Below are 57,671 nucleotides of genomic sequence, written 5' to 3' on the forward strand. Positions count from 1 at the left end.
CGAATTGCTTCACTCTTAATTTCTAATGTATATTTTTGAAACGTTTGCCCTTTTTTTGCCATAAAAAACACCCCTTAAATTCAATGTTGCCCAACAGAGGGTTTTTTCAACATCTACTTTAAGGGGTGCAGTCTACTTTGTTGGAGGCTTTTTGTTTCAAAGCTTTTCGATTTGCTGATAAATCTTTTGATGCACTACTGGAAACGGCAGCTCTTTACACTCATCTAATGTTACCCATTTCTGATTACTTGATAAACTACCCTCATTTATTGCTTCTCCAATATAAACTTCCATTTTCCATACAAGATGTGAAAAAACATGCTCAATATTAAATTGATATGATAACCCTTCAACTACTAATTGAGATTCTTGATTTAAGAAAAAGCTAAGTGTATCACTTTTAGATAACAACGTTGATTGTAATTCAGCAGTTGGAAACTCCCACATATTCGCAAGTAATCCGCTAGAAGGTCTTTGTTGAATTAAATATTGATTATTTTTATTCTTAATGACACCTACTGCTAAATTAACTGGTTTTGGTGCTTTCTTTTTACTTTTTATCGGTAACTCAGTAACAACTCCAGTTTCAAACGCTAAACATTGTTCCCTCACAGGACAAAGTAAACATGCCGGATTTGTTGGCGTACATATTAATGCGCCTAACTCCATCAAACCTTGATTAAAGGCAGATGGATCTTCATGACTAATTAAAGCTCTTACAGCTTGTTCAAAAATTTTTCGGTTTTTAGGAACACCAATGTCCTCCCAAATTGTTAGTATTCTAGATAATACCCTCATTACATTCCCATCAACCGCTGGCTCTGGTTTACCGTATGCAATACTAAGGATAGCTCCAGCAGTATATGGTCCTACGCCTTTTAATTTGCTTATTAATTCCGGTGTATCTGGTACTTTCCCTGAATACTCTTCATGGACTTCTCGTACAGCAGATTGCAAATTTCTAGCTCTAGAATAATACCCAAGTCCTTCCCATGCTTTCAATACTTTTTCATCCTCGGCATTCGCCAAGTCAGCAATAGTCGGGAAATTTTGCATAAACTTATTATAAAAAGGGATTACTGTATCTACACGTGTTTGCTGAAGCATTATTTCTGAAACCCATACTCGATATGGGTCTTTATTCTTTCTCCAAGGTAAATCTCTCTGTTCTGCTAAAAACCAATTAACTAAATTATTTTTAAAGTCATTTTTGGGGAAAACTTCTAATGTCTTATTTAAATCATTATTCATAACTTATACCTTTCTCTAACATCTATATGTTTTTGTTAATAGTCAATACTATAAAAATTAAAAGGGTAAGTAAAGGGAGGAACTAAATGGATACTGGTACTCATCTTGTAATGGGATTTACACTTGGCGGATTAGCAACCCTGAGTCCAATTGTCCTACATGATCCACATTTGACAAACTCACTCTTATTAACAACAATCATTGGATCACAATTACCAGACAGTGACACGATATTAAAATTAAGAAATAACGCAAAATATTTAAAACATCATCGTGGAATTACGCATTCAATTCCTGCAGTCATTTTATGGACATTATCACTTTCTGCGCTTATGACATTATTTAACCATAGAGATCACTATGCACTCTATTTATTTTGGTCTTTCCTGGCAGTAAGTGTGCACGTATTCGTTGATTTATTTAATGCCTATGGAACTCAAGCACTAAGGCCATTTTCAAAACGCTGGATTGCTTTTGGCATTATCAACACTTTCGATCCAATTATTTTTGCAATCCATTTAGTTGGAGTTCCATTTGTTATTTTTCATTTTAGAGCTGGTCCGATCTGTGTCATGCTCTATTTCATTATGATTTTTTACTATGCGTTTAGATATCGACAAAAACAAATCGTGATTCAGACCGTCACAAAAAAATTACCAGATGTAAAACGGGTCTATGTTTCACCTTCTATAAAATACACTCATTATCATATTGTAGCAAGTACAGATTCTCATCATTACGTTGGCAAAATAAAGAAAAGAATCTTTAAAATCCACGACGTATTTAAAAGAATCCCCTTACCAGTAATTGAAGATGTAAAAGCAGCCTTTAAGGATGAAAACGTTAAATCATTTCTGGCATTTTCACCAGTTTATATTTGGGAATTGATTGGACATGATGACCATAAAGAATTAAGACTAATCGATCTAAGGTATCGAACCGAAACATACTACCCATTTGTTGCAGTAGTCAAATTCGACTACGAACATAATATTATCAGTTCGTTCACAGGCTGGATCTTTAGTGAGAAAAAATTGCAGAAAAAACTAAAAGTGGAATCTTGAAAAACGCATCACTTAATGAAAATCCATTCGTTTTATCCTCTAATCAAAAAATAACCCTTAGCATTTTTTTGCTAAGGGTTATTTAATTAATGAAGAAGATTATCCTTCTCTTTCGTTTCTAAAATTTCTAAACCTGGTGGCTTTGCAATTTTGATATCTGTTTCATGCAAATATTTTCCATATTGGAAAATAAATTGTTGAACAACCTTTTTAGACATTTGTTCACCATGATATTCTCCTGCCTTAGCATAAGTTGCTTCAAAATCTTCCCATAGCCATTCAACCCAAATTTTTGCTTGTGAATATGTTAAATGACTATTTTCTTTAAGTAATAGCTCAGTTAATTGCTCTAAATACTTCTCCATATTATTACACCTTCCAATTTTTAAACATTTATTATCATCATATCTGAATCCAAAATGGTCATCATATTGATGATGGTTCATTTCATCAATTAGTTTTAATCAAATCACTAGGGGGTTTTTTAATGACAACAAAAAGCGAACGTTTTTCAAAACAAAAGCATGATATGGCTATTGATGGTAATATTGATTACAAATCACAAAATGCTTCTATCCGTCCAAATGGGAGCATTAATACAAATCCACAAGATCGTATGGCAAAAAGTAATCGTGATGAATAGAAATTTAACCAGGGTTTTACATCCCTGGTTTCTTTAATAATGCAATTGGGATTCCTATTTCTTCTTCACTAGTGCTTTTATGGCCCCAAGCAAAAATCCCATTCATGTATGTGATCATAAATAATACACCAGGTTCTTCAATTAATTCATATTGCTCGCCAGGATTAAATTGACTTACGTCTAATAAGTATGATTGAGCCATCGTTTTTTTACGAAGTATAACTTCAAGTTCATTGATCATATCCATTTGTTCAGCTTTTCTAGCTTGATGATTCAAATTGCTGATTTCTTGAACTAATTCATCTTTCGTTAAGTCACTATATCGTTTTGGAATTTCCATTTTAATTCTCCTCGAAATCATTTAGATATATTTATTATATCAAGCTAATAACAGACAACCAATAAATTTAGTTTCAGACTGCCCGCCAAACGCTTGCAATCAGTCTGAAAAACAAGTTTTTAGTTCTTTGTCTACACATACTACAAGCAATTTAATTTAGTTCTTCCTCTTCTAAAATTAAAATCGCTTTTTCAATTAGATCAATTGGGAAGCCTTTTCGAAATAATACTGTTTTCATTTTTTGATTATATTCCCAGCCGCTAAATTTTTCATATTTCTTTTTCGCTTTTCTTGCATGTATTAATAGAGCTTGTAATTCATCATCCTCTTCACTTTCATAATGTGTTTCTTCAATTGCAATCGAAGTGATGTTAGTAGAATATCCTTTTCTTCTTAGCAGCTCTTCAAGCTTTGCCTTTTTTTGATTTGTTGAGTACTTAGAAAGTGCAGAAACCTTTTTTTGGCATAGTGAAATAGCATGTTGAATTTGTTTATCTTTTGAAAATAAATTTAAGCTTTTCTCTATTACAGAAATATGAATACCTTTTGCTAATAATTCATTCTTAATGACTGACGGTCCTTTCAACGTCGTATTAATAGACGTACGGACATAGCTTTCAGCATATTTTTCTTCATTAATATACCCTTCTTCTACAAGTCGAATAATTGTAGTTTGTATTGTTTCAATTAAGAATTCTTGCTTTGTTAAATATTGTTCTATTTCTTTTTTTGTTCTCATCATTCTAGATAAATAAACAATGCTAGAAAGATATGCCTTTCTAAGTTGATCGGCATTTAATATCTCTTCTAGTTCAAATGGCTCAAATGATTGCCCTTTTTGTATGTTAAATTTAACAAGAGTATCAGCGTCTACACTAAACGAGTACTCTTCACCATTACCACTATCTGTGTAAATATTAAATCGTTCTTTATTTAATTTTTGAACTTGAATTTTCGTAATTATAGACATAATTTACCTCAAAAGAAATTTTGTTTTTATGTACACATAAAAATTATAATATCATATTATGAATTAAGGAGATGCGTGGATGAAGATTCTTCTTACAGGCGGTACAGGGTTTATTGGATCTCAATTAATAAATGAATTTATTCGACATGAATTTCAATGTTATATTGTCACAAGAAATATAAGAACATCATCTAATCCATTTATTACTTATATTAATTGGGATCAATTAAACTCGAATTCTTTTAGGGAGTCCATTGACATAGTCATTAACTTAGCTGGTGAATCAATAAACAGCGGTAGGTGGACTAAACAAATAAAAGACAAAATTCTACAAAGTCGTATAAAATCTACAAATATTCTAATTACATGGTTTGAAAGACAAGCCCATCGTCCAAACCTTTTTATTAATGCTAGCGCAATAGGGTTTTACGGAACCTCAGGGTCAATAACTTTTAATGAGCATGACAAGCCTATTTCAGATGATTTTTTAGCATCAACTGTAAGAGAATGGGAAACTGTTGCCAAAAAAGCTGAAGAACTGGGAATTCGGACTATTCTCGCCAGATTTGGTCTTGTTTTAGGATTAAATGGTGGGGCACTTCCAAAAATGATTTTGCCTTATAAAATGTTTATTGGTGGTCCAATCGGAAAAGGTACCCAGTGGATCTCTTGGATTCATGAGAAGGATGTAGTTGGCTTAATACTTCATATGATAAAAAATACCGAAATTAGGGGGCCATTCAATTTAGTGTCACCTAATCCCGTAACAATGAACGAGTTTAGCAGAACCCTTTCAGCGGCTTTACATCGACCAAATATATTAAAAGTTCCAAATTTTGCCCTTCAATTATTACTAGGTGAAATGAGTATGCTAGTTTTAGAAGGTCAAAAAGTTATGCCTTTTAAAGCCATTCAAACTAATTATAACTTTCAATTCCCATCTTTAAAAGAAGCTTTACTGTTAACTTTAAATTAGTATTTGAAAGGATTTATCATGAATCTATTATTTAAAAATGCAACCATTTTCCCCATTACATCACAAGTTTTATATAACCATGATTTGTTAATTGAAAATGGGAAAATTAAAGAAATTGCACCTGAGATTTTTTCGATTGAAGATCAAACGATTGTCATAGAATGTGCAGGAAAACCACTTTTTCCAGGTTTTATTGATGTACACACCCACTTAGGACTATATGATGAAGGAACTGGTTGGGCTGGAAATGATGCGAATGAAACAATTGAAGTATTAACTCCGCATATTCGATCAATGGATGGAATATTGCCACTTGATGTTGCTTTTACTGATGCGATCCAACATGGAATTACAACAGCTCATATCATGCCTGGTAGTGGAAATGTAATTGGTGGAACAACTTGTACAATTAAAACATATGGTAAAAGTATCGATAAAATGATTATTCAAGAACCGTCTGGATTGAAAATCGCTTTTGGTGAAAATCCAAAAAGAACTCACAGTAACGGGAATAAAGAATCAATTACTAGAATGGGTATTATGGGAATGCTTCGTGAAGCATTCTATGAAGCTAAAAACTCGCATAACCCAGATGACTTTCGAATTTTACCAATTATTAAAGCTTTAAATAGAGAAATTCCAGTACGAATTCATGCTCATCGTGCAGATGATATTTTATCAGCTATACGTTTTGGGGAAGAATTTAACTTAGATATACGAATTGAACATTGTACGGAAGGTCATTTAATAATTGACCATCTAAAGGATCGAAACCTTCAAGTATCTGTTGGTCCTACATTAACTAGACGTTCAAAAATCGAATTAAAAAATAAATCCTGGACTACATACAAAGCTCTTGCTGATATTGGTGTAAGTGTTTCTATTACTACTGACCATCCTTATACACCAATTCAGTATTTAAATGTATGTGCAGCTATCGCAGTTCGAGAAGGTTTACCTGAGCTAGAAGCATTAAAAGCAATTACGATTAATCCAGCAAAAAACCTTAATTTATCTCATAGAATTGGTAGTTTAGAAATTGGCAAAGATGGTGATGTAGTATTATGGTCCCATCACCCATTTCATTATATGGCTAAACCATTACTCACTGTCATAGATGGTAGAATTGTGTATAAAAATATCGAATAATTTTAGTTTGCAATTTGAACAAAATCGTTTATTATAGTATAGTAAGAACGTTTGCGGTAAATTAAATAGAAAGTGTGAAAACACTTTTCTTATATAGTATTTTAACGGGAAAGGCAAATGGTGAGCCACCAGTAAATCGCTGGTCCTAGTGGGTTCGATTCCCACCCCGAAATTTTAGGGTGCATTAAAAAATTATTCTTAATTTATTCATAGTTAATGCACTTCACAGGACTTTAAATTTTATTGTTTAGTCCTCACAAAAATTTCGCGGGTGGCGTAACCTTCTTTCGCTACCCTTATAATGAGGAGGAGTAGAGATGCTGAAACAGCGAGATTTACAAGATTGTTCTGTACTTTTTGAACTTATGGTGCATCCTGATGTCTTTCCCTTTGTGCGTCATAAAGCAAATTCGTACGAAGAATTTCTTTTTATCACAAAGCAGGCAATCGAGCTAGAAGAACAAGGAAAAATGATATCAAGAACTATCTTAGATGAGTGGGGTAACCCTATTGGTAACATTTCTTTACATGATATTGAAGATGGATTTGGCTTTTTAGGAACTTGGTTAGGCAAACCTTTTCACGGAATGGGTTATAACAAACCAGCAAAAGACGCTTTCTTCCATGAGTTATTTCACGATTTAGGAATAAACTCTATATTTATGCGTATTCGTAAAGTTAATAAACGTTCTTTTTATGCTGCAAGTAAACTACCATACGCATCACTAGCAAATGAATCACGTAAATGTTTATATGATGAAATTAATCAAAATGAAGAAATTTACGATTTATTTGAAATCACAAAAGACAATTATTTATTGCATACAATGCGTGAAGATTACCAACAACATGAAGTTACGCATTTAAAAGAAGCATAATTTAGTATATCAGCCACAAAAAATGGAGAGACTTACTAAGGATTTTATAACTTAGCGAGGTGTTTTTTGTGGATAAACGAAAAGATAAAACGAGACGTAATTTAAGTTCTACTCAAGAAGTATTATATGCAAAGGAATTTAAGAGAGCTGATCGTGCTGCAGGTTATACTAATTTTAATGGAGTAGGCAAATAATTTTATTCAAAAAGGCTTTCTTAGGAAGCCTTTTTTGTTTTTCTAGAATAACTTTTTAACGAATAAAAACATCTTTAAAAATTTACAATATCTTAATTAAATTTCACTTGATTCAAAAATATAAACCGAAGACGGTCTAACATAATATTCCTTACTAAGTTTTTCTTTTATTCGATGTATTTCATCTTCAATTTTTTCTCCTCGAACAAAAGATCCCCCTTCGATACCATTCTGTTCATCTAGTAAAACATACCACGAAAATCGAAACTCCTTCATAAAAATTCACCCTTTAAAATAAGAAACTATAAATAACTATTTTTCATTATATTCACTAACCTCAAATTTATTTTAGTCAATCGTCTAAATAATAATAAAAAGCTATTAAAATAAACTGTCCTTTAAATGTTAGACGCCTACTAACATTTAAAGGACAGTTCAAAGTAATTCGTTTTATTAACAAGTTTGTAATTCTTTCTTTTGAGTTAATAGTTGATAAGCATGATTAACACTTTCATTTGAAGGTGGTTGAATATCTTTTAAGGGATATTTTAATCCTAATGCTTCCCATTTATAGACTCCTAATTGATGATATGGTAAAATTTCTACTTTTTCCACGTTACCTAAAGTGTTAATAAAACCACCTAGTTTTATTAAATCATCTTCTGAGTCGGTGATTCCAGGAACTAAGACATGTCTTATCCAAACCGGGATATTTTTCTCGCTCAAATATTTAGCAAAAATTTTAATCTGCTCATTTGATTTTCCCGTAAGTTTTATATGTTTTTTTTCGTCAAAATGCTTTAAATCTAATAATACTAAATCAGTGTATTCTAAAACTTCGTCTAATTTTAAAAGAAAATTTGGATCAGTACTGAAACATCCACCAGATGTATCAATTGTTGTATGAATCCCATTTTTTCTACAAGATTTAAACAGTTCTAATAGAAAGTCTAATTGTAATAATGGTTCTCCACCACTAACCGTAACGCCACCTCCAGATGATCTCATAAATGGAATATACGTCTTGATATCCTTCATTAATTGATCAACTGACATTTCTTTACCTGCGCCAATTTTCCACGTATCTGCGTTATGACAATATTGACATCTTAATAAACATCCTTGCGTAAAGATTACATATCTAAGACCTGGTCCATCGACAGTTCCACAAGTTTCAATTGAATGTATATTTCCTGAAATCATTGTCATTCTCCTTTTAACTGTTTTTTTCCTGATTAGTAAAATATTAAAGCCTAGTGAAGCATGTCCCCCACTAGGCTTTAATTACTGGGATTTTTACATAGAACCGTGGAAAGTTCTATTTATAACGTCAATTTGTTGTTCCCTAGTTAGTTTTATGAAGTTAACTGCATAACCCGAAACTCTAATCGTTAATTGCGGATATTCTTCAGGATGTTCCATCGCATCCATTAATGTTTCTCGATTGAATACATTTACGTTTAAGTGATGACCACCTTTTACTGTATATCCATCTAACATTGCTACTAAGTTTAATATTTGTGTACTCTCGTCTTTTCCTAAAGCTTTCGGAACGATTGAGAAAGTATTTGAAATTCCATCTTGTGCATCTTCGTAAGGTAATTTCGCTACAGAACTTAATGATGCTAGAGCTCCATTTGTATCGCGTCCATGTAAAGGATTAGCACCAGGAGCAAATGGTTCACCTGCTTTTCTACCGTCTGGTGTATTACCTGTCTTTTTACCATAAACAACATTAGACGTAATCGTTAGCACTGATGTTGTATGGATTGAATTACGATATGTTTTATGCTTTCTTACTTTTGCCATAAAGCTTTCAACAAGTTCTACTGCAATATCATCTACGAGATCATTGTTGTTACCGTATTTTGGATAGTCTCCTTCAATTTCAAAATCAACAACAATTCCATTTTCATCGCGAATTGTTTTAACTTTTGCATGCTTAATTGCTGATAATGAATCAGCACATACTGACAATCCTGCAATACCTGTTGCCATTGTACGTTTTATATTTGCATCATGTAACGCCATCTCTATTCGTTCATAGCTATATTTATCATGCATAAAGTGGATACAATTTAATGTATTAACATATAATCCTGCTAACCAATCTAATAAAACGTCAAACTTCATTTTCACTTCTTCATAGTCAAGATACTCAGATGTAATCGGAGCATACATAGGTGCTACTTGAGCTTTTGACTTTTCGTCTTTACCACCGTTAATTGCATATAATAATGCTTTCGCAAGATTTGCACGTGCACCAAAGAATTGCATTTGTTTACCGATTGTCATAGCGGATACGCAACATGCAATACCATAATCATCACCATATTCTGGACGCATGATATCATCATTTTCATACTGAATTGAGCTAGTTTTAATGGACATTTTAGCGCAATATTGTTTAAATCCGACTGGTAGTTTTTCTGACCAAAGTACTGTTAAGTTAGGTTCTGGAGCAGGTCCTAGATTATCTAAAGTATTTAAAAAGCGGAATGAGTTTTTCGTTACTAGTGGACGACCATCTATTCCTATTCCACCAATTGACTCTGTTACCCAAGTAGGATCGCCAGAAAATAATTCATTATAATCAGGGGTACGAGCAAACATAACTAATCGTAGTTTCATTACAAAATGATCGACTAATTCTTGTGCTTCTTGTTCGGTTAAAGTATTCTCTTCAATATCGCGTTCAATATAAATATCTAAAAATGTTGAAACTCGACCTAAACTCATCGCCGCCCCATTTTGCTCTTTTATAGCTGCTAAATATCCAAAATATAACCACTGGAAAGCTTCTTTTGCATTTGTTGCCGACCCAGAAATATCAAATCCATGTTTTGCAGCCATTTGTTTTAATTCATTTAATGCGCGAATTTGTTCATTTAGTTCTTCACGATCTCGTATTACTTCTTCTGTCATTACACTTGTCATTTTATTTAATGTATCAATTTTATCTTTAATTAGTCGATCGACGCCATATAGAGCTACTCTTCTATAGTCACCTATAATTCTTCCACGACCATATGCATCAGGTAGACCAGTAATAACACCTGAACGCCTTGCTGCTTTCATTTCTGCAGTATAAGCATCAAATACGCCTTGATTATGCGTTTTTCGATATTCTGTAAATATTTTGCTTATTTCTTCATCAACTTTATATCCATAAGATTCACATGATGCTTCAGCCATTCGAATTCCACCAAATGGTTGTAATGATCTTTTAAAAGGTTTATCCGTTTGGAATCCAACAATTTGCTCTAATTCTTTTTCTAAGTAACCTGGTTCGTGTGAAGTGATCGTAGATACAATTTTCGTATCCATATCTAAAACTCCGCCCTTTTGGCGTTCTTCCTTAGATAACTTAAGTACTAAATCCCAAAGTTTGCTAGTTGCTTCAGTTGGACCAACAAGAAAAGATTCATCCCCAACATAAGAATTAACATTTTTTTGAATAAAGTCTCTTACATCAATCGATTTTTCCCATCGTCCAGTTTCAAATTGTCTCCATTGTTCCATCGTATTACTCCTCCTCTTCTGTATATAATACAGAAAGCTAATTAGGTATATAACAGATTACGTATATAATTTATCATACGATGAACTGAAACTTTCACTTATATTATGAACATATTGTGAAATGTTGAACAAAGTAGTTTTGATGTTAATAATATTAACACCTAATTCTTTCCACTAAATTACAGTTGCTTCATATATATAGTAATTCGCTCTGAAAACTTTCCTGTTAAACAACAAACTGTTATACTCAAAAGATAGAAACTGTATTAGCAAATTCACTGAAAAATATGGACAAGACAATCACAATCCGGATATGTGCTAATACTATGGTTAATACAAAACCGAAATTGAACAATGTTTATTTAAAGGAGTAATTTATGAATACAAAACTAAATCTTTCTAGTTCGATTAATGAAAAATTAAATTTAATATATAATGAACAAATTCAAAAAGTTCTAAAAGAAGAGCAATTATTAATCGGAACAAAGCAATATGTTTCTCAAGACAAAACGATTTTAGAAGATGCTATTACTGCCCTTCTACTTGGTAAAAATATATTATTAAAAGGTCCAACAGGAAGTGGTAAAACGGTTTTAGCTGAGACTCTTTCAAAATTGTTTTATCAACCAATGCATAGCATAAATTGCTCAGTCGATTTAGATTTAGAAGGTATTGTTGGTTACAACACAATTGCTTCTAATACACACGGTTCTGAAGTAATATTCATCGATGGACCTTTAATGAAAGCAATGAAGAAAGGTCATATTTTATATATCGATGAAATTAACATGGCTAAACCAGAAACATTACCATTACTACATGGTGCGCTTGATTATCGTAAAATGATTACAAATCCATTTACTCAAGAAGTAGTAAAAGGTGACGAAAACTTTAGAGTAATCGCAGCAATTAATGAAGGATATGTAGGAACTAGCGAATTAAATGAAGCTTTAAAAAATCGCTTCATTATTATAGATGTTCCATACATTAACGGGGAATCATTACTTCAGTTATTAAAAGTTGAATCTGAGCTTCAAGATGAAGAACTACTTAAGAAATTCACAAGCTTTTCAAGTGATTTAATCCCATTAGCAAGTGAAGGCAGAATTAGTGAGGATGCAGCAAGTATTCGTGGTGTTCTTGACGCATGTGATTTATCTGTTCATATACCAGTACTTCGAGCAATTGAACGTACAATTATCGCTAAATTAAGTGATGATATTGAGCGTGAAACTGTTAGAGAACTAGCTGAAAGTTATTTTCTTTCTTGAAATGAGTGATGATTAATATATGAAACAAATCATTTTTAACAATAAAAAAATCGACGCTTCCACTTTTCTTCAAATGGAAAATTTATCGATTTCTCTTTCGAAAGATCGTAATTCATTTTTAGAATTTGATTTTCAGGCGTATTACGACGATGAAGAACAAAAATTTACTGTAAGTCATTTTTGGGATACACAAGAGCATAGTACACAGTTACAAGGTTTGAAATCAGATGTGTACTTAAAAGCTTTAGGTAATAAACATTACTCAGATTTTAGTGAATTCAAAGATACTCTAAAGGAATTGCAAGAAACTCATTTAAAAAGTTTTTTCACACAATTATTTGTCCTTCTAGAGGATATCCGACTTGAAGAGTTGATTATTCATCAAAGACCAGGTACAAGACAATTATTTTCTACGAGAAAAAAAATATATAGACATTATTTTCAATCACAATTTAAAGCAAATGAAATGCGTAATTTCCAATTAGATCAATTGTTTTGTTTAATTTATCTTTCACTTACTTCAACTCAATTAACTTATCAAACGAATGAACAACTCGAGGATATTTTACCCATCCTCTTTCAAGCGTTTGAAGCTAAGAAAACAAGTGATATTGCTTCTATTGTATTTAGAGTGCAGCAGAGATTACTCTCACTGTATAAGGAAGATATGATTCACACATACTTTGGCTATTTACCGTTAAATAAAATTAATGAATTAACTTCATGTAATAGTAAGGTAAAAGAGCTTCAAAATGACGACCAGCAAGAAGGTCTTGATGAAAGAAATAGCGAAAATGAAAGATTATCAACCTGGCATAGAGAAAGTAAAAATAATGAAACAGATGACAATTTTTTACGATTTGAAGTTGAAAGTGGTACAAAAACTTCTATTAAAGCAAATTTTGCACGAGAAGAAGAGGCCGGCGATCAGGCAATTGCAAATGCATTCGGTTCCTCCAAACAAGGAGAGAATAAAAAGTCAAAACAAACTGATTCACATGAGGCTACAAATTCATCCTCTTCACAGCAAAATCCTTTTGGTAAATACAATAGTAATGTTTCGATTAAATATAAAGAAGCAATTGGGCAAACAGTTACTGAAAAGAAACAGTATTCTACATTGTCTTCAATGGTATCAAAAGATGTTAAAGAACTAAGAAAAACGATTGAAAAATCATTAGAAAATAAACAAAATGCACCGACTGATAAATTCTATGGTAGGTTAAATAAAAAATGGGTTCGACTTTTCACAGAAGAAAATCCTAAAATGTTTTATAAAAAACAAACTGAATCCAAAGAATTAGATGCTGTCTTTTATTTATTAGTTGATTGCTCTGGATCGATGTTTAATAAAATGGATGAAGTGAAAAAAAGCGTCATTTTATTCCATGAAACATTAAAACAATTAAAAATCCCCCATAGCATTAGTGGCTTTTGGGAAGATGCTTCAAATGCTACAAAAGAAAATAAACCAAATATTTTACATCAAGTCATTCCTTTTTCAAGCTCTTTATCACCTTCAGTAGGTCCAAATATCATGCAACTTCAAGAAGAAGAGGACAATCGTGACGGCTTAATGATTCGAATTGTTTCAGAAGAACTCGCTAAACGCACAGAAAAGCACAAATTTTTGCTCGTGTTTACAGATGGCGAACCTTCAGCATTAGATTATTTCCAGGATGGGATTATCGATACGCACGAAGCAGTTAAGCAAGCTAGAAAACTTGGAATTGAAGTAATCGGTACTTTCATTGAAGAAGAAGAACATCAAGAAGAAACTTCACAATTAATGAAAAATATTTATCAACACCATTACTTAATCGCCTCAAATGCAGAAGATTTAAGACTTCAATTAAAACCAATGCTTAAAAAATTATTATTAAGAAGCATAGAATAAGATAGTTGTCCATAAAATGAAATGAAATAGGTTTGCTAGTAACCTATTTCTTTTTATTTTATAGGAAGTTAAAATATTTTGTCGAACGGATTTACATAACGAAATCGTATTTCCTATTGATTTTTAAAATTAAACGGAGTACGATAAATTTTGACGACTTAGAGAGATGCATATTTAAAGAAAAGCTAGTGAATGACCGCTAGTTTGTTTGTATTTAAGGGGGATTAGACTATGCCTACTTCATTTAAAGCAACATTTTTACGTGTACGATTCGTATTATTGGTTGCGTTAGTAGTTTGGCTAAAAACGTATATTGTTACTCTGTTTGGATTCGATTTAAAAATTGATACAGTCTTTCAAAATGTAATATTATTTATTAGCCCTTTAGCATCCTCCTTATTTCTTGTAGGGATTGCACTTTTTTTCAAAGGGAAAAAACGTAATACGATTGCTCTTTTGATTAATTTTATTTTAACCTTGCTATTATGTGGAAACGTTTTATTTTACGGATTCTTTAATGATTTCATAACTTTACCAGTGCTGTTCCAGACTAGTAATATGGGAGATTTAGGATCAAGTGTAAAAGAACTAGCAAGCTTTAAAATTATTTTTATGTTTGTTGATATCCTTATCCTATATTTGATCTCGAAGAAATTTCCTAAATTTTCAAACACAGGTCGAGTACCTTCATTTATGAAGTCAACTTATTATTTAATTACGATTGCAATTGCAGTTTTAAACTTAGGTTTGGCTGAAATGGAAAGACCTGAATTGCTTACTCGTTCGTTTGATCGTGAAATGCTAGTAAAAAATCTTGGACTTTATGTTTACCAAGGCTATGATTTATCACTTCAAACAAAAACTTCAACGCAAAAAGCCTTTGCGGATAGTAGTAAATTAACTGAAATTGAAAACTATGTAAATAGTAACGGCGTAAAAGCAAATGCAAAGCTTTTCGGTAAATATAAAGGAAAAAATGTTATTGTTATTTCTTTGGAATCAATGCAAAATTTCACAATTGGTGCAAAGGTTAATGGTAAAGAAATAACACCATTTTTAAATAAATACATTAAAGAAAGTTATTATTTTGACCACTTCTATCATCAAACTGGTCAAGGAAAAACATCTGATGCTGAGTTCATTATTGATAACTCTTTATATCCATTAGATCGCGGTGCTGTCTATTTCACACATGCAAATAACGAATTTATGGCTACACCTGAAATTTTAAAAGATCAAGGATATTATTCAGCTGTTTTCCATGCAAATAATAAAAGCTTTTGGAATCGAAATGTAATGTACCCTTCTTTAGGTTATGATCGCTACTTTAATGAAGTAGATTATAATATTACTGATGAAAACTCGGTAAACTGGGGATTAAAAGATGAAGATTTCTTTGAACAATCACTTCCTCTTTTATCACAAGTGAAACAACCGTTTTATACTAGATTTTTAACTTTATCAAACCACTATCCTTTCGTACTTGATCCTAAAGATCAATACATTGATCAATATAATTCTGGTGACGAGACACTTGATCGTTATGTAACAACAGTACGATATATGGATGAATCAATTAAACACTTTATTGAAGGTCTGAAAAAATCAGGTCTTTATGATAATACAATTATTGCAATGTATGGAGATCATTACGGTATTTCTGAAAACCACAATCGCGCAATGGCTCAGTTCTTAGGTAAAGACGAAATTACTCCATATGACCATATGGATTTACAACGTACGCCATTTATTATTCATTTACCTAAGCAAACACAAGGTCAAACAATCTCAAAGGTTGCTGGTCAAATAGATGTAAAACCTACGATTCTTCATCTATTAGGTGTTGATACAAAAAATGATATCGAATTTGGTAAAGATTTATTTAGCCCAGATTATTCGGAATTTATTGTTTTCCGTGACGGAAGTTTCGTTACAAATAAATATTATTATGTAGCTGGCTCAAATGAATTTTATAATCGTTTAACTGCCGAAAAAGTTGAAGTTCCTGATCAAGATGCGAAACTATTAATTGATAAAGCAAAAAAAGAGCTTACACTTTCAGATAATATTGTTTACGGTGATTTATTCCGTTTCTACAGTGGCAACAAGCATAAAACAGGTACAATGAAAACAATAACTGAACCAAATCAATAAAAGGTACTTCAAAAGAACCTCACAGTTGAGAGATGCTTTTACAAGCATCTCTTTTTGTTATAATATGGTATTTATACATAAGTTTTTTTAATCAAAATATAGTGGGAGGATATTAATTGTATAAAAACTCTAAGTTATTATTTTGGACGATCGAACTACTATTATTATTCTTAGTCTTATTCGTTGGAACAAAAATATCATTCTTATTTCAACCAATTGCCATTTTAGTTAGTACTTTATTCGCTCCAATACTTGTCTCAATCTTTCTATATTTCCTATTCGCACCAATAGTAGATTTTTTAGAGCGAAAAAAAGTGCCCCGTTCAATAGGCATACTTCTTCTCTATCTCGGATTAATCTTAATTGCTGTAGTATCTATCATTAATGTATTCCCAACCTTAACTCAACAATTTAAAGATTTAGTAAATAATATGCCTACAATTGTAAATGAAGCAACAGATAAGATTGGGCTATTAGAGAAATGGTTAGGAAGTCAAAATTACGTTGAAATTAAAGATTTAGAAAAGAAAGTTGCAGACTATGCCCTAGTATTTATCGGTGGCATAACTGGTGGAATTGGTGCGTTTTTCAATATTTTAAGTAATGTAACGTTAATCATCTTAACAGTTCCATTTATATTGTTTTATATGTTTAAGGATGGTCATAAATTTCCAGAGGCAATGTCTCGTTTTTTACCGCAAAGCTTAAGGAAAGAAGCAATTCATATTGCTAATGAAACAAGTGAAACACTGGCTTCTTACATTCAAGGTCAAACGATTGTTTGTATTTTTGTTGGAATTGGAACATTTATTGGATATAGTATTATCGGAATACATAATGCCTTAATTTTAGCGTTAGTAGCTGCTATTACAAATATTATCCCTTACTTTGGCCCGTTTATTGGTGGAGCTCCTGCAGTGATCGTTGCTTTTCTAATTTCTCCTAAATTAGCTTTATTCGTAGTACTGATCATTTTAATTGTTCAACAAATTGATTCCAACTTAATCTCACCATATATCATGGGGAAAAAGTTAAATATTCATCCTTTAACGATTATTTTATTATTATTATTCGCTGGTAACTTTGCAGGTGTACTTGGTATGGTTTTAGCTGTGCCAACATACGCAATATGTAAAGTAGTGATTGTTAATATAACTAGAATTATCAATTTAAGGAAAAAAGCGAAATTCGCGGATAAGATTATTGATGACGATGTTGAAACAAATATCGAAATAAACATTAATAACGATAACGATCAAAAAGAATAAATAAGAGCAAGAATAATGAAGTTGGAGTGATATTCACTCTTAACACTTCCGTTATTCCTGCTCTTTCTTTTTACAATTTAAACGTCTCTCTTCCCTGCTCTCTATTTAAGAGCCATTCTTTCCTCCACAGGCCACCAGCATAGCCTGTTAGCTTCCCATTTGACCCAATAATCCGATGGCATGGAACGATAATACTTAATGGATTTCTTGCATTTGCATTCGCGACTGCTCTTACTGCCTTTGGGTTTCCTATTCGGTTAGCAATATTGGCATACGAAGCAGTTTCTCCATATTTAATCTTAACGAGTTCTCTCCACACACTTTCTTGAAAAGGAGTTCCTTTTGCAATCGATTGAATGCTAAATTCCTTCCTAGATCCATTGAAATATTCAATCAACTCATTTCCTGCATCCTTCAAAGAAGGTGGTACTATTTTTTGAATTTCGTTATTATCTTCTTTGACAAAATCAATATATGCTACTCCTTTTTCATTTCCAACGATCCTTAATATACCTAACGGAGTGTCTATATAAGCTGTATCTAATTGATTCATAAATCATTCTCCAAGATTATTTATCTATATTTGGAAAGTACTCCATAGCTTCAATACATTGATTATAACCGTTCCGCTTATAAAAATTAACTCCTTGCTCGCTCGGCCAAACAATAACAAATTCGAAGTAAATTTCGCTTACCCATTTATTTACTTTGGAGATTAATTTACCTCCAATCCCCTTCCCTCGATAATCCTTTAATGTATATACATTCGTCATGAAAGCAAAAGGATAAGTCACCCTACCAGGTCGGGGTACTTTTTGTACAAGTTCAATATAAATATGGGAAACAATTGTACCTTCCATTTCAGCAACCCATATATACCACTGTTTACTGTCTATTGCATTTAATAAAAAATCACGACATTCACTGTAAAATTCATTGTATTCGCTCTCTTTAATTCTTCCGGTCCCGTAATCTTCCAAAGTAAAGTCCCATCTCATCTTAATTAATTGATCTATATCATTTATTTCTGCCAATCTTAAATTCATTTTATCCCTCCTTAATCCTTTGTACCTAAAACATCAGTATTAGGTGGAATATAACCCATCTGTCGAGTCATCGCGACAATTTGTCCTTTATGATGATATTCATGTGTAATCGTATGTACTAGCAATTTCATCGGTGTGAATGATATTTCTTCATTATGATCTCTCCATGGAATTTTTCTATCAATCGGTTTATTTAATTGATCAACTGTCATATCCAATAATTCACTTACGAATAAATCAGCTTGCTCAAATCTTGATTTAATATCATCAAGACTAATATTTACAATGTTTTCCTTTGGCGTAATTGGCTTTTTCGTTTTCAATAATATAAAAGATCCAATCCATGCGATATAACATTCAGCCATATGTAGTAGCGTTTCTCTTACACTTTGGAAACCGAACCCGTCTAATTTACGAGTAAAATCCTCTTGCTTTAATTCACCACAAAAATTTAATAATGCTTCACGATTTTCTTTTACCCATTGATATTCCTTCAGATTCACTACAATCACCTCTTAAAATATTGATTAATTAAGCTATTCTACCGAGTGGTAAAAATCACCTTTAAGCAAAATAATAAAAGGTCTGCGGATACACACACAGACCTTGATTCCTTTATACAAATAACTTAAGACTTACTTGAACAATTAATAAAACAGAAACTGAAATCAATAAAATTCTAGCTAGCTTCATTGGAACAAATTCTGCAAATCTTAACCCTACTTGATTACCAACAATTGAAGCAGCAGCCATCGTCACAGCAATTTTCCATTGGAAGTGACCTGTCATATAAAATATGATGAATGCTGATAAACAACTCCCAAAATTTAATACTCTAGCTAACTGAACTGCATTAACATAAGTAAACCCTTTTTTAATAAAATACAAGATTGCAAATGTTGAAGAACCTGGACCGAAGCCCCCGTCATAAACACCAATCCCTGTTAAGATGCCCCTATCTAGCAATGTTTGCTTTTCAACACCACTTTTATTCGTAGTTTCATAGCTCCACTTTTTACTAGCAAATGTTAACCATAATGAGCCAGCTAATAAAACTAATGCGACTATATTCATCACATGTTCATCTAACATACTTGTTACAAATGCACCTATTCCCCCACCAATGATCGAAACTAATATAAATTGAAAAATGACTGAAGCCTTAAAATCTTTCTTTTTAATTGTATAAAGAATACTACTAAACGACCCCAATCCCGAGGCAAACTTATTTGTGGCAATACCCGTTTGAATAGGAATGCCAAGAAAAATCATCATCGGAAGTGTAATTAATCCCCCACCACCTGCCAATGTTCCAACTACTGCTGCACCGATTCCTAAAATAAAAAGTAATAATAGTGAGTCCATTTTCCTATCTCCCTTTTTTACATCTCTCTTTAATATACACAAAATATTCCAAAAAAGGGAAACAAAAGTCCTCATCTTATGTAGATGATTATGGAATAGTAGGACTAAGGAGGAAAATTAAAGGGTTTTCGGGACTTTATCACTATAGTGAGGAACGCGATAAAATGTAAAAACTGAATTTAAGGAAGTACTGCAAATAAGTGTGAGTGGGCCGCAAATAAGGGAACTAACTGTGCAATTAAATGAAGAAGAATAGCTGCAAATAAAAAGCCAACTGCAATTAAATTCCCAAGAATCGCAAATAAGATAGAAAATTACCTATAGTCGTATAGGTATTAAAACATACTAATTGTACTAAAGTAGATAATTACTAATGGAATAATAGCAAAATTGCTATAAGTTCATTCTAATCGGATAAAAACGGAAAGAATTAGCTAGTTTTCTATAAAGAGTGACATCAAAATCCATCACAATTTAATAATACTGACGAAATACCCCACCTCAACATAAAAAGGACTTGCCCATCCGTCAATTAACCTGACTTATGGACAGCCCTCTATGTTTAAAAAATACTCAAATTATATCTTGAAGCCAGTAACTCTAATAATTTTATACCGGCTATACTATTTCCTTTTTCATCAAGTGACGGTCCATAAACACCAATTCCAAATCGGCGCGGTACCGCACCCATAACACCGCCTGAAACACCACTTTTAGCAGGAATTCCAACTTTTATCGCAAACTCACCTGATGCATTATACATGCCACAAGTAACCATAAAAGTGTTACAAATCTTTGCTACTTTTTCAGGTATAAGCTGCGTTTTAGAAATTGGATCCCAACCATCAAGCGCAAAAATAAGTCCAATTCTCGCCAATTCTAAACAGTTTACTTCGATTGAACATTGTTTTGTATATAAATCTAATAACAATTCAACATCTTCAGTAATAATTCCATGCTCTTTCATAAAATAGCAAAGCGATCTGTTCAAGTGCGCTGTTTCAAATTCTGATGTAGCAACCTCTTTCGAATAAGAAAGTTCTTTATTACCAGTTAAAACCCTCATAAAGTTTAATAATCGATGAAAGCGATCATTTATACTATGACCTTTAATCATACTTGTAACTGCCAAAGCCCCTGCATTAATCATTGGATTTAACGGCTTTCCAGCTGACCTAACTTCTAATTTTGCAATCGAATTAAACGGATCACCTGTAGGCTCCATACCTACTCGCTCAAATACAAAATCTTCTCCACGATCCATTAAAACTAAAGCTAGCGAAATTACCTTCGAAATACTTTGCAAAGTAAAACGAATGCTCGTATTACCAGCTTCAAAATGTCGTCCATCCGGCAAAAACACAGCCAACGATAAATCCTTTTTATTTGCCTTTGCAAGAGCAGGAATATAATTAGCTACTTTTCCGTACTGGATAAACTCCTTTGCATCTTCAATAAGGACTTTCAATTCCTCTATACGGTGAACTTCTTTTTCCTCTCGAAATCCATTCTGCGTCATAAAATCACCTGTTTATTTCATTTTTAAGGGAAAGGATACTACCAAAATCACTTTTAAGAGTATGCCTACAACAATTAACTCCCTACTTAAACTTCCCGTTTTTATTATCTACTTCTCCTACCTGATCTTCCTTCATTTCTTGGTCTTCCTGTACTTCTCGATCTTCCTACACTATCTGTTCTTTCGCCTCTTCTTGAGTTTCCAGTATTTCCTGTTCTTTCCGCTCTACCTGCAGTTCTTGATCTATCTGCCCTGCTTGCAGTTCCCGTTCTTTCTGCTCTACCTGCAGTTCCCGTTCTTTCTGCCCTACCGACATTTTCTGTTCTTTCCGCTCTACCCGCATTTCTTGTTCTTTCTTCTCTACCTGCAGTTCCCGTTCTTTCCGCTCTACCCGCATTTCTTGTTCTTTCTGCTCTACCTGCAGTTCCTGTTCTTTCTGCTCTACCTGCAGTTCCCGTTCTTTCTGCTCTACCTGCAGTTCCCGTTCTTTCCGCTCTGCCTGCAGTTCCCGTTCTTTCCGCTCTACCCGCATTTCTTGTTCTTTCTTCTCTACCAGCATTTCCTGTTCTTTCTGCTCTGCCTGCATTTCTCGATCTTTCTACTCTACCAGCATTTCTTGTTCTTTCTTCTCTACCTACATTTTTGGTTCTATCCGCTCTGTCCGAACTTTCTCCTCTTTCCATTTCAATTCTCTTAATTGAAAGATTAAGTTCTTTTTCAATTACTCTCATATCTTGAAAATCTTTTGGAGTAGCAAAAGTAATCGCAATACCAGTATCTCCTGCACGTCCTGTTCTTCCAATTCGATGTACATAGCTTTCTGTATCCAATGGTATATCGTAGTTGAACACGTGAGTAACACCTTCGACATCAATTCCTCGAGCTGCTACATCTGTTGCAACAAGATATTGTATTTTAGCTTCACGGAACAATTTCATAACTTTTTCTCGCTTGCCTTGAGTTAAATCGCCGTGTAGTTCTTCAGATAAAAGACCTTTTCCTTTAAGCTGTTCATTTAATTTATTAGCTCTTCTTTTTGTTCTGCAAAAAATGATTGCTAGAAACGGCTCTGCTTCTTTGATTTGATTCAATAAGGCATTAAGTTTTCCGCGATCTGTTGTTTCAATAATTAATTGTTCAATTTCATCTAGTGTAATTCTTTTAGCTTTTACTTTAATAATTTCCGGTTTTTTCATGTAACGCTTTGCTAGTGATTGGATTTGATCTGGCATTGTTGCAGAAAATAATAAAGTTTGTCTCGATACAGGAGTTTGATTGATAATATCTTCTACCTCGTGCAAAAATCCAATATGTAACATTTGGTCTGCTTCATCAAGCACTAGAAAATCAACTTTATCTAAATTTATTGTTCCTCGTCTTAAATGGTCTAAAAGTCTACCAGGTGTTGCAATGATTAAATGTGCACCACTTTTTAGTTTACGGGCTTGTTGTTCAACATCTTGTCCGCCATACACAGCAAGGACTCCAAAATCATCACTAACAATCCTTTTAGCTTCAGCAGTTATTTGTAGAGCCAATTCTCTTGTTGGAGCAACTACTAATGCTTGGGTATGTGGTAATTCTAAATTAATTCGTTCAAGGATTGGAAATAAGAATGCAAATGTTTTACCAGTTCCTGTTTGCGCCTGTCCTATTAAATCCTTCCCTTCAAATACGATTGGAATAGCCTTTTCTTGAATCGGAGTAGGCTCTGTTATCCCTAATTCAGTTAAATACTCAGTTAATTCCTCACTTAAACCTAAACTAGAAAATTTATTCATTATATTTACCTTACTTTCTATTTTCTATCATTATAAATAATGGTTGTTTCATATATTTACTCAAAAAACGACTAATCCATTGTATCACAACGTTTATTAATCTTTTATAAATAATCCTAATTAACTGAAATAGTAAATTCGGTTAGATTTCTTCTTCATCAATTTATTTTTCTCAATCAATCGGTGAAATAATCAAGACTCTTCCTACTTTATCAAGAAATATTTCTACCTTTCCAATTTCGTATTGTTTTAACAATAAAAAAATCGGTAACCAAATAATGGTTACCGATTTACTAGTTATCCTATTACTCTAATCCAAGAGCTTGTAAAACATCATCCAATGTTTTGCCCTTATATTTCGTAGCTGCTTTTGGTGAATTGTCATTCCAAGGATTTTGCATTAAGTAGTTATTGATGACATATTGCATATCTTTTGCATCAACAACACCATCATAGTTAATATCAGCATCACGCTTATTTGTATCCCAATACGTTTGGATGTAAATCGCATCTTTTACATCTATGACATTATCTTTATTTACATCTCCACCAGGTATATAGTCATAGTTAATTGGCTTCGATCCTGCTGTAGTTTTTCCATCTTCTTTTACACCAACTGTAAAATCTTTAGAGAATGTAAAGTGACCTGGTACATCAATTTTCAAAGTAAAATCATCATCAGTTATCGGCAATCTCGTTCTAAATGCTGATGGCGCTAAGCTGCCAGCGTAACCTAAAGAATCAGATACACCATATTCTTTACCATTTACATCTTTCACACTAATTTTTGAACCTGTTTTATTAAAGTCAATTTGTTTCGCCATAGGTTCTCCACTAAACGTCATTAAACCTTCTGCCTGAACTTGAGCTCTCATCAGAGAATATGTCGGAGTAATATAGAAATATGGTTGAATACCTTGTGTCGTTACAGTAGTATTATCCACGTTAGTATACACAGCGTTAAAGAATCTACTTGAACCTGTTGCACTGTAGAAGTTCATTGGACCTTTGTAGTACTGGTCTTTTGCCTTTAATGTTAAGTCTACTAATGATACATCTCCAGCGATACCTGTGTTCGCTAAGTCTCCTGTTGCCGTTGCTGTAATCGTCATTTTTGTTAATGAACTATTAAATTGAGCAGTTGTATATTGAACATCTAGTTTGCCTTTAAGCGCAGCATTCGGCTGAACATTGATTAAATCAAGGAACTGACTTGGGTAAAGGAAAGTAAATTCAGCTTTCTTCACATTTGTTTTTACATTTTTAGTTGAGAACGTTAACGTAGTTGATTCACCCATGTTTATACGTTGTTTATCAGCAATTGCTGTAGTATAAGCCGTTCCTTTTTTAACAAAGTATGCATCAATAAAACTACCGTAATTTCGAACTGTTGATTTACTATAATCTGAGAAGTCGTACTCTGTAATGGCATTGACAATTGGACCAGATGTACTTAAAGGTATATCAGCATTGAAATTACCTTGTGAGTCTAATGGAATACTCTTTTCTTGAGAATTATTAGGGTTATAGTAAGTAAAATTATTATTGGCTTGTGAAGCATTAATACCTGCTGCTTTCATTTCGTCTATTTCTTTATCAAATACATTACCCGATACAGTAACTTTCGTGTCAGTTGGATTAGCCGTTTCGTAAATGCCTCCAGCCTTCATATTGTTCATTGTTACTTTTGCTTCTTTCACCCCGTTATAAACCGGTGCATCAGCTGTGAAAGTTTCACCTTTATCATTTGTTCCTACCATTCTAATTTTCCATAAACCTGGATCAAGCTCTTTTTGATCATATGCAATTGGACTATCCGAATCACCAGTTAATGGATAGTATTGACCATTATTTAGAACTCCTCGGAAATAATACTCAATATTCTCATCTGCTCCCATTCCATCAGCTGAGCCTAAGAATCCGAATTCTTTATCTGTTTTTGGATCTACAAGGAAGAAATCAAAATAACGCATATGAGAATTTAATTTAAAGTTTACGCCAATTGACCATCTTGTTGCATTACTTGCCGCTTCATAAGGTACTGTAAATGCTTGTGGATTACCAGTCAAATAATCAATACCTTCTTTTACTGTGTGAATAGCAAATGGAATTTTATATGTTTCATTAGGATCCTTTTGGTTTGTATACACTACATAACCTTCATATGTTCCAAGCTTTGCAGATTTAGGAACGTTAATCGTAGCATCCATATTCGCACTGCTATATTTTTTCACTTTTACAGATGATTTAACATCTAATGTAACTCCATTTACAGCAGCGTCCTGATCTGCTCTTGAGTCGCCTGCATACCTAGCACTTAACGTTTGGAATTGTACTTTCACATCATATGTTTTATCCTCAGAACTTTTATTAAATAACGTGATTGAACGTTGATCTATCAAATCCTTACCACTAATTCCTTGTTCGCCAAAACTCATTGCACCAGTAATATTTTTAATTTGTTTAATGCCCTTACTTGCTAAAGTAGTTGCTCCATTATTAGTGGTATTATCTTTTACTGTTGAAGTTTTGTCTTTTACTTGAATTTCCGTCGCTGCATGAACAGCGTCATAAGGGTTGACACGTCCTGCCCCAACTTCATAAACACTGTATTTATCAGATAATGGATCCGCTGTATTCATAAGTGTTGCTTTAATATCTGAAGGAGTCATGTCTGGGTGAGCTTGCTTTAATAATGCTGCAACCCCAACAACGTTTGGAGTTGCCATTGAAGTTCCTGATAAACGTTCATAAGCATATTGATAGTTTCCTATTTGATCTGCTCCATGCATATAAGAAGGAACAGTAGAGAAAACAGATACACCAGGTGCCGTTACTTCAGGCTTAATATCATATAACACACGAGAAGGACCACGTGAACTGAATGGTGCCAATTTATCGCCCACAGTCACTGTTTGTTTCATATTACTAAAAGTAAAGTCTAAAGGTGTACCTGCTGACGCACCAACTATAGGTAATTTAGCAGCTAAAGCTTTTCCTTGTGCGTTGCTCATTAAAAATGTTGGTAGTAAGCCATAACCATCTCCAAGATATACGTCACCTAAAGGAACATCCGCATCATATAAAACAACAGCCTTTGCCCCATGTAATTTAGCTGTCGCAATGATTTTAGTAATTCCAATGCTACCTCGTTGGGCTAGAACAACTTTTCCATTTACATCGATTGGTACAGAATTACCATTCACATCACGCTTAAAATAACTAGGTTCATTACCATATGATACATTCACCATTTGTAGAGTCTGACCTTCAAAATCCGCTACGTTATCAGTTAAACCTTGAGCAGCTAATTTTAAATCAACAGATATATCGCCTGTTGAAGGATGAAGTGCACCTGAAAAACTTGGAATTGTAACAGACGTGTCACTTGCACCTACTGTAATTGCTAAAGGAGCATTACCAGGAGCGCCAAGTGAATACATTCTGTCCCCAGAGTTACCAGCAGCGACAATCGCTGTTACCCCTGCAAGTACTGCATTGTTTACAGCAATACTCGTAGGATATAATGGATCATTGTAATTCGCTCCAAGAGACATATTAATGATGTCCATTCCATCTGATACTGCTTTATCGATACCTGCCAAAATAGCTGACGTAGAACCTGAACCATATGGACCTAAAACACGATAAGAATAAATATCAGCTTCAGGTGCAACACCTTCTACAGCAAAATCTGCATTGTTTTTTGCTTGTCCAGCAATAATTCCGGCAACATGCGTACCATGCTCAGTATAGTACGCTTCCCCACCTGAACTCAATTCAGGCTGACCAGACTTCTTCCAATCTGCATATGTAGTCTCCATTGGGTCACTGTCATTATCGACGAAATCATAACCACCTTTATATGCACCCTTTAAATCTGGATGATTATAATCAATTCCAGTATCAATAATACCAACTTTTACACCCTTTCCTGTAAAGCCTTCTTGATGAAGTTTCTCAACACCAGGAAAGGTAACCATCGTATGTTTTGCAGCTTTCTCTGTTGAAGTTGATGATTCGCTAATAGACGGTGGTTCTACTTGAACTTGCAAATCACTATAGACTGCTTTTACTGCATTTGATTTAAGAAGAGTTTTTACTTTATTAGCTGGAATTATCATTGCAACTCCATTAAAAGCTTTTTTATATGAACGTTTAATTGAATATGGATTTTTCTTTGCTTTTATTTCACTGCTAAAAATTGTTTTTAAATCTTTTTGGAATGTTTCGTGTGAAGCATCTACTTTTGCTTTTGCATCTGCAGCTGTTAGAGTTGTACCATCTGACTCTGCTTCTAAAACCGCAGTCTGCTGTGGCTTGTCCTTAAACTCAACTATGACAGGAGTAAGCTTGTCACTAGTTTGATCGACTTCAGAAGATAATTGAAGTCCCTCTTTGTCACTTAATTTCAATTGTTTAATTGCCTCTCGCTGCTGAGGCGTCAATTGTGCTAGTACTTGTTCAATCTTTGAAGCTGCTTGTGCATGAACTTGTTGTGAAAAGGAACCTGGTGTCATTGTAGTACTGATAAGTCCTGTTGTTAATGCTAGTGTTGTAACATTTCTAAACATTTTCTTTTTCAACTACTATCCCTACTTTCTTTTCTTAATAAGTTCATTATAATGAAACTTGATATAATTTTATTTTCTGAAAATTACGTCAAATAGTGTTTTTTTTATTTTTTTTAATTCTCTTAATCAATCATCCTCAATCGCAACTTGTTCAAATAAAAAATAACAAGACTATGCAAAATTGCGCGAGGAGCTCTCCTTAATACCGTTAATACTTAATAATTGTATATACTTATTTATTTGGTCTGAAGTCGCATGGCCCTTATATCTCCAATAAATGAGAAGGCATTTATTAAATCTTTCTATATTGCCTATTTGATTTGCTGTATAAGCCACATCCAGTAATTCATCTATCCCCTTAGGTAATTGTAAGCTTTCACACTGATAAAAGGCATATGCATAACGAAAATCCAAATGCACCTTCTGCTTTAACCATGGTTCGGCATCTATTATCAATTCTTCAATTGTATGTTGATATAAATCTAAGACTCTTTTAGCATCATCTAATCGATTCAAGCGGATCAAAGCTTCAAGTACCTTTGGTAATCCAACATATACATCCTCTCTATCTTCTAGCCAATTAAGATATTGATCTACATACTCAAGCTGTCCGTAATCTAAATATGAAGCAAGCCGATTTCCTTTAGCTATTTCAGCAAAATAATCATTTACCCTCGCATATTGTTCTATAAGTTCTAATATCTCTTCTAATGAGCCCCCAAGACGTGCAAGTGCGAAGCTTTTATACATAAGTGCTCTTCCATAATACTCTCCGTTTTTAACCAATTTCCTTAATCTCTCGGCGTAGTAAAGCACCTCTTCCCATTGCTCGCGCCTATAATAGAAAGTTGCAATCCATAAATATGCTTCCATTCTAATTTTTTTCGGCATGCAAAACAGATACTCCAACACATATGTTAAAGCGGACTGACCATCCTCTGTCATTCTTAAAATATAAAAACGCCTATAATAACTAATTGCCAACAGTTCTAAAACGTCCTTCGAATCACATTCAATAATAATCTCGTACAAAAACAAAGCTTTTTCTTCTTTTCCAGCTTTAAAAAGCTCCTCTGCGACGAAGAAAATATAATTCAAATAATTGATTTGAATCGTTACTGATTTTTCAGTTGTCATAACATGTAACAGAGTTTGACAATGCTCCTCGTATCCATTAGTAAAGCATTTGAATAAAAACTGTACACTTTTACGCTTGTCCAAAATTTGTTCTTCATTAAAACACTCCTCATAAAAATATGAATAAAGTGCGCCTTCCTCCAACCCAATAGCTTCTGAAATAGCATCCAAATATTTTAGTGTGAGCGAGCGTTTATGATTAAAAATACGGCTTATTTCACTAATATGTATACCTGACTCCTGAGCCAAATCAGTTTTTGTCCAGCCTTTCTCTAAGCATTTACATTGAATTTCTTTAAATAGAGCTGCGTTCATTCTTCTCACCTACCAATTTTCTTCTTATTTATGTCTGCTCTTTCCTGAGCGTTATATATGACCAATCCCCTTGAAGCTATTAAATTACAATTCCATTATAACGAGACTTGATAGCATTTTATTTCTGAGAAATTTTATCAATTTGTATTAATCTTGCGGACATAATCTATTTTTCACATAATGCTTTATAGCGTAACCTATTAATGAGTTAATATAATATGAATCTACTTTATAACTCTCAGACGCTATAGATACTTATGCGATTATTGCAAGAAAACTAGGCATTAAAAAATCTTTAACTGAAATACTAGAGATATGATCCATTTCTATATTTTAAATGATAAAAAAGGTGAGCATTCGCTCTACAAAGAATAGTAAATATAAAGGAGCTGATTAAATGAATGGAGTTTTAGATATTGTTATTTTTTGTAAAGACACAAACTCTTCTAAGAGCTGGTATGAAAAAGTTGGATTTGAATATTTAAGAGGTCACGATGGTATGTATTGGTTTAAAGCAGGGAATGGCGAGCTAATGCTCCATCCTACAGATACTCAATCCAATACTGATGCAGTCTTTCAATTGGTCGTAAATGAAGTCGACCCACTATTTGAAAGTGTAATGCAAAAAGAATTGACGCCTTTAGATTTCTCAAATGGAGAAAAAGTCATCACAGAACCTACTGTTCAACCATGGGGCTACAAAGAATTTTGCTTAAGAGATCCAGACGGTTACATATGGGCATTTGTTCAAAAATCATAATTAATTAAAATAGTTCCATAAAATGAAGAAAATCCACATGATAATTCATTTACCATGTGGATTTTCTTTTTTAGTTATACGTCCGAATTCTGTAAACTCAACTCGTTTTACAAAATTTCAACGGACCGCAATTTCAAGATTACCTATATTACTTAGAAATATTCATTTCTTTCTTTAAAAGCCTCCCCTGCTTTCTATACATAGAAAACGTTGACCAATTAGCAATGAATACTCCAGATAATATTAGTATGCCACCAATCGCCATAATTGGTTTGATTGGTTCATCCATTACAAAATAACCTAAAACAGTTGCAATTAAAGGTGATACATAAAGCCATGTTGAGGGGAAGACCGGGTTCGTTTTAGATAATAACCAACTATATAATCCGTGTCCCCCTATTGAACCTATAAATACTAGATACAATATTGGCCAGCAGGCGTCCCAAGAACTTAAACTTGCAATTTTCGGTTTTTCCAATAAAAACGAAAATAATAATAGAAATATTCCACCATATAACATTTGAAAAGCATTGATTAAAAATGGCGATACAGTGCTGTATTCTGTTAATATTTCTTTTGAGGAAATCGATCCAAATCCGTAAAAAGCTTCTCCTAATAATACTGCGATACAAGCAGCAACCCATAAGTAAGAGACATGCTGACTTATTCCAGGCAAACAGACAAAAATTACACCTGCAAAAGCCATTAATAAAGCTATTAGTTGTTTAAGCTCAATTCTCTTATTATTTATCCTTAATTGGAAAAGTAATATCATCATTGGACCTGTTGCAGACAAAACTGCGGCTAACCCTGATGTTATATATTGCTCAGCCCAATATAATGTTGAAAATGTCATAAAAGTTAAGCAGAATCCAATATACATAATTCGTTTTGAAAAAATAAATTTCTTCACATTTACCCCTTTAAGAAGGAAATATAGAATGACAATCAGTCCAGCTAATGTAAAACGAATGCCAGCAGAAAATAAAGGCGAAACTCCCGACTCGATTCCAAATTTTATTGCTAGAAATGTTGTACCGAAAATAATACAAATAAAAATATAATTAATAATGATCATTTCATCACCCCTTTGATAAAAGTATTATATTAAAGTCGGAGTATAACAGTATAATAGAGCATATAACAGTTAGCTCTTTTTCCATTGACGATTGATCTTTTTTTATTTAATTTATAACTAAAAAAGTGGTGATTTATGAAAATTCAAATCCATAAAAAATCAACAGTACCGATTTATCTCCAATTAAGCTCTCAAATTGCAGGTAGCATTCAAAGTGGTCTACTTTTGCCTAACGAAAAATTACCGTCTTTACGGATAATGGCAGAGGAACTTTCAATAAGCCTTTTAACTGTTAGAAAGGCTTATAAATGGTTAGAGACAAATGGCTATGTTACGGTGGAACCAGGTAAAGGAGTATTTATTAGTAAGAAAGTAAAAAAAACATCACAAGTCGATTCAAGTAATAACTGGCAACAGACTTTAGGAATCAATATTGTAAGATCTCAGTATTTAATAAATAGAGAACAGTTAAAATATGATTTTTCAAAGGCAGTTGTCTATCCACGTCTGCTTCCAAATAAATTTTTAGCGGATGAAATGCAAAAACTATTAAGAGATGACGCATCTATATTAACAACCTACGGACCTATTCAAGGAGATATTGAATTAAGATCGGAAATTGTAAAACATTTATATGAATTCCAAAAAATACGATCTAAAGCTGAAAATCTAATTATTACAAGCGGTGTTCAGCAAGGAATTGACTTAGTAGCACAAGCACTATTAAAGCCTGGGGATTCAATTATAGTCGAGAGTCCATGCTATGGTGGTGCACTTGATATTTTTATAAATAAGGGGATTCATCTAATACCTGTCGAGATGGATGAAGAGGGAATTCGATCAGACTTAATTGAAGATATGTGCAATAAATTTACACCAAAATTAATTTATGTTAACCCGACCTTTCAAAACCCAACTGGCATCTCAATGAGTAATGGTCGTAGAAAAGAATTAATTGAACTAGCACAGCAGTATCATTTTTTTATTCTTGAAGACGATTCATTTAGTGATATTTATTTCGAAAAAGCATTTCAATATTACCCAATTAAGCATTATGATCTATCAGATCATGTCATCTACATTAAAGGATTTAGTAAAACTTTAGCACCTGGAGTGAGAATTGCTGCAATGCTGGCAAATGGACCGGTTCTAGAATGGCTACTTGCAGTTAAAGCTTCAATGGATGTCGGTAGCCCTTTACTGACGCAAAAAGCGATTTTACCATTTCTACGAACCGATCGAATGCGAAGTCACGTTGAAAAACTACGAATCGCTCTACAAATTCGGCGTGATACAAGTGTTGAAATACTTTCATCTCTTAATGATCGATTAATTTTTAGGATACCTGATGGTGGTTTTAATTTGTGGCTTACATTTTATGATTCCAATCTAGATATTTTTAATTTATTAAGAAAAGCTAATCATGAAAATATCTCATTCTTACCTGGTGTAGCTTGTTTTAACAACAATACAGATATTTCATCATTTCGGATTAGTTACTCACTAGTTAGCGAAAATGATTTAGCCGCGGGGTTAGAGAAACTACGCAATATAATTAAACAAATATAAAACTATTGTAAAGGTAGGCTATTTAGAGCAAGATGCTTAATTTTAAAAAAGTAAACTTATTACCGCTCGTCATAACCATGCCAGCAATGATCGTCGGAGTACTTGCTATGATCAATAACCAAGTGTCCCCGTCCATTTACGGTCAAAATATTTTTATTGCGATTGTAGGGGGCATAATCTCCTTTTTCGTACTGTTTAGACAGCAAAAATCTACTAAGAAAAAGACAAATATCATTGTCATTGCATGCATACTCATACTATTTTTACTTACCTTTTTGGACAAAGGATTACATGGTGTTCATCGCTGGATAGCAATTGGTCCATTAAGATTTAATATCGCTTTAGTTTTAGTTCCATTATTAATAATACAACTAGCCAGTTTAATGAAATCAAAACCATTTTGGGTTACCGTTAGTTTTGCATTATGCTTTACAATATTATTACTTTTTCAACCAGATGCATCTCAACTAACAGCTTTTACGATTTCTATCTTATGTTTATTACTAAATATAAAAAAGAATAAAAGTGTTCAAATACTCCTATTAATTGTTTTTATATTTTTCATTATCTTAAGTTGGTCTCACTTAGATCAACTTGCCCCAGTTTCTTATGTTGAGGACATTTTAAGTTTAGTAAAGGAAATGGGAATCGGATGGCTAGTCTTATCGGTAATCTCACTTTTAATTTTACTAATACCATTTTTCTTATTTCCGCCAACCAGTTCTAAACCATTATCGTTTAGTCTAGGGATCTATTTTTCAATTATTATCCTTTCAAGCTTTTTCGGAAACTTCCCGGTACCGATTATGGGTTATGGAACATCTCCTTTTATCGGTTACTTAATTGCTATTTCTTGGTATGTTTATAATAAAAAATGAACCATTTTAAAATGGTTCATTTTTTTATTTTCCTCACCAATGAGATGGTCTTTTAAGTGTTGCTGGTATTCTAGTGTGATAATCTCCCTTTGCTGAGTTAATTTGAGCTTGAGTAAGAAAAATACTTCCAGTAAGGTCCGCTCCACTCAAATTAGTATCACGTAAGTCTGCACCGATTAGATCAGAACCTCTTAAATCGGCTCCATTTAAATCAGCAGCAATTAAATAGGCCCCTCTTAAGTTAGCTCCGATAAAATTTACCCCTTTTAATTTAGCACCTATAAAGTCTAAAGCCCTACCGGTTGCTTTTTGAGGCTTCTTATTGTTTTTAAATTTCTTTAAAGCCACGGCCCTTGCTAGCTCACTAGTACGTATAAGTAAAGAATTAACTTCTGCTCGGTGAGCTATAATATCTAAGTTTAATATTAATTTAGGCTCCATAAATGTTAGCTTTTCAGTTTCTTCTAAAATTAATTTTATTTCTTTATGAATCTCTCTTGCAGCACTAATCATCAAACTTTCATTTAAATACCAAAGCATTTCATGCAGTTGCTTCATAATTGGAAATACTTCATACATCCCATTAGCCAATTCAGGATTTTGTCGCCAGTCTTTTCCATTAAAGGTTGCTTGAGAAACTTTTTGTCCCGCTCCAAAGCAATCAAAAACAGTACAGCCTTTGAAACCGATCTCTCTTAAATTCTTGTGAACCCCGCAACGAAAGTCTGATTGTAAATTATGACAAGGTTTGCCTGCAATTTTATCATTAGCAAAATCAGCCGAAGCAGCAAAAGGTAATGCGACACAGCATAAACCAAAGCAACTCTCACAATCCGCATTTAGACTTTTATAACGCTCGTTTACTAAATCTATATTTTCAATTTTGCTAGCCATACTTTGAGCCCCCTTCCCACCATATAGAAACGATTAATATTTTTTATCGTAACATCGTAATTTTTTTTGGTCAAACATAGACTTACAGCTTATGAAGTGCATCTTTCAATATTAATTAGTAGTCTTTCTTTATCAATAAAAAACAGATAATTTTATAAAATTATCTGCTTTCATGTACTTTATTTAATTGTTACATCTTTTAAAAATGGAACAAAATTAATCCAAGTTTGACCTGGTGAAAGCTTTATTTCAGTTCCATCTAGTGTAAACGGTATGATTCGACCATCTACATTCTTCCATTGTATATTCATATACTTTCCATCAACTATATAATATCCTTTTCCACCATGTTCAATATCAATTGAACGGCGACCATAGCTATCGATAATTTTATGAGTCGCTTCTACGACTAAAATATTTTTAATTTGAAGGTCCTTCCCATTCAAAGCATCTTTTGCAATAATTCCATTTTGAACTCGTTGAAATTGTTTAGTTGAATTGGAATACTTGTAAGTCACATTATTTCTTGCATCATGAGAGTATCTTATAAAAACTTCAGCAGCATTTTGCCAAGAGTTATCAAATATCAATTCTTTCTGCGTAAAATCTAATGGAGTAACTTTTTCTGAATAAGAGTAATGTCTTTGAGCAACCCCTTTTTCAATACCTTCTTTCAAAATATAGGAATTGTGAGGTGCTTTTCTCGTTTTGTCTCTTTTAAATAACGTACCATCGTAGATCAGTCCGTTTAATGCATCAATCATCCCTGAATCCATCATTTGTTTCGCTTTAGGACTATTTCCGTGGCATATAAATAATGCATGATAACCATTTGCCAAATTGATGTAATAATCTCTCGCACTTCTTACAGGTCCAATTTTTTCTGGTATGTTGCTTTGAAAAATGGCTAGAAATCTTGTAATATCTCCTTCTGCTAAAATTTCATAAACAACATCAGCATTACTTAGACCACTTTGAGGTCTAGCCAAATAGTAATTATTAACCATAACTGCAACAGGTCTTTGTTCACTAACTTGACTTATAGGTAATCCATTTAAAGGAGAATAAATCGTATCTATTTCTCCTTTATCAATTACATGTTCATTCGAAGGATTTTTATTATCATTTTTAACTGTTTTTACAGACTTTTCGCCATGCTTACATCCTACTAGAAGCATACTTATCACAATTATTGATAAAATTTTCTTATGCATTGGCTACCTCACAATCTGTTATTTTCTTAAATTGTATTAAATAACTTTTAAAATAGAAAAAATTTGTTAGAATTTTTCAAAAATAAAACAACCATCAACTAATTGAAGTTATTCCTTAATATATGAACTTGTATTGTTAAATAATCAGCTTAAATTTGTTCTTATTTTATTTAATCTTAAATATTGTATAAAGATAAGAATGATTAGAGGAGTTGAAGCTCTATGATTGTAGTTCACTATATTGAGAAAAACGTTGAACTATTAAACCAACTACTCAAAAATGTCCCCTCTGAAGGAGATACTATTTCCATTAAAGGTCGAAAAGGTAAAGTATTAAGTGTTAATCAAATAAATGATAAACATGTACATGTAATTGTAGAACTAGAAGTTATTAAGAAAGTTCAGGTTTTAGCAAAAGATGATAAAAAAAGAAGAAGATAAATTTCTAAAACTTAATGGGAGATTATTCCCATTATTTTTTTTTGAATTACCCAGTTTTTTACATTCCACAATTCATTTTTCCACTTAAAACTATGAACTATACTGTCAAATTGAAAAGAATTCTTTTTTCAAACAGTACTAATCATGTTAAACTAGTAAAGTTTTAGTAAATCAAAGTAAGAAGGTGTTTTAATATGGATGTAAAGAATATCCACCATGTCGCTATTATTTGTTCTAATTATGAATTGTCTAAGCATTTTTACATAAATTTATTAGGTTGTAAGGTAATTAACGAAACCTATCGAGAGGAGCGAGACTCTTACAAATTGGACTTAAGTATAGGAGAAAATGGACAAATTGAGCTATTTTCATTCCCTAATCCACCGAAGCGACAAACAAATCCAGAAGCAGTTGGGTTACGCCATTTAGCCTTTACTGTAGCTAATATAGAAGAAAGTGTTCAATACTTAAAACAAAATGGTGTATTTGTAGAACCAATTCGTATTGATGAGTTAACAAACAAAAGATTTACATTTTTCCAGGATCCTGACGGCTTACCTTTAGAATTGTATGAAGAGTAGAAAAAACAAAACCCAATCTTAATGAAAGATTGGGTTTTCAAAATGCCGAAATATAAAACGTTCTTTAGGTAAAACAATATTAAGTTGAACATTTTTAATGTTAAAATTCATTTTTTGATGTTCCTACAAACTATAGTAATTGTTTTTTCAGAAGTTAAAAATATCAAGAGCAAATTTTATATAAATGTTTCAAATGATTAGTTTAAAAGTTGATGTTCGATCTTAGTTGACATTCAAACTGATTAATAAACTTTTATTTCACGCTAAGTAAAGGATATTTAAATAGCTTTTTATCGTAAACTTTTTAAATGAAAAAGTTGATTGGAACGGAGGGGTGCTCGACTCCTATGGGAAATGCGGGAAGGCTGAGACCCCACAGGAACGGACGTGACGAGGAGGCTCAGGTCTCGCCCCATGGAAAGCGAGCACCCTGTAGTGGAAATCAACCTCACTCTACTCCTTTTACGAAAATATGGGTATTTATTAATGAGATTGTTCTTCAACAGCGTGAAAACCCAATCTTAATGAAAGATTGGGTTTTGCTTTTTCATTTTATCCTTCTCTTCGATCTTCTTAAAGAGAAACCTTTATCTTTTCTGTTAAATTATATGTTTCACCATTAATTTCTAATGATACTGGTGGACCATATTCCTTTGTGACTGTTATCGACTTTTGGGTAATTGTTATTTCAAGTCTTGCTCCTTGCCATAGGAATGGAAACATCATTTTATCCCAATTTGCAGGTAATTTTGGATCAATTTTTAAACGATTTATATCCATGGAGATATTTGCAAAGCCAAAGATTGCAACTAGCCAATTTGCTCCCATAGGCGCAGCATGAATTCCTTCATCTGAAGATTTTGGATTCGGTCCTAAATCGATTAAACATCCTTCTTGAAATAATTGATAAGACTCTTCTTGATAGTCGCATCTTGCAGCAACAATTGCGTGAATTGATTTACTTATTGGAGAATCATGAACAGTACGCTCTTCGTAGTATTCTATATTCTTTTTAGCGATTTCCGTTGAGAACAAATCAGGGAAAAGATAGAGCAACATGACAACATCAGCTTGTTTTAATACTTGTAGTTCATATAGTTCTTGTAGAGAATAATCTAATAGTATTTCCCGACTTGCAATGGATTGTCTATATTCCGTTAAGTCAATCTCGGGTTTACTTAAAAATGTATCATCTTGCGGAATGATATTTTCATCATTTTGGGTTGGTAAATATAATCTTTTTAAAAAATCAGTACAGTTTTGCTTTAATTCTGCATCAGGATCATTGTATTTTCCCATATAATTTAACGCATTCTGCACATTATAAAAAGCCATGTAATTCGTATAAGCATTATTATCTACTTGATCTGTATATTCATCTGGACCGATGACATTTTTAATGATTAAATCGCCATTCGTATCAGTTGTCCTGCTCACCCAAAAGCGTGCAGTTTCTTTGAGTAGCTCAAGTCCATCATTGGTCATAAAGCTTTCATCTAGCGTATTTTCATAGTATTGTACGACAGTAAACGCAATGTCAGCTACAATATGTTCACTTGATTTCGCTAAATTTGAACTATGAACGATCTCGGGTTTTGTATTATACTCTGAAGCTTTCTGTGTTTCTTCTTTTCCGGAAAAAGCACTTGCCCAAGGAAATAAAGTACCCTCATACCCTAATTGGAATGCATTTACTTTTGCTTCTTTAATATGATGATGGCGGTATCTTAGTAATCTTTTAGCAATATCTGGTTCAGTAAATAAGTGAAACGGTGCAATAAACATCTCTGTATCCCAAAATATTAAACCATTATTTCCTTCACCAGTTAATCCCCTTGCGCCTATACTTAATCGATCATCATGCCCAGGAGTCATTGCTTCAATGTGGTACAAAGAAAAATCTAGAGCTAACTGATCTGCTTGATCCTTTGAGGTTATGACAACTCTTTTTTGCTTCCAAAAATCCTGCCATTTGATTGTCGTGCTATTTCTCAAATTATCATAACCCTCTGATAAATATTTCTGTACAGTATTAACACTAGCTGCAGAAGGTTCTTCCCGTAACATATCATTAGAAGTATAAACTGAGCTAATTTTTGAAAACTCAACAGTCCGCTCAACAACGAGATCTTGTGTAATTGAGGCAAGAAGCTGATTATTTAACGCAAAATATGAAACCTCACTCTCATCAGGAGTTATACAGCATGTAGCGATCGCAATTTTATGTTTAGTCTCAGTAGTTTGATAAACACCATGCATAATTCTATCATCCAATATTCTTACTAATTCTTCTGTAAGTTCATTCTTTTGTTGACTGACACACTCCGCATTAATACCTGTTTTTATTTTAATCTTGGCATTACAATCTAAAGCTGTGACACTAATTTTTGAAGCAAGTAAATGTAAATCATCCTTTGAAACAAAACGCTGAAACAAAAAGTGGAATCGATTACCATCTTTATTTTTCCAGATTACTTCTCTTATTAATTCGCCTGACAGCATATTTAATTTTCGATCATAAAATGTAAATTGGCCAGTTGCATTCGAAAAAACATCACCATTTATTTCAATTTCCATTCCAATTAGATCTGGAAGATTCACAATCTTTGTCGTTTGACTTGGGGATAACTGATTATAGATACCAGCTATATACATCCCTCTAGTTTGTCCTTCATAGTCTTCTTCATGACAAGATCGTAAACCTAAGTAACCATTACCTAATGCCATTAAACTTGCATATTTATTAATTAATTGTTCGTCAAACTCTTTTTCAGTAATCAAATTTACTTCATTCATATAGTTAAATTCTCACCTTTATAAAAATTCATATAGTAAAAGTGTGCAATAAATCTTCTTATTTTAAACTTGATATTATAAAAATAATGGGTGATTTGTTAAAAACAGGATTAATAACAATAAAAAAAATCGTGTCACTGTTACCAACACGATTTTTTCTTTGCAGTTCTTTATTTATTTTTTTGTAAGAGTTAATTGCCAAGATACACCATATTTATCATTCACCCATACAAACTTTTCACTGAATGGATACGACTGCAAAGGCATTAATACTTCACCATCTTGACTTAATTCTTTGTATGCATTTTCAATTTCTTCATTTGTTTCACAAGTCACATATAATGAAACAGCTGGTGTAAACGTAAATTTATGTTTAACGGTACTATCAATGCACATAAATTGTTGGCCGTTTAATGTGAAAGTAGCATGTATTACTTTCCCTTCAAACTCTCCCATATCTGTTCCATAGCGTGTAATATTCACGACCTCAGAATCTTTAAATAGTGACATGTAAAAATTCATTGCTTCTTCTGCTTGTCCTTCAAACATTAAAAACGTTGTAATTTTTTGCATTTAAGTCAACTCCCTTTTTCGTTTATATTAAAAATTCATGCTTAAACAATTATGGTTTTATAGTGATTTCATTTCCTCGTTTAATTTGTTAAAAATACTGTGAAGATCCTCTTTAGAGATTGTTGAATATAAGTCTCCAATACTAATCTCGCAATAACTAACTTCCTCATTAACTGGTCTTAAGTTACCGGAAATACCAATTTTTGTTTCTTCATGAATAGATTGAAGTATGTTTTTAATCTTTTCGAGTGGAGCATTAAAATGGACATGAAACATATTAGAAACAGGAATAGTTGGTACAGTTTTGATTGCATGACAACTATTAAAAAATTCGGCTAACTCAACTGCATCGTCATAGTATTGTCCCATCTTATTTGCTCTTTGATCAAAATAATAATTTGCACTTATTATGTAAGGATAAAGACTAATTAAATCTCCTCCATGTCTTCTTTTCCAAACTTTTGATTCGGCGATAAAATCTCGGTCACCAGCAAGAATTGCTCCCGCCACTCCCCCAATGCCTTTATAAAATGACATATAAACACTATCAAATAAACTACATAATTCAGAAGCTGTCTTCTTATAGTATGGGAGAATTTCCATTAATCTAGCACCATCTAAATGCAATTTAATCCCCTTTTCACGGCAGTATGAAGAAATTGATTCTAGTGTTTCATAAGATGGTAGTTGTCCACCAATTTCTCGTTGTGGTAATTCTAGTAATAAACAAGAGATTTCCTCATCCATTGCTAAAACATCCTCTAACTCAATAACTCGACTTTTATCTGCTAGTAAAATAGGCTTTATATTATGTAGTTTTTTCAAACCATCTTCTTCATGAATTTCTAAATGTGATAAAGGATGATAAGCAACTTTATTGATTCCTTTTTGATCACACCAAATTCTTAATGCGATTTGCTGAGCCATCGTACCGCTAGGAAAAAACACTGCAGATTCCTTCCCTAAAAACTCTGCCATTTTTTCTTGAAAATCTTCAATAAAATTCCCTGCTCCATAAAGATCGCTTTCTTCACTACCATTAAAATCTTTTAGTGCATCCTTAAGTACTTGAATATTTCTAAATCCACTACCTGCTAATTGTTGGTTTGTATTTTTAAATGATTCTATAAAAGGATTAATATTATTCAAATTGAACTCTTCCTTCCGACTATTTAATTTACTTTTATCTCACTTAAAAAAATTCTCCATAATGACCAATAAATCCTTGAATCTAATAAAATTAGTAAGTTAATCGATAGACTAAAAATCTTTCATTTTGATTTTTCATATAAGCATCCGCCAGTAGGATCTCTTGTTTTAATTCGAAGGCAGTCTGGTTTTCCAAAAAATAAATATAATCATCAGAACTATAATACAAAATGATTTCCACATTTCTTTTTGATTCCTCAACTGAAATTAAAATGTTATTAATGATATTCATAAAAATTTGGATTGAAAATGGATTAAAAAAATAGAAACAATTATCTAATGGATTAATTTGATAATCTTCAGCCAAGCAGCAATAAAACAGGATTTTGTCTTCACTTGTCTTTGTTTTTTTTATGTAATTCTTTTTATTTTCAACAGCTTCATTATAATAATTTTCATTCATTTCAATTCCAACAACGGTAGCATTAAATAAGCTATTTATATAGAAATTTAATCTTCCTTTACCGCATCCGAAATCAACTATTCGATCATTGCTTGAAAGTGTGTATTGTTTAAATAGTTGTTGTAAAGCGCTATAAGGTGTTGGCTCATATCGATGATAATGAAAGGATTCATTAAATCCTTTTTGCTCACCCTCTGTTTTTATATTAAGTAGGTTATCATAATACTTATCGTCCATTTTTCCACGACCATTCGAACTAATATTTTGTAAGTATCTTTATCATACCGTTTAAGAATGACCCAGTCTAACCTAAAAAAAAGAACCGTCTTATTAAAACACGATTCTTTCCATTGAAAAATGATTTGTCAATTAAATAAGTAATGCCTTGTTGATTTCCACTACAGGATTCTCGCTTTCCATGGGGCATGAGCTGAGCCTCCTCGTACCTGCGGGGTCTTTAGCCTTCCTGCATCTCCCATAGGAGTCGAGTATCCTTTCGTTCCAATCATATTCATCTAAAAAAGTTATACTTTAAACCTATAATAAACATTCAGAGGAAATGTAATTAATATAGTTAAAACTGCAAATAGCTTTGGTAAATCAACAAATAAAAAAGTCATATCTGTAACATAAATTAGTAATTTTCAAACAAGGTCAATAATCATGAGAAATAGAGTAAAAGGATTGAAAAACCCAAAAATAAGTATCCTAAAATTGATATAAAAGAAAGGTCCCAACTTTTTATCATAAACCAACTCTATATCAATGAAGTTCACGACTTTATCAATAAAATTCACTTAGGTTACGGTATTGATTAATTTATATTTAAACACGCTTTAACTTAAACTTCTTACCCGCTCCAATATATTGTAATAATGATAGATCGTCTTCAATAATCTTCCCTATTACATTTACCTTCTCGTCACTTGGTAGATTAGTAAGCATTATTTGTAGTTCCCCCTCATATCTGCCATATAATTCGTTGTCAATTGTCACAGATCCAACTGAGCGGGTAATCGTATTTGCAGGATTTAGACTATTTTCACCAAAGCTACCGTATAGTCTAGACTCCATTGATCGAATAACGTCGCGTGCAGGATCTTCTCGGTTCGTATGAACTTGCTCTACAATGGAAAGGATTTCTTCGTCTTGTGAATATGGTTTATATCTTAATTCCATATAGTTCTTCGTCTTTGAGAGTGCTTCCATCGTTTCTATTTTTATACTAATATCGCCAACCAAAACTTTATCTACGTAACAGTTTTGGTTTAAATCTAAATAAGCCAGTAGTGGGTCTACTCCGCGATGTTTTTCTAATGTTGGTAATCCTTTAAATAATGGTCCTCTCATTTCATCGTTTCCAGGAATAAATGCCATTGTTGTAATTCCGCAGCTTTTTAACCATTTATTTTTTTCAATTAAATAAGTTGTTGCTAATCCAGTTTCTGGGCGAGGATAGAAATTATGCCAAGCCTCTACATTTTCAGTTTGTAATCCATATTTAAGTAGTTCATCTAAAAATGCAGGTGTAAGTGTACTAGCATTAAGTGCAATCTTCATTTTCTTAGAAAGATCTGCTATTTGTACTTCTTTCAGTCCGTAGTCCACTCGCAAACCAGTAACTCCCCAATTTAGTAACTCACTAACGTTTGTATAATCTAAGCCTAAATGTGTAAGTGATTTTGCTGAAATATCTGCCATAAGCTCCATTTCATTTTCCTTTGCCTCTGTACCAAGTGTTTGAAGAAGTTTTTTATAAGTTGAAGGGTCATCTTCAGGAATGTGTAATGATGTGAAAATTGAATGAAATCCATTTTTTTTTGCCATTTCGATATATTTTTTATTCTTCTCAATATTTTTTTCAGATAAATAGATTGATATACCTAGCATAGTCTCTCTCCTTCTTCCTCTATAAAAAATCCTATTTGGTTATCATTTTAAACTTTCGAAATAAAAAGTCAATAAAACATAAAGAATAAACGAAACTTAATTTCATTTAAAATTAATATTGTTCTATTGGTCTATTAATTACCTAAAATAAAAAAAGAAAGGCAACATTAAGTTACCTTTCTCGTCATTATTATTTATAAACTACAATTGATCCAACTGATTTATCAGTAGATTGACCATTAACACGTACTTTTAATCCGTAGTGTCCGATGTTACGACCAGCATCTGGTAAGAATTCATTATTGTAGTCTTTGCTATCATTAAATAAAGAGATACCTTCTTGACTTGGAGATTTAAATGCTTCTCCTGTTGCATAAGAAATGTCATAACCTGATGTCGGATTTAATCCGAATGCTGCATCCGCAACATGGAAACGAGAACTTGCTTCAGCGCCATAGTTCCATAATAAATTAGTATCATCGTGAGCATCAACAACACCTAAGAAACCATCACCTGGGTGAATACCTGTCCAGTTTTCTGTAAAGCTATCATCAACATACCATACTACTAAACCACCATCATAGCTTAATAGAGAGTTTCCACGTTTAATATGAGCTAAACCTTCGTCAGCACCTTTATGGTTACGCCATTCTAATAAGTAGTAATGATTTGCATATTTGTTTCCATCGAATTTTGAAAATCCTTTTAATGTGAATGGAGAAGTTGCATTTTCAGCACCATCATCAACAATTGTTGCACCATCTGCTACTACTTTGATATTATCTGCAAAGAATCCAATGTTTGAAGTACCCCAGTCAGTTGCAGAACGTAAACGAAGTTGAATTTTTTGACCTTTATATGCTGATAAATCAAAGCTTTGTGCTTCCCATCCATTTGATTTTCCAGTGAAACCAGGCATTGAATTTAAGATTGTTGGATATCCTTCAGCTACAACATCACTTCTAGTGTGGTTGTTACCTAATGATTTCCAAGTTGCACCATTATCAGTTGAAACTTGAACAAATGCGAAATCCCATTGTTCTTCAATATCATACCAAGCGTCAAAAGTTAATGTTGCTGAAGATTTACCAGTTAAATCTACAGAAGTAACCATGCTGTTATCCATTTCGTCTGCTTGTCCACCCCAATATTCATAAGTGCCAGCAGCCGGTTTATTGACTGGTAAAACTTTTTTCGGTAAATTCACTTGAATAGCTTGGTTGTTTTGTCCAAGTGGTGAATTTGCTTGATCTAATAAGAATTGAGTACCTTTTGTCGATACATCTTCCCAATTTACTACAGTTGGGTTAGTCCATTTTCCACCTAAAGTTGTTTGGAAATATGATTTTGCCCATGGAGAGAAACCAGTTGGCTCTGTTCCAGGAACTGTTCCTGCCCAAGAACCAGCTGACATGATTGACCAATATTCAACAGCTTCACCAGCACCAGAGTAAATTGTATCGTACTCATCTGGTAATCCTAAATCATGACCATATTCGTGTGCAAATACACCAGTTGCACCGTCTTCAGGCATCATTGTATAGTCATAGAATCCAGGTAACCCTTTACCAAGTCCATCTGGATCAACTAATTTAGCAGAACGGTGAGACCAAATTGCGTTGTCTCCTTGTGCTCCACCGCCAGCTTCTTGTCCCATACCTGAGTGGATGATTTGAAGGTGATCAACTAAACCATCTGGCTCCCAGTAGTTACCGTCTCCATCTAAATCATGTGGATCTTCTAAATCGTAATCCTGTAAAGGAACTCCTGCAGCTTTTGCAGCAGCATAAGCATCAATTACTAATTGTTTTGATCCACCTGGTGATACGTTATCATGTCCAGTCTTAGAATCTTGACCATAAAATGCTGCAGTTCCTGGTACTTTTAACCATCCATATGCTTTACCATCAACTGTATAAGTTCCACCAGATTGTTGTTCATAATATTGTTTTTGTGAAAGGAAAGTTTCTCCGTTTGGACCTTTCACACCATTTTTACCAAAAATCATATCTTCATAGTGTTGTTGAGTAAAATCTGGGTACCAGTTGTCTGTTTCTTCCTTCTTAATTTTGTTATGAGGAAGATCAGAATACTCTACCATTAATGTTAAAAGTTTACCCTTCTTTTGAACACCTGGAGAAGCTGATTCTTTAACTGGATCTGGAGTACCCTTTAATTGACCATTTTTCTTACCGTTTCCGTGCAATAGGCCATTATTAAAATCTTTAAATTCACTATGTTTAGCAGCATCAGCTTTTTTTACTTTGCTAGCAATTGGATCTTTTCCTGTTACTAGATCCGCTTGGCCTTTAACCTCTAAATAATTTTGTAACGCAGCTTGTTTCTCAGCTTTAGAAGCAGTTGCAGAAATGACTCCGCGTTTAACTAATGCCTCTAATAACTTTTCGTCATTAACTAATGATAAATCTAAAGTACTTTTTGAATGCTTAGCTAATGCACTATGTACTTTACTTAAGCTTTCAGATGATGCTGTTTTTAATGGAATACCAGAAAATAAAGTTCCGGCAACCATTACTGATGCAAAACTAGTTACAACAAACTTGTTCAAAATAAATCCCCCTTTAATAAATTTCAAAGTACATTTTAATAATATTCTAAAAATTCTTATGATTATAGAGGGTTTTTTTCATCAAATACTAACAATTTTCACATTATTTTTACAAAAAATTTACTTTACTACATAAAAACGTGACGAAATTCGTCAGTTTTTTTAACTTGCTTTTTGGCGAATCCTGTCTTTAGTCTTATTTTTTTCTTTCAATCTAGTTTTTAAAATTAGCACTTTAGCATTATTAAAATTTCATTAAAATTAAAATTTAAATTGTAAACCATGTAATTGTAACTAATTATTAAACTCCCCGCTTCATTTTTTGACATTTTCTTCCTTTTTCACTTAAGAAAAAAGAAGATAAGTCAAAAATTTACTTTTGCTCATCTTCCTCATAAATTTTGCTTATCTTCTTAATTTGCCCGCTTCTTCACTATACTCCTGAAGCCTACTAGATACTTTGTTACCGATTCGGTTAAAGCATATGACATATAAAGAATCGATTATATTTTGTTGTGCCATTTTAGAAGCTATACTTCCAATTCTTATATCTTGTTCCATATCCGGTGTACAAAGCTTGATATCGGCTTCTTTAAATAATGGAGACTTGCCAAGCTTAGTAATCGCAATGATCGTTGCTCCCTTTTTCTTAGCAAAACGAGCAAGCTCTAATACATCCTTTGTTTTCCCTGAATTAGAAACGGCAACAAAAATATCGCCTTCTTCCATATGCCCTACTAAAGTGATGACCATATGGAAGTCAGGAGACATAATGGCATGATAGCCAATTTTCCCAAATTTATAGGCTCCGTCCATAGCTGATACAGCTGAACCGCCTACTCCATAAAATATAATCTTCTTAGCTTTTACAATTTCATCTGTTGCTTTTTCTAACTCTCTTTTATCTAAAGTTGATACCGTAGCTTCAATAGCGGCTTTATTTACATACGTTACTTTATTAAATAAATCATACGGTGTGTCTTTCTTATCCATTACCGAAAAATCATTAATATTCATTTCAGCTACAGTCAAATCTCGAACTAATGCTATTTTAAAGGCTTTAAAACTACCGATTCCTATTGTTTTACAAAATCTAACAACACTTGCTTCACTAGCTCCAGTATTGTTAGAAATATCTTTAGTCGTTAAGTTTGGTACAATTTCAGCATGCTCCATTATATATACAGCGATTTTCTTTTCGGCTTGCGTAAATCGATCCATATAATTTTCAATTTTTGATAAGATTGTTAAATGTTTCATTTACTAAACACCTTTCTGCTAAAAAACATACAAATTACTAATATTCTCTATTATGAACCAAATGTTTAGAAAATCATATAAATAACCAAATTAAAGTTGTTTTTTTAGTTCTTTCTACATTTAAAATCTTGGTAAATATAAAAAGTGTAGGAAAATATATTCCCTACACTTTTCAGAGTGATTTTATAATTTATTTGTTCAGGAAGATCATCCTTTATCAGATTTGGATAGCGCTTTTTTAGGTACTCTACCTGTGCTTTTAAGTAGTATCTATCTTCTTCTCCTGATTTAAATTTTGTTGGTCTACCTTTAAGTGGATTTGTAGCACTACCTCGTACATCAAATGATTCGCCATATTTCCACTTCTTCATCCAAACTTTAAGTTGAGTGCAATGTCAAATTCCTAGTTCTTCCGCTAACACCCGTTAACTTTGGCAAACATCACTCATCACTCCTTTTAATTTAAATTCTTCTGTATAACTTTTAAACTGTTGACCCTTTTTAGCCATATAAAAATCCCCTCTAAGTCACATTCATTTCTCCATGTTACCATGGAGTTTTTTTCGAATGTCTACCTAAAGGGGATAATATCAATCTCTGAGAGAAATCATGTGTTTTTCTTTATTTATAACCTTTTAGTCAATCTTTCTTTTTTTTCCTATATTTTTAATTAAAAAATATAGTACTACAATAAATAAAATAGTAATAATTGTTCCAGGTACTCCAAAACTACTTCCCATCAATTAACCCTCCTAAGGATTTACAGTAAAAGTCCCAGCTGCATGATTTACTGTTACTTCACACCATGTGCTTGCGTAAACTACAACAGCCGTATATTTTTTTGTAGCATTCAAAGTAGTATTTTTCCCACTTGTTGAAAGAGTCCCGTCATACACCTTGCCAACGCCTTTACTACCTACAATGCCATAAGCATTATGATACACAACTGTTTTAATAGAATTTACTTTAGTTGCTCCTGCTGTTGTTTGTGTTTTTACGTTTGCTCCAAAACTTTGATTTATAAAATTATTAATATCTTGAGATACATTACCACTAACTTTTACCGTAACACCGTTTACAGTTTTAGATTTACTTGCTGGAAAAGAAGCATAAGGTGTTATTTTTTGTACTCCTTGTTTTTCCGCAAACATTTCAATAAAAACTTGATCTTCTAAATCAAAAGGTTCTCCGATATCATATTCTTTATCAATTTTTGAAAATCTTTCTATTTTCTGTTCTTCAGTTAAGTTTAAAAAAGTACTTTTAATATTTTCTTTTTGTTCATTAATACCTTGATTTTGAGTAGTGGTGTCTGTTTCTTCTGCAGATACCCGAGAAATGAAACTAAAAACCAGTAGTACTGATAAAATAGAATATAAAATTTTTTTCATATAAAAATCTCCTCACTTTCTATGTCAAAACTAACATAAAAACAGAGAAATTTTTCCAATAATTGTTACAAATTAGGGAACTATTGCACTCATCTATTTTGGTACTGAAATAGCTCAATCGATAACATGGACATCTTTTAATTTTAAAGCGATCGTTACTATCCACCGATCAGCATTGGGAACCATTTCAGTGCCTTCTAGCTTGCAAGAAAAAAATCTCACGTGAATGGATTCATTGCTTTTTTTGCTAATTACAGGGCAGTGAGAAAATTTCCTAACCGTTTAACACAACTTCTTTCTGCGTACCAACTATTTCTTTTTCTATAAATGAATCCTAATAATTTTTTTATGGAAACATAGCAATCCTTTTTTTGATAAATGATAAATTTTACTTTTTTCTAAATTCTTAAGATCTTCCTCAATAACGACCTCTTTAATCCATTCTTCACGTTCAATGTGTTATTCCACATCAATCATATTCTCATAAAATTTACGATTTTTTGCGAGGTCTAAGTTCTCTTGGTAGTAGTACATAAAAAACCCCCTTTATAATAATTTTCCGACAAAGGGTATTTTTTCTAAAATAATATGCTTAGTTCTATTGACTAAGTTATATTTCAACACCCTGAAAAGTGTAGGAAATTATATTCCCTACACTTTTACTTTTTGATTATTTATTGTTGTACAGTAATTGTTTGTGGACTTACTGATACTTTAAATCCATCTTTACTAGATACATCCGCCGATATTGTATACGTACCATTTGGAACAGTTGCTTCTGGGGTCCAATTCAAGTGAATTTCATTTTTGTTTTGTACATCTAGTGAATCAATTACATTTCCGTTAGCATCTTTAATATAAATTTTCCAATTTACATTATTATTTGCAAATCCATTGATTCCTGCTGGCGTTTTACTATTTACATTTTTATTTGGATATACACTGAAGTAGCTAACAAGCATTCCTTCATTAATATAAGAAGGATCCCCCCAAACTGTATAACTTTGGTTTAGAGCATAGTCTACTCCTAATACTACGACACTCTTTGGCTCTTCTTTTACTAGAGTAGATGTTGCACCTTCAGGTAATGACTTATACTTACCGTTATACCAAATGACCGCACCATTATAACCACTTCCAACATCATCCGCTTTGAACGAGATTTCGTATTGGCCATCTTTAGGTGTTACTTTTATATCCGTAACAACTGGAGCAATTGAGTCAACATGCAATGGAAGTTTTACAATTTGTGGCTTCGCACCTTTATAATCAAGCGTTGTTTTGATTACATAGTTATAAACGCCATCCTTCACAACTTGTCCATTTTGATCTTTTAAATCCCAACCATATCCAGTATTCAAATAGTCTCTGTAAGACATAATGTTTTTACGGAATTTCCATGGCTTACCAGTATATTCACTAAAATCACCTAAATATTGGAGTAATTCACCTTTATCATTTTCTACGTACATTTCTGTTTTAGCTAAGTTACGAAGCACTGTAAATGATGGGTATACTTCTTTCAATGGAGTATTAGGTGACATTACAATTCGATCCATATTAAAACTTCCTGTTCTTGGATCATATCCTAATGGGAATACCCCTTCTGCTCCTATTTCATCATTCCAAAGTGTAGTATAACCTAAGAATGCATCTTTCTCATATGCTGCTGGATCAATGTTTTTTGGTTGATCCCATTTGCCATTATACCCCATGTAAGGAACTGATAACGGTACTGCTGAATCGCTATTTCTTCCTGAAGGAACTAGACGTACATATCCCTCAACAAATGAACCATCTTTTAAGCTTGATGGAAGTTGAATCTGAACATCAAGATTTTTTTCTTGTCCCGGTTTAATTTTTAATGTCTTTCCTTCTGTGCTTGTTACTTTTTCACCGTTTACAGTTGCCGTAGCCCCTTGGATACGCTCACTTTTTAATGTTAAATATTCTTTTGAATCTAATTTCCCATCATTGTCTAAGTCAAATTCTTTTGTTTCTCTACCATCTGTATATACATCTACATACACTTGATACTCTAAATCTTTTACATTCAGATTTTGAAGAGCTTCTGCATTTAATTTGAAGTGAATATTATTATTAACTTCTTTTAGTGCAACTGCTCCAGCTTGTTCAAGCGGAGTTTTCTCTCTTGTCACAAGTACAGGCGTTTTAATTGCATTTTGAATTTGCATTAAACCAGATCCTTGAATACGTGGAGAATACGGTACTTCATTATTCGTACTAGGATCTTGTACTAATTTAGAAGTGTTCATTAAAGCAATTTTCGCTTTTAACGCTGTACTCTCTGAATGTTTTAATCCTTTTTCATAAAGTGATTGTAAAACTAATGCTGAACCACCAGCAACATGTGGTGATGCCATTGATGTACCGCTCATAACCTCATAGCCATTACCTGGTACAGTTGAGTAAATATTTCCTCCTGGTGCAGATATTTCTGGTTTAAAGTCTAATGTATGTGGAGCTCCGTATGAAGAAAAATATGACATCGTATTCTGATCTGGGTTATCAACATATACCCCTTTAGACGGTTTCATTTTTACAACATAACCACTTTTTAACTTAGAAATTAATGCATTGCCAATCGCTTTACTTGTTGTAGCTGCTTCTACATTAAAATAAGGACTCCAATATACTAATGGATAGTCAACATCTGAATTAGCTGGAACAAGAATGATTGCTTTTGCGTTCTTTTTCTTCGCTTCAGATTGAATATAATTGTAAGTAGCATACCTTTCATTTGGTTTTGCTACAACGATCTTTCCTGTTAAGTCTGGAAGATTTTTAAAGTCGGCAGTTTTACCTTCTCCAACATATACCATTTCATATGATTCTAATGGTGATAATACTTTTGATAGATTAAAGTTATATTGTGATTGGTCTTGGTATGGAAGCTGTATTCCATTTTCCTCTTTTAGCGTATTCATATGTATATTTGAATTTTCATATGAAGCCACAGATATCGCAAAAGGACTTACACCTGGTTCCCCAACTGTACCAATATCCGGATTTTCAGCATATGGTTTTAAAGAAGATTGCAGCAAATTATTTTGCGTACTATAAGCAGAGTTTCCACCTGCTACAACGACAAGCGTACCTTGCTCAGTCGCTTCACGGATCACCTTTTGAATCGGATCATCCACTTCACTAACAAATCCTGAATCAGTTCCTAAACTCATATTAATGACATCTGCTCCCATTGTTACCGCATGCTCAATCCCTGCAATGATGTCATCTTCATATGCACCATTTGCTGTATCAGAGAATACTTTTTCTGCTAGTAATTGTACACCTGGAGCAATACCTGCAACCCCATCATTTGAATCATCACCGTTTGCACCAACTGTACCAGCTACGTGCATACCGTGTTCATTTCCTGCTCCATGTGGAATGACATCTGTATCATGATCCGCCCAGTCATATCCAGTTGGAACTTTGTCACTATACCAAACGTCTCCTACACTTGTTTCAGCAAGTTTACTTTTAATGTTTTCTTGATTCCATTTTTCTTTTGCTTTTCCTTTTTCAGTGATTGTCATGTCTTTATGCGTATAGTCGATACCTGTATCGACTACGCCTACTAACAATCCTTCACCCTGATATCCGTAACTTTCCCATACTTTTTGAGCTTGTACTAATTCTTTACTTGCTCCCATTGTTGGTTGGAACTTTCTTGCAATATGTACATTCGTTACGCCTTCTGTTTGTTGAATTTCTTTTAAGTTACGATATTCTGTCTCTAAACTAAAACCATTAAAGCCTTCATAAAAGCGTTGATTTATTTTTGGTACAGATCTTGTTTTTGAAATCTTTGAGATGACTTGATCTTGCTTTTCTTTAAAACGTGCTTTTTTAGTTTGAGTAGAATCATCAGAAGTTGTTGGTTGCTCTACCTCAACGATTACACGTACTTTTTCATTTGGTTTATAAGCATGAGCATCATTTAAATCTTTATAGCCAAATGGGTCTACAGCTTTTTCCCCAGTTTGTTTTTGTTCTTCAGCAAAAATCTTTTGACCCTGCTTTGCAATCTCATCTAAACTTGGAGCTGGCACCTGATTTTCATTTGTTCCTTCAGCAAATCCAGTTGATGTAAATAACATTGAAGCTAAAGTTGTCGTTGCAAGGACTTTGTAAGGAAAGCTTTTTCTCTTTTTCATCTCTAATCTCCTCTACAGTAAACTTTAATGTTCTGAATCTATTAAAATAAAAATAGATTCAAGCCAAACTGATTTAAATAATTGCTAATGCCTTATTAAGAAACTTGATACTATATTAATTTTAATTACGTTACCCCTATAATCATATTGGGTTATTCAATCAGACTTTTGGCATATTCAATTTGGAGAGAACTGAAAGAGTTCAAGTAGAAAAAAAGTGGATTTTGACATATTCAGTCGAGGATGTTCGAAAAAAGTTTATTAACTCGGGAAAATTGCAATAATTAGGTTGAGACATTTTGGGGTTAAGTTAGTCTGTATTAGACAAAAGAAGCATTTAGACATTTTCAACCGACGTCTATTATTTTTTAAATAGGTAAAAATACTGCATTAATAGAAGTCAGAATAATCTGTCTTCACTACATTTACGACAAGTTTCTACTTATTTTTCACCTGAACATTGGTAGGGTTGGTGAGTTAATCTAATATGGAGCATTTTTTGAAAAAAATTGTTATTAGCTTAACAATGAAGTTGATTGCTATTTTAATTGTTGCCTCTTTTAATTCCCCCCTGGGATTAATACAATTTCCCTTCTTAATTAAAACTCCACTATTATTTCTTCCCATTTCATAATAAAGTCAGAATTTTCCATACAATTAACAAATATTAGTTTGTTAAATTACCTTTTTTTGGATAGAATGGATTTGTAGGCTTTTAAAAGTCTTGAATACATAACATTAGGAGTGAAAAAAATGCCAATCGATGTTTATTTAAATTTTAATGGTAATACACGTGAAGCAGTTGAATTCTATGCGGCTGTATTTAACACTGAAACACCAAAAATTATGACTTTCGGTGAAGCACCCCCAAATCCAGAATACCCACTACCTGAAGAAGCGAAAAATTTAGTTATGCATACTAGACTGAACATTAGCGGCAGCAACGTTATGTTCTCTGATACTTTCCCTAATTTCCCTTTTAACCAAGGAAATAATATTTCTTTATCTTTTTTAAGTGAGGACTTAGAAGAACTTAGAACTGTCTTTTCTAAATTAAGTGATGGCGGTAAAGTAGAAATGGAACTTCAAGAAACTTTTTGGAGTAAAGCTTATGGTAGCCTAACAGATAAGTTCGGCATTCATTGGATGTTTAATCACGGTACTGGTGAATTTTAATTTATAAATAAAAAAGGAAATGAATCCTTCATTAATAGGGTTCATTTCCTTTTTTTACAGATCACTACTACATTTCCTCATTTAAGGTAACTCTCATCTTTCTCCTCATTCTATATTTCTTTTCAATCAGAATATTTACTATATAATAAGGTATAATTCTAGTTCTCTAAAAGTAGGTGGAATTTTATGCAAATACTATTAAAACGGTTATCACAAAATAGAGAAAAACTTAGCCAGCTAGAAAAACAAGTATTGGATTATATTTTACAAAATACGGATTATATTACGAAGGTGAATCTTGATGAATTATCAAAAGAGCTTTATGTATCTACAGCAACAATTAGTAGAACATGCCAGCAATTAGGCTTTCGTGGTTTTCAAGATTTAAAATATACTCTTTCAATGGAAACAAATAAGATTCAAAGTCCAGTTTCTTCTACTTCCTATCTACTTAATACTCATATTGAGAGAATGAAAGAAGAAATGGAAAAAACATTGGAATATATTGATGAAGAAAAGATTAAGCTAGCTGCTAAATATCTAAACGAAAGTACACATGTTGAAATATTCGGAGTTGGTAATTCACTTCCCGCTTGTGTCGACGCTTCTAGAAAACTCATGTTTGCTGGTAAGTTATGTAATGCGCGAACTGATTGGGACGAGCTACGTAGTGCAGCAAATAGTTTAACAGAAAATGATTTGGCCATACTAGTTTCATATAGTGGGGAGACTCTACATATGTTAGAATTTGCCCATATTTTAAAGAATAGGCACGTTAAAACGATTGCCATAACTGGAAACCACTCGAATCGTTTACAAAAAGAAGTAAATTTATCTCTTCAAGCTTATATTACAAACACGTACTTTGGTGAGCTTGATATGACTTCAAGGTTTCCGTTAAGTATGGTATTAGATTTTATTATTATTGCTTATTTAAACGAAATGAAAATATGTTAGTACATTAAAGAGACAGAAGTAGTCTATTACTAGACCACCACTGACTCTTTTTATTTATGAATTTATTAATCTATTTAAAGTAAGCAATATACAAAAAATGTACACGCTTACATAAACGCCTCAAACGGTTGTTAAACAATTTTGCCGTGAGTATTCTTAAGACATAATAAAAAACGAAGGAGCTAAAAGCATGGCAAAGAAGAAGTCCGTTAAATCACAACTTTGGGAATTTTTTCAAGGGCTAGGTAAGACCTTTATGGTGCCCGTAGCATTACTAGCTTTTATGGGGCTTATATTAGGAATCGGAAGCTCATTTACTAGTCCAACAACAATCGAGACATTCCCATTTTTAGGAAATTCTGTACTCCAAGTTATTTTTAGCTTTATGTCCACTATTGGTGGATTTGCATTTTCATACTTACCCGTTTTATTTGCAATGGCAATTCCGTTTGGACTTGTACGATATGAAAAAGGTGTCGCTGCTTTCTCGGGATTTGTTGGTTACGTCATCATGCACTTATCAATTAATTTTTATTTAACAGAAACAAATCAATTAGTAGCGGCAGATAAAATGCGTCAAGCCGGTCAAGGTATGGTTATGGGCATTCAAACAATTGAAATGGGCGTATTAGGCGGAATCATCGCCGGTATAATTGTCTATTTATTACACAACCGCTTTTATAGTATTAAACTTCCAGATGCATTTGCATTTTTTGGTGGTGCTCGCTTTGTTCCAATCATAACGACACTTGCATTATCAGTAGTTGGGATCATTATTCCGATGATCTGGCCAGTTTTTGCAATTGCGATTACAGGAATCGGAAGTATAATTCAAAAATCTGGCGTTTTCGGACCATTTTTATTCGGTGCCGGTGAGCGTTTACTACTACCATTTGGTCTTCACCATATTTTAGTTGCAATGATTCGATTCACAGAAGCCGGTGGTACTGAAGTCGTTAACGGTCAAACGGTTTCAGGAGCTCTAAATATTTTCTATGCACAATTAAAAGCCGGTGCTCCGATCAGTCCATCAGCGACAGCTTTCTTATCTCAAGGAAAAATGCCAACATTCATGTTTGGTTTACCTGCAGTAGCACTTGCAATTTATCATACTGCCCGTCCAGAAAATCGCAATAAAATTAAAGGACTATTAATCTCTGGTGTTATTGCAACTTTTGTAACCGGTATCACTGAACCAATCGAATTCTTATTCTTGTTCATTTCTCCACCTCTATATTTCATCCACGTTATTTTAACGGGACTAGGTTTTATGGTAATGGCTTTATTACACTTAACAATTGGTAACACAGACGGTGGAATATTAGACTTCATTATCTTTGGTGTTTTACAAGGAGTTAAAACAAAATGGTATCTCGTACCTGTAGTAGGAGCAATATGGTTTGCCGTATACTATTCAGTTTTCAGATATGCAATTTTAAAATTTAATTTAAAAACTCCTGGTAGAGAAGAAGTAACTGAGGATCAACAAAGTGAGGAACCAGTGGTTAAAGGTACAAATACTCAAGCTTTAAAAATTCTTACTGCTTTAGGTGGGAAAGAGAATATTCAATCACTAGATAACTGCATTACAAGATTAAGACTTGTTGTAGATAATATGAATATTGTTAATGAAAAAGTTTTAAAAGATTGTGGCGCACTTGGTGTCGTGAAATTAGACGAACACAATTTACAAGTTGTTATTGGACCACAAGTTGGTATTCTTAAAACACAATTAGAAAAATTATCATCTTAAATAAATTGGGGTTGTACGAAATGAAATACAAATTTGATCAGATAGTTGATCGGACCGGTACTTATTGTACACAGTGGGACTATATTGAAGATCGATTTGGAGTGCCAGATCTACTACCATTCTCGATTTCAGATACTGACTTTCAAAGTCCCGATGATATAGTACATGCGTTAGAAAAGCGAATGAAACACGGTATATTTGGCTATACGCGATGGAATCATGCTGAATTTAAAGAAGCAATTATAGATTGGTTTCGCAATCGATTCTCTTGTGAAATAAAAGAAGATTGGATTGTTTATAGTCCAAGTGTCATTTATTCGATTTCAAAACTAATCGAATACTTGACAAATGTTGGTGATCACGTCGTTATCCAAACTCCGGCTTATGATGCTTTCTTTAAAGTCATTCAAGATAACAATCGTTTCATTTCTGACAATCAATTAATCTACGAAAATGGCAAGTACCGAATCAACTTTGAAGATTTAGAACAAAAACTATCTCACGAGCGTGCCAAGGTCCTTCTACTATGTAGTCCGCATAATCCAACAGGACGTGTTTGGACAAAGCATGAACTCGAAATAATTGTTGGCTTATGTAATAAATATAATGTATTTATTATTTCAGATGAAATTCATATGGATATTGTACATGATCCTTATTCCCATAGTCCGATTATAAACTCTAGCAGTGACTTGAGAAATGTGTGTATATGCACTTCCGCGAGTAAAACGTTTAACACTCCCGGACTAGGCGGATCATATATAATTTTACCTAATGAAACGAT

46 protein-coding genes (1 of these 46 running past the window's edge) are annotated in these 57,671 nt (G+C 33.0%); 19 read left to right on the forward strand and 27 right to left on the reverse strand.

All coding sequences use genetic code 11. The features are described from left to right. Nucleotides 1-156 precede the first annotated feature (156 nt). Nucleotides 157-1,251, reverse strand: a complete 1,095-nt coding sequence (gene mutY / locus ACFWM3_RS07000; protein ID WP_390310843.1) for an A/G-specific adenine glycosylase — start codon at nucleotides 1,249-1,251, stop codon at nucleotides 157-159. Between the two features lie 86 nt (nucleotides 1,252-1,337). Here mutY and ACFWM3_RS07005 point away from each other — a divergent pair, with 86 nt between their 5' ends. Then, the gene (locus ACFWM3_RS07005; RefSeq protein ID WP_390310844.1) at nucleotides 1,338-2,315 is read left to right on the forward strand and encodes a metal-dependent hydrolase; all 978 of its coding nucleotides are present in this window, start codon (nucleotides 1,338-1,340) and stop codon (nucleotides 2,313-2,315) included. Between the two features lie 86 nt (nucleotides 2,316-2,401). Here ACFWM3_RS07005 and ACFWM3_RS07010 read toward each other — a convergent pair whose 3' ends face one another. Continuing rightward, nucleotides 2,402-2,680 carry a YfhJ family protein gene (locus ACFWM3_RS07010; RefSeq protein WP_335414608.1) on the reverse strand — a complete coding sequence of 93 codons (279 nt, stop codon included), beginning with the start codon at nucleotides 2,678-2,680 and terminating at the stop codon, nucleotides 2,402-2,404. A 122-nt stretch (nucleotides 2,681-2,802) separates the two neighbouring features. Here ACFWM3_RS07010 and sspK point away from each other — a divergent pair, with 122 nt between their 5' ends. Then, the gene (sspK, locus tag ACFWM3_RS07015) at nucleotides 2,803-2,958 is read left to right on the forward strand and encodes a small acid-soluble spore protein K (protein WP_082459389.1); all 156 of its coding nucleotides are present in this window, start codon (nucleotides 2,803-2,805) and stop codon (nucleotides 2,956-2,958) included. Between the two features lie 16 nt (nucleotides 2,959-2,974). Here the strand turns inward: sspK and ACFWM3_RS07020 are convergent, their stop codons facing one another. Continuing rightward, entirely contained in the window at nucleotides 2,975-3,298 is a 324-nt protein-coding gene (locus ACFWM3_RS07020; protein ID WP_390310845.1) for a YfhH family protein, read from the reverse strand. Nucleotides 3,299-3,449: 151 nt separating this feature from the next. After that, on the reverse strand, nucleotides 3,450-4,268 hold the full coding sequence (gene recX / locus ACFWM3_RS07025) for a recombination regulator RecX (protein WP_390310846.1): 819 nt from the start codon (nucleotides 4,266-4,268) through the stop codon (nucleotides 3,450-3,452). A 79-nt stretch (nucleotides 4,269-4,347) separates the two neighbouring features. On the opposite strand from recX, the gene ACFWM3_RS07030 reads away from it, so the two are divergent. The 4 genes from ACFWM3_RS07030 (at nucleotide 4,348) to ACFWM3_RS07045 (ending at nucleotide 7,465) form a co-directional block, all read left to right on the forward strand. Continuing rightward, nucleotides 4,348-5,244: a TIGR01777 family oxidoreductase gene (locus tag ACFWM3_RS07030; RefSeq protein WP_390310847.1), complete on the forward strand. Its 897-nt coding sequence runs from the start codon at nucleotides 4,348-4,350 to the stop codon at nucleotides 5,242-5,244. An 18-nt stretch (nucleotides 5,245-5,262) separates the two neighbouring features. Beyond that, nucleotides 5,263-6,393, forward strand: coding sequence for an amidohydrolase (locus ACFWM3_RS07035; protein WP_056468321.1), 1,131 nt, complete (start codon nucleotides 5,263-5,265; stop codon nucleotides 6,391-6,393). 317 nt (nucleotides 6,394-6,710) lie between these two features. Continuing rightward, nucleotides 6,711-7,271, forward strand: a complete 561-nt coding sequence (locus tag ACFWM3_RS07040; protein WP_056468319.1) for a GNAT family N-acetyltransferase — start codon at nucleotides 6,711-6,713, stop codon at nucleotides 7,269-7,271. A gap of 68 nt (nucleotides 7,272-7,339) precedes the next feature. Then, entirely contained in the window at nucleotides 7,340-7,465 is a 126-nt protein-coding gene (locus ACFWM3_RS07045) for a YfhE family protein (protein WP_156339631.1), read from the forward strand. 96 nt (nucleotides 7,466-7,561) lie between these two features. On the opposite strand, the gene ACFWM3_RS07050 is transcribed toward ACFWM3_RS07045, so the two are convergent. The 3 genes from ACFWM3_RS07050 to pflB all read right to left on the reverse strand — a co-directional run bounded on the left by ACFWM3_RS07050 (nucleotide 7,562) and on the right by pflB (nucleotide 10,987). Continuing rightward, a complete protein-coding gene (locus ACFWM3_RS07050) occupies nucleotides 7,562-7,741 on the reverse strand; it encodes a hypothetical protein (protein ID WP_056468317.1) in 180 nt (59 codons plus the stop codon). Nucleotides 7,742-7,918: 177 nt separating this feature from the next. Then, complete coding sequence (pflA, locus tag ACFWM3_RS07055) at nucleotides 7,919-8,668, reverse strand: pyruvate formate-lyase-activating protein (protein ID WP_335410422.1); 750 nt, start codon at nucleotides 8,666-8,668, stop codon at nucleotides 7,919-7,921. A gap of 93 nt (nucleotides 8,669-8,761) precedes the next feature. Beyond that, nucleotides 8,762-10,987 carry a formate C-acetyltransferase gene (gene pflB / locus ACFWM3_RS07060; RefSeq protein WP_056468311.1) on the reverse strand — a complete coding sequence of 742 codons (2,226 nt, stop codon included), beginning with the start codon at nucleotides 10,985-10,987 and terminating at the stop codon, nucleotides 8,762-8,764. A gap of 377 nt (nucleotides 10,988-11,364) precedes the next feature. Here pflB and ACFWM3_RS07065 point away from each other — a divergent pair, with 377 nt between their 5' ends. The 4 genes from ACFWM3_RS07065 to ACFWM3_RS07080 all read left to right on the forward strand — a co-directional run bounded on the left by ACFWM3_RS07065 (nucleotide 11,365) and on the right by ACFWM3_RS07080 (nucleotide 17,577). After that, nucleotides 11,365-12,258 (forward strand): ATP-binding protein, encoded by an 894-nt coding sequence (locus ACFWM3_RS07065; protein ID WP_056468309.1) that lies wholly within the window; start codon nucleotides 11,365-11,367, stop codon nucleotides 12,256-12,258. 19 nt (nucleotides 12,259-12,277) lie between these two features. Next, complete coding sequence (locus ACFWM3_RS07070; protein WP_390310848.1) at nucleotides 12,278-14,155, forward strand: vWA domain-containing protein; 1,878 nt, start codon at nucleotides 12,278-12,280, stop codon at nucleotides 14,153-14,155. A gap of 231 nt (nucleotides 14,156-14,386) precedes the next feature. Continuing rightward, entirely contained in the window at nucleotides 14,387-16,309 is a 1,923-nt protein-coding gene (locus tag ACFWM3_RS07075) for an LTA synthase family protein (RefSeq protein ID WP_056468302.1), read from the forward strand. A 116-nt stretch (nucleotides 16,310-16,425) separates the two neighbouring features. Beyond that, the gene (locus ACFWM3_RS07080) at nucleotides 16,426-17,577 is read left to right on the forward strand and encodes an AI-2E family transporter (RefSeq protein WP_390310849.1); all 1,152 of its coding nucleotides are present in this window, start codon (nucleotides 16,426-16,428) and stop codon (nucleotides 17,575-17,577) included. A 70-nt stretch (nucleotides 17,578-17,647) separates the two neighbouring features. Here the strand turns inward: ACFWM3_RS07080 and ACFWM3_RS07085 are convergent, their stop codons facing one another. The 8 genes from ACFWM3_RS07085 to ACFWM3_RS07120 form a co-directional block, all read right to left on the reverse strand. After that, a complete protein-coding gene (locus ACFWM3_RS07085; protein WP_390310850.1) occupies nucleotides 17,648-18,130 on the reverse strand; it encodes a methylated-DNA--[protein]-cysteine S-methyltransferase in 483 nt (160 codons plus the stop codon). A gap of 16 nt (nucleotides 18,131-18,146) precedes the next feature. Then, nucleotides 18,147-18,623 carry a GNAT family N-acetyltransferase gene (locus ACFWM3_RS07090; protein WP_390310851.1) on the reverse strand — a complete coding sequence of 159 codons (477 nt, stop codon included), beginning with the start codon at nucleotides 18,621-18,623 and terminating at the stop codon, nucleotides 18,147-18,149. Between the two features lie 11 nt (nucleotides 18,624-18,634). After that, nucleotides 18,635-19,126: a DinB family protein gene (locus tag ACFWM3_RS07095; protein WP_390310852.1), complete on the reverse strand. Its 492-nt coding sequence runs from the start codon at nucleotides 19,124-19,126 to the stop codon at nucleotides 18,635-18,637. A 112-nt stretch (nucleotides 19,127-19,238) separates the two neighbouring features. Next, on the reverse strand, nucleotides 19,239-19,988 hold the full coding sequence (locus ACFWM3_RS07100; RefSeq protein WP_056468291.1) for a sulfite exporter TauE/SafE family protein: 750 nt from the start codon (nucleotides 19,986-19,988) through the stop codon (nucleotides 19,239-19,241). A gap of 562 nt (nucleotides 19,989-20,550) precedes the next feature. Further along, nucleotides 20,551-21,507, reverse strand: a complete 957-nt coding sequence (gene glsA, locus ACFWM3_RS07105) for a glutaminase A (protein WP_390310853.1) — start codon at nucleotides 21,505-21,507, stop codon at nucleotides 20,551-20,553. Nucleotides 21,508-21,611: 104 nt separating this feature from the next. Beyond that, nucleotides 21,612-23,288 carry a DEAD/DEAH box helicase gene (locus ACFWM3_RS07110; RefSeq protein WP_390310854.1) on the reverse strand — a complete coding sequence of 559 codons (1,677 nt, stop codon included), beginning with the start codon at nucleotides 23,286-23,288 and terminating at the stop codon, nucleotides 21,612-21,614. Nucleotides 23,289-23,593: 305 nt separating this feature from the next. Continuing rightward, nucleotides 23,594-27,874: a S8 family serine peptidase gene (locus tag ACFWM3_RS07115; RefSeq protein ID WP_390310855.1), complete on the reverse strand. Its 4,281-nt coding sequence runs from the start codon at nucleotides 27,872-27,874 to the stop codon at nucleotides 23,594-23,596. A gap of 159 nt (nucleotides 27,875-28,033) precedes the next feature. Beyond that, nucleotides 28,034-29,314: a helix-turn-helix domain-containing protein gene (locus tag ACFWM3_RS07120; RefSeq protein ID WP_390310856.1), complete on the reverse strand. Its 1,281-nt coding sequence runs from the start codon at nucleotides 29,312-29,314 to the stop codon at nucleotides 28,034-28,036. Between the two features lie 397 nt (nucleotides 29,315-29,711). Between ACFWM3_RS07120 and ACFWM3_RS07125 the strand changes: the two genes are divergently transcribed. Beyond that, the gene (locus ACFWM3_RS07125) at nucleotides 29,712-30,074 is read left to right on the forward strand and encodes a VOC family protein (RefSeq protein WP_390310857.1); all 363 of its coding nucleotides are present in this window, start codon (nucleotides 29,712-29,714) and stop codon (nucleotides 30,072-30,074) included. Nucleotides 30,075-30,222: 148 nt separating this feature from the next. Here the strand turns inward: ACFWM3_RS07125 and ACFWM3_RS07130 are convergent, their stop codons facing one another. Beyond that, nucleotides 30,223-31,152 (reverse strand): DMT family transporter, encoded by a 930-nt coding sequence (locus ACFWM3_RS07130; RefSeq protein WP_390310858.1) that lies wholly within the window; start codon nucleotides 31,150-31,152, stop codon nucleotides 30,223-30,225. A gap of 135 nt (nucleotides 31,153-31,287) precedes the next feature. On the opposite strand from ACFWM3_RS07130, the gene pdxR reads away from it, so the two are divergent. After that, on the forward strand, nucleotides 31,288-32,721 hold the full coding sequence (gene pdxR, locus ACFWM3_RS07135; RefSeq protein ID WP_390310859.1) for a MocR-like pyridoxine biosynthesis transcription factor PdxR: 1,434 nt from the start codon (nucleotides 31,288-31,290) through the stop codon (nucleotides 32,719-32,721). Between the two features lie 32 nt (nucleotides 32,722-32,753). Continuing rightward, nucleotides 32,754-33,599: an FtsW/RodA/SpoVE family cell cycle protein gene (locus tag ACFWM3_RS07140; RefSeq protein WP_390310860.1), complete on the forward strand. Its 846-nt coding sequence runs from the start codon at nucleotides 32,754-32,756 to the stop codon at nucleotides 33,597-33,599. A 33-nt stretch (nucleotides 33,600-33,632) separates the two neighbouring features. Here the strand turns inward: ACFWM3_RS07140 and ACFWM3_RS07145 are convergent, their stop codons facing one another. Next, nucleotides 33,633-34,493 (reverse strand): pentapeptide repeat-containing protein, encoded by an 861-nt coding sequence (locus ACFWM3_RS07145; RefSeq protein ID WP_390310861.1) that lies wholly within the window; start codon nucleotides 34,491-34,493, stop codon nucleotides 33,633-33,635. 179 nt (nucleotides 34,494-34,672) lie between these two features. After that, nucleotides 34,673-35,707 (reverse strand): DUF3048 domain-containing protein, encoded by a 1,035-nt coding sequence (locus ACFWM3_RS07150; RefSeq protein ID WP_056468257.1) that lies wholly within the window; start codon nucleotides 35,705-35,707, stop codon nucleotides 34,673-34,675. Nucleotides 35,708-35,929: 222 nt separating this feature from the next. Between ACFWM3_RS07150 and ACFWM3_RS07155 the strand changes: the two genes are divergently transcribed. Both ACFWM3_RS07155 and gloA2 read left to right on the forward strand, forming a co-directional pair. Next, complete coding sequence (locus ACFWM3_RS07155) at nucleotides 35,930-36,148, forward strand: hypothetical protein (protein ID WP_056468254.1); 219 nt, start codon at nucleotides 35,930-35,932, stop codon at nucleotides 36,146-36,148. Nucleotides 36,149-36,342: 194 nt separating this feature from the next. Beyond that, complete coding sequence (gene gloA2, locus ACFWM3_RS07160) at nucleotides 36,343-36,729, forward strand: SMU1112c/YaeR family gloxylase I-like metalloprotein (RefSeq protein WP_390310862.1); 387 nt, start codon at nucleotides 36,343-36,345, stop codon at nucleotides 36,727-36,729. 573 nt (nucleotides 36,730-37,302) lie between these two features. Here the strand turns inward: gloA2 and ACFWM3_RS07165 are convergent. The 9 genes from ACFWM3_RS07165 to ACFWM3_RS07205 form a co-directional block, all read right to left on the reverse strand. Further along, nucleotides 37,303-39,525 carry a glycoside hydrolase family 65 protein gene (locus ACFWM3_RS07165; protein WP_390310863.1) on the reverse strand — a complete coding sequence of 741 codons (2,223 nt, stop codon included), beginning with the start codon at nucleotides 39,523-39,525 and terminating at the stop codon, nucleotides 37,303-37,305. 174 nt (nucleotides 39,526-39,699) lie between these two features. Continuing rightward, nucleotides 39,700-40,098 carry a VOC family protein gene (locus ACFWM3_RS07170; RefSeq protein ID WP_390310864.1) on the reverse strand — a complete coding sequence of 133 codons (399 nt, stop codon included), beginning with the start codon at nucleotides 40,096-40,098 and terminating at the stop codon, nucleotides 39,700-39,702. Between the two features lie 57 nt (nucleotides 40,099-40,155). Next, nucleotides 40,156-41,247, reverse strand: a complete 1,092-nt coding sequence (locus ACFWM3_RS07175) for a threonine aldolase family protein (RefSeq protein ID WP_390310865.1) — start codon at nucleotides 41,245-41,247, stop codon at nucleotides 40,156-40,158. A 91-nt stretch (nucleotides 41,248-41,338) separates the two neighbouring features. Next, nucleotides 41,339-41,947: a methyltransferase domain-containing protein gene (locus ACFWM3_RS07180; RefSeq protein WP_390310866.1), complete on the reverse strand. Its 609-nt coding sequence runs from the start codon at nucleotides 41,945-41,947 to the stop codon at nucleotides 41,339-41,341. Nucleotides 41,948-42,535: 588 nt separating this feature from the next. Then, nucleotides 42,536-43,600, reverse strand: coding sequence for a DUF871 domain-containing protein (locus ACFWM3_RS07185; protein ID WP_390310867.1), 1,065 nt, complete (start codon nucleotides 43,598-43,600; stop codon nucleotides 42,536-42,538). A gap of 190 nt (nucleotides 43,601-43,790) precedes the next feature. Continuing rightward, nucleotides 43,791-46,169 carry an immune inhibitor A domain-containing protein gene (locus ACFWM3_RS07190; RefSeq protein ID WP_390310868.1) on the reverse strand — a complete coding sequence of 793 codons (2,379 nt, stop codon included), beginning with the start codon at nucleotides 46,167-46,169 and terminating at the stop codon, nucleotides 43,791-43,793. Nucleotides 46,170-46,574: 405 nt separating this feature from the next. Then, on the reverse strand, nucleotides 46,575-47,429 hold the full coding sequence (locus ACFWM3_RS07195; protein ID WP_335474824.1) for a MurR/RpiR family transcriptional regulator: 855 nt from the start codon (nucleotides 47,427-47,429) through the stop codon (nucleotides 46,575-46,577). Nucleotides 47,430-48,181: 752 nt separating this feature from the next. Next, nucleotides 48,182-48,820, reverse strand: coding sequence for a hypothetical protein (locus tag ACFWM3_RS07200; protein WP_390310869.1), 639 nt, complete (start codon nucleotides 48,818-48,820; stop codon nucleotides 48,182-48,184). A 674-nt stretch (nucleotides 48,821-49,494) separates the two neighbouring features. Continuing rightward, nucleotides 49,495-53,001, reverse strand: a complete 3,507-nt coding sequence (locus ACFWM3_RS07205) for a S8 family serine peptidase (RefSeq protein ID WP_390310870.1) — start codon at nucleotides 52,999-53,001, stop codon at nucleotides 49,495-49,497. A gap of 753 nt (nucleotides 53,002-53,754) precedes the next feature. Between ACFWM3_RS07205 and ACFWM3_RS07210 the strand changes: the two genes are divergently transcribed. The 4 genes from ACFWM3_RS07210 to ACFWM3_RS07225 all read left to right on the forward strand — a co-directional run. Continuing rightward, on the forward strand, nucleotides 53,755-54,177 hold the full coding sequence (locus ACFWM3_RS07210) for a VOC family protein (protein ID WP_390310871.1): 423 nt from the start codon (nucleotides 53,755-53,757) through the stop codon (nucleotides 54,175-54,177). 186 nt (nucleotides 54,178-54,363) lie between these two features. Continuing rightward, on the forward strand, nucleotides 54,364-55,134 hold the full coding sequence (locus tag ACFWM3_RS07215) for a MurR/RpiR family transcriptional regulator (protein WP_390310872.1): 771 nt from the start codon (nucleotides 54,364-54,366) through the stop codon (nucleotides 55,132-55,134). A gap of 190 nt (nucleotides 55,135-55,324) precedes the next feature. Continuing rightward, nucleotides 55,325-56,887, forward strand: coding sequence for a maltose/glucose-specific PTS transporter subunit IIBC (gene malX, locus ACFWM3_RS07220; RefSeq protein WP_390310873.1), 1,563 nt, complete (start codon nucleotides 55,325-55,327; stop codon nucleotides 56,885-56,887). 20 nt (nucleotides 56,888-56,907) lie between these two features. Next, nucleotides 56,908-57,671: the 5' portion of a MalY/PatB family protein gene (locus ACFWM3_RS07225; protein ID WP_390310874.1), read on the forward strand. 427 nt of this gene lie beyond the right edge of the window; the window shows 764 of its 1,191 coding nt (coding positions 1-764); the start codon lies at nucleotides 56,908-56,910; the stop codon falls past the right edge of the window.

Source organism: Gottfriedia sp. NPDC058432 (assembly GCF_042721555.1).
GTDB lineage: Bacteria > Bacillota > Bacilli > Bacillales > Bacillaceae_G > Gottfriedia.

Bases quoted from the DNA above. Each gene is read 5' to 3' on its own strand.
- ACFWM3_RS07100 (WP_056468291.1), bottom strand. From the start codon at position 19,988: ATGGACTCACTATTATTACTTTTTATTTTAGGAATCGGTGCAGCAGTA.
- recX (WP_390310846.1), bottom strand. From the start codon at position 4,268: ATGTCTATAATTACGAAAATTCAAGTTCAAAAATTAAATAAAGAACGA.
- ACFWM3_RS07020 (WP_390310845.1), bottom strand. From the start codon at position 3,298: ATGGAAATTCCAAAACGATATAGTGACTTAACGAAAGATGAATTAGTT.
- ACFWM3_RS07130 (WP_390310858.1), bottom strand. From the start codon at position 31,152: ATGATCATTATTAATTATATTTTTATTTGTATTATTTTCGGTACAACA.
- pdxR (WP_390310859.1), top strand. From the start codon at position 31,288: ATGAAAATTCAAATCCATAAAAAATCAACAGTACCGATTTATCTCCAA.
- mutY (WP_390310843.1), bottom strand. From the start codon at position 1,251: ATGAATAATGATTTAAATAAGACATTAGAAGTTTTCCCCAAAAATGAC.
- ACFWM3_RS07110 (WP_390310854.1), bottom strand. From the start codon at position 23,288: ATGAATAAATTTTCTAGTTTAGGTTTAAGTGAGGAATTAACTGAGTAT.
- sspK (WP_082459389.1), top strand. From the start codon at position 2,803: ATGACAACAAAAAGCGAACGTTTTTCAAAACAAAAGCATGATATGGCT.
- ACFWM3_RS07035 (WP_056468321.1), top strand. From the start codon at position 5,263: ATGAATCTATTATTTAAAAATGCAACCATTTTCCCCATTACATCACAA.
- ACFWM3_RS07030 (WP_390310847.1), top strand. From the start codon at position 4,348: ATGAAGATTCTTCTTACAGGCGGTACAGGGTTTATTGGATCTCAATTA.
- pflB (WP_056468311.1), bottom strand. From the start codon at position 10,987: ATGGAACAATGGAGACAATTTGAAACTGGACGATGGGAAAAATCGATT.
- ACFWM3_RS07165 (WP_390310863.1), bottom strand. From the start codon at position 39,525: ATGAATGAAGTAAATTTGATTACTGAAAAAGAGTTTGACGAACAATTA.
- ACFWM3_RS07070 (WP_390310848.1), top strand. From the start codon at position 12,278: ATGAAACAAATCATTTTTAACAATAAAAAAATCGACGCTTCCACTTTT.
- ACFWM3_RS07215 (WP_390310872.1), top strand. From the start codon at position 54,364: ATGCAAATACTATTAAAACGGTTATCACAAAATAGAGAAAAACTTAGC.
- ACFWM3_RS07200 (WP_390310869.1), bottom strand. From the start codon at position 48,820: ATGAAAAAAATTTTATATTCTATTTTATCAGTACTACTGGTTTTTAGT.
- ACFWM3_RS07140 (WP_390310860.1), top strand. From the start codon at position 32,754: ATGCTTAATTTTAAAAAAGTAAACTTATTACCGCTCGTCATAACCATG.
- ACFWM3_RS07090 (WP_390310851.1), bottom strand. From the start codon at position 18,623: ATGAATTTAAGATTGGCAGAAATAAATGATATAGATCAATTAATTAAG.
- glsA (WP_390310853.1), bottom strand. From the start codon at position 21,507: ATGACGCAGAATGGATTTCGAGAGGAAAAAGAAGTTCACCGTATAGAG.
- ACFWM3_RS07010 (WP_335414608.1), bottom strand. From the start codon at position 2,680: ATGGAGAAGTATTTAGAGCAATTAACTGAGCTATTACTTAAAGAAAAT.
- ACFWM3_RS07155 (WP_056468254.1), top strand. From the start codon at position 35,930: ATGATTGTAGTTCACTATATTGAGAAAAACGTTGAACTATTAAACCAA.
- ACFWM3_RS07065 (WP_056468309.1), top strand. From the start codon at position 11,365: ATGAATACAAAACTAAATCTTTCTAGTTCGATTAATGAAAAATTAAAT.
- ACFWM3_RS07085 (WP_390310850.1), bottom strand. From the start codon at position 18,130: ATGAATCAATTAGATACAGCTTATATAGACACTCCGTTAGGTATATTA.
- ACFWM3_RS07170 (WP_390310864.1), bottom strand. From the start codon at position 40,098: ATGCAAAAAATTACAACGTTTTTAATGTTTGAAGGACAAGCAGAAGAA.
- gloA2 (WP_390310862.1), top strand. From the start codon at position 36,343: ATGGATGTAAAGAATATCCACCATGTCGCTATTATTTGTTCTAATTAT.
- ACFWM3_RS07185 (WP_390310867.1), bottom strand. From the start codon at position 43,600: ATGCTAGGTATATCAATCTATTTATCTGAAAAAAATATTGAGAAGAAT.
- malX (WP_390310873.1), top strand. From the start codon at position 55,325: ATGGCAAAGAAGAAGTCCGTTAAATCACAACTTTGGGAATTTTTTCAA.
- ACFWM3_RS07005 (WP_390310844.1), top strand. From the start codon at position 1,338: ATGGATACTGGTACTCATCTTGTAATGGGATTTACACTTGGCGGATTA.
- ACFWM3_RS07150 (WP_056468257.1), bottom strand. From the start codon at position 35,707: ATGCATAAGAAAATTTTATCAATAATTGTGATAAGTATGCTTCTAGTA.
- ACFWM3_RS07125 (WP_390310857.1), top strand. From the start codon at position 29,712: ATGAATGGAGTTTTAGATATTGTTATTTTTTGTAAAGACACAAACTCT.
- ACFWM3_RS07195 (WP_335474824.1), bottom strand. From the start codon at position 47,429: ATGAAACATTTAACAATCTTATCAAAAATTGAAAATTATATGGATCGA.
- ACFWM3_RS07050 (WP_056468317.1), bottom strand. From the start codon at position 7,741: ATGAAGGAGTTTCGATTTTCGTGGTATGTTTTACTAGATGAACAGAAT.
- ACFWM3_RS07145 (WP_390310861.1), bottom strand. From the start codon at position 34,493: ATGGCTAGCAAAATTGAAAATATAGATTTAGTAAACGAGCGTTATAAA.
- ACFWM3_RS07120 (WP_390310856.1), bottom strand. From the start codon at position 29,314: ATGAACGCAGCTCTATTTAAAGAAATTCAATGTAAATGCTTAGAGAAA.
- ACFWM3_RS07075 (WP_056468302.1), top strand. From the start codon at position 14,387: ATGCCTACTTCATTTAAAGCAACATTTTTACGTGTACGATTCGTATTA.
- ACFWM3_RS07180 (WP_390310866.1), bottom strand. From the start codon at position 41,947: ATGGACGATAAGTATTATGATAACCTACTTAATATAAAAACAGAGGGT.
- ACFWM3_RS07210 (WP_390310871.1), top strand. From the start codon at position 53,755: ATGCCAATCGATGTTTATTTAAATTTTAATGGTAATACACGTGAAGCA.
- ACFWM3_RS07040 (WP_056468319.1), top strand. From the start codon at position 6,711: ATGCTGAAACAGCGAGATTTACAAGATTGTTCTGTACTTTTTGAACTT.
- ACFWM3_RS07205 (WP_390310870.1), bottom strand. From the start codon at position 53,001: ATGAAAAAGAGAAAAAGCTTTCCTTACAAAGTCCTTGCAACGACAACT.
- pflA (WP_335410422.1), bottom strand. From the start codon at position 8,668: ATGATTTCAGGAAATATACATTCAATTGAAACTTGTGGAACTGTCGAT.